This is a genomic window from Shewanella sp. c952 (genome assembly GCF_019654975.1).
GTDB lineage: Bacteria > Pseudomonadota > Gammaproteobacteria > Enterobacterales > Shewanellaceae > Shewanella.
The window spans coordinates 114,992-155,433 of sequence record NZ_BPEW01000008.1; the positions used below are offsets into that span (position 1 = coordinate 114,992).

General features: G+C 43.1%; 32 protein-coding genes, 1 tRNA gene and 1 riboswitch (1 of these 34 cut by a window edge). Of the genes, 22 read left to right on the plus strand and 11 right to left on the minus strand.

Features of this window, described 5'->3' with window-relative positions; translation table 11 throughout:
* The 5 genes from hutX to K5R16_RS08250 all read left to right on the plus strand — a co-directional run.
* A protein-coding gene (gene hutX, locus K5R16_RS08230; RefSeq protein ID WP_220737063.1) for a heme utilization cystosolic carrier protein HutX crosses the window boundary here: on the plus strand, positions 1-120 show its final stretch. The gene continues 393 nt to the left of window position 1, outside the view; the window shows 120 of its 513 coding nt (coding positions 394-513); its start codon lies off the left edge, out of view; its stop codon occupies positions 118-120.
* A 93-nt stretch (positions 121-213) separates the two neighbouring features.
* Positions 214-765 carry a heme utilization protein HutZ gene (hutZ, locus tag K5R16_RS08235; protein WP_220737064.1) on the plus strand — a complete coding sequence of 184 codons (552 nt, stop codon included), beginning with the start codon at positions 214-216 and terminating at the stop codon, positions 763-765.
* 120 nt (positions 766-885) lie between these two features.
* Positions 886-2,766 (plus strand): ABC transporter transmembrane domain-containing protein, encoded by a 1,881-nt coding sequence (locus K5R16_RS08240; protein WP_220737066.1) that lies wholly within the window; start codon positions 886-888, stop codon positions 2,764-2,766.
* A 241-nt stretch (positions 2,767-3,007) separates the two neighbouring features.
* The gene (locus tag K5R16_RS08245) at positions 3,008-3,520 is read left to right on the plus strand and encodes a lipocalin family protein (protein WP_220737067.1); all 513 of its coding nucleotides are present in this window, start codon (positions 3,008-3,010) and stop codon (positions 3,518-3,520) included.
* Positions 3,521-4,203: 683 nt separating this feature from the next.
* Complete coding sequence (locus K5R16_RS08250; RefSeq protein WP_220737069.1) at positions 4,204-4,860, plus strand: hypothetical protein; 657 nt, start codon at positions 4,204-4,206, stop codon at positions 4,858-4,860.
* 132 nt (positions 4,861-4,992) lie between these two features.
* On the opposite strand, the gene K5R16_RS08255 is transcribed toward K5R16_RS08250, so the two are convergent.
* The 3 genes from K5R16_RS08255 to K5R16_RS08265 form a co-directional block, all read right to left on the minus strand.
* Positions 4,993-6,591: an AMP-binding protein gene (locus tag K5R16_RS08255; RefSeq protein WP_220737071.1), complete on the minus strand. Its 1,599-nt coding sequence runs from the start codon at positions 6,589-6,591 to the stop codon at positions 4,993-4,995.
* 243 nt (positions 6,592-6,834) lie between these two features.
* A complete protein-coding gene (gene ccoG, locus K5R16_RS08260; RefSeq protein ID WP_259649804.1) occupies positions 6,835-8,268 on the minus strand; it encodes a cytochrome c oxidase accessory protein CcoG in 1,434 nt (477 codons plus the stop codon).
* Positions 8,269-8,428: 160 nt separating this feature from the next.
* Entirely contained in the window at positions 8,429-9,886 is a 1,458-nt protein-coding gene (locus K5R16_RS08265; protein WP_220737074.1) for a sigma-54-dependent Fis family transcriptional regulator, read from the minus strand.
* Positions 9,887-10,241: 355 nt separating this feature from the next.
* Between K5R16_RS08265 and K5R16_RS08270 the strand changes: the two genes are divergently transcribed.
* A complete protein-coding gene (locus tag K5R16_RS08270; RefSeq protein WP_220737075.1) occupies positions 10,242-12,857 on the plus strand; it encodes a TonB-dependent siderophore receptor in 2,616 nt (871 codons plus the stop codon).
* A 170-nt stretch (positions 12,858-13,027) separates the two neighbouring features.
* Positions 13,028-13,405 carry a YacL family protein gene (locus K5R16_RS08275; protein ID WP_220737076.1) on the plus strand — a complete coding sequence of 126 codons (378 nt, stop codon included), beginning with the start codon at positions 13,028-13,030 and terminating at the stop codon, positions 13,403-13,405.
* A gap of 76 nt (positions 13,406-13,481) precedes the next feature.
* Here K5R16_RS08275 and K5R16_RS08280 read toward each other — a convergent pair whose 3' ends face one another.
* Positions 13,482-14,111, minus strand: a complete 630-nt coding sequence (locus tag K5R16_RS08280; protein ID WP_220737077.1) for a response regulator — start codon at positions 14,109-14,111, stop codon at positions 13,482-13,484.
* A gap of 87 nt (positions 14,112-14,198) precedes the next feature.
* Positions 14,199-15,902, minus strand: coding sequence for a nitrate/nitrite two-component system sensor histidine kinase NarQ (narQ, locus tag K5R16_RS08285; RefSeq protein WP_220737078.1), 1,704 nt, complete (start codon positions 15,900-15,902; stop codon positions 14,199-14,201).
* 240 nt (positions 15,903-16,142) lie between these two features.
* On the opposite strand from narQ, the gene nrfA reads away from it, so the two are divergent.
* The gene (gene nrfA, locus K5R16_RS08290; RefSeq protein ID WP_220737079.1) at positions 16,143-17,546 is read left to right on the plus strand and encodes an ammonia-forming nitrite reductase cytochrome c552 subunit; all 1,404 of its coding nucleotides are present in this window, start codon (positions 16,143-16,145) and stop codon (positions 17,544-17,546) included.
* 98 nt (positions 17,547-17,644) lie between these two features.
* Here nrfA and K5R16_RS08295 read toward each other — a convergent pair whose 3' ends face one another.
* The gene (locus K5R16_RS08295) at positions 17,645-18,187 is read right to left on the minus strand and encodes an isochorismatase family protein (protein ID WP_220737080.1); all 543 of its coding nucleotides are present in this window, start codon (positions 18,185-18,187) and stop codon (positions 17,645-17,647) included.
* Positions 18,188-18,447: 260 nt separating this feature from the next.
* Between K5R16_RS08295 and K5R16_RS08300 the strand changes: the two genes are divergently transcribed.
* The 5 genes from K5R16_RS08300 to aroG all read left to right on the plus strand — a co-directional run bounded on the left by K5R16_RS08300 (position 18,448) and on the right by aroG (position 23,348).
* On the plus strand, positions 18,448-18,786 hold the full coding sequence (locus K5R16_RS08300; protein ID WP_020913967.1) for a P-II family nitrogen regulator: 339 nt from the start codon (positions 18,448-18,450) through the stop codon (positions 18,784-18,786).
* 12 nt (positions 18,787-18,798) lie between these two features.
* Positions 18,799-20,049, plus strand: a complete 1,251-nt coding sequence (locus K5R16_RS08305; protein ID WP_220737081.1) for an ammonium transporter — start codon at positions 18,799-18,801, stop codon at positions 20,047-20,049.
* 192 nt (positions 20,050-20,241) lie between these two features.
* Complete coding sequence (locus K5R16_RS08310; protein WP_220737083.1) at positions 20,242-20,589, plus strand: hypothetical protein; 348 nt, start codon at positions 20,242-20,244, stop codon at positions 20,587-20,589.
* Between the two features lie 100 nt (positions 20,590-20,689).
* Positions 20,690-21,856, plus strand: a complete 1,167-nt coding sequence (locus tag K5R16_RS08315; RefSeq protein WP_259649805.1) for a lipopolysaccharide assembly protein LapB — start codon at positions 20,690-20,692, stop codon at positions 21,854-21,856.
* A gap of 442 nt (positions 21,857-22,298) precedes the next feature.
* Positions 22,299-23,348: a 3-deoxy-7-phosphoheptulonate synthase AroG gene (aroG, locus tag K5R16_RS08320; protein WP_220737085.1), complete on the plus strand. Its 1,050-nt coding sequence runs from the start codon at positions 22,299-22,301 to the stop codon at positions 23,346-23,348.
* Between the two features lie 196 nt (positions 23,349-23,544).
* Here aroG and K5R16_RS08325 read toward each other — a convergent pair whose 3' ends face one another.
* The gene (locus tag K5R16_RS08325; RefSeq protein WP_220737086.1) at positions 23,545-24,741 is read right to left on the minus strand and encodes a TonB family protein; all 1,197 of its coding nucleotides are present in this window, start codon (positions 24,739-24,741) and stop codon (positions 23,545-23,547) included.
* Entirely contained in the window at positions 24,738-25,115 is a 378-nt protein-coding gene (locus tag K5R16_RS08330) for a BlaI/MecI/CopY family transcriptional regulator (RefSeq protein WP_220737087.1), read from the minus strand. The genes K5R16_RS08325 and K5R16_RS08330 overlap by 4 nt, the downstream gene beginning before the upstream one ends.
* A 279-nt stretch (positions 25,116-25,394) precedes the next feature.
* On the opposite strand from K5R16_RS08330, the gene K5R16_RS08335 reads away from it, so the two are divergent.
* Together K5R16_RS08335 and K5R16_RS08340 are read left to right on the plus strand one after the other, a co-directional pair.
* Complete coding sequence (locus K5R16_RS08335) at positions 25,395-26,042, plus strand: hypothetical protein (RefSeq protein WP_220737088.1); 648 nt, start codon at positions 25,395-25,397, stop codon at positions 26,040-26,042.
* A 606-nt stretch (positions 26,043-26,648) separates the two neighbouring features.
* Positions 26,649-26,848: riboswitch (cobalamin riboswitch) on the plus strand.
* 119 nt (positions 26,849-26,967) lie between these two features.
* Positions 26,968-28,818 (plus strand): TonB-dependent receptor domain-containing protein, encoded by a 1,851-nt coding sequence (locus K5R16_RS08340; RefSeq protein ID WP_220737089.1) that lies wholly within the window; start codon positions 26,968-26,970, stop codon positions 28,816-28,818.
* A 204-nt stretch (positions 28,819-29,022) separates the two neighbouring features.
* Here K5R16_RS08340 and K5R16_RS08345 read toward each other — a convergent pair.
* Positions 29,023-29,098: transfer RNA gene (locus K5R16_RS08345), tRNA-Phe, on the minus strand.
* A gap of 234 nt (positions 29,099-29,332) precedes the next feature.
* Here K5R16_RS08345 and K5R16_RS08350 point away from each other — a divergent pair.
* The 3 genes from K5R16_RS08350 to K5R16_RS08360 are packed head-to-tail and all read left to right on the plus strand — an operon-like array spanning position 29,333 to position 33,268.
* Entirely contained in the window at positions 29,333-31,501 is a 2,169-nt protein-coding gene (locus K5R16_RS08350) for an RND family transporter (RefSeq protein WP_220737090.1), read from the plus strand.
* The gene (locus K5R16_RS08355; protein ID WP_220737091.1) at positions 31,494-32,216 is read left to right on the plus strand and encodes a hypothetical protein; all 723 of its coding nucleotides are present in this window, start codon (positions 31,494-31,496) and stop codon (positions 32,214-32,216) included. Before K5R16_RS08350 ends, K5R16_RS08355 begins: the two co-directional genes overlap by 8 nt.
* Positions 32,207-33,268, plus strand: coding sequence for a 3-oxoacyl-ACP synthase III family protein (locus tag K5R16_RS08360; protein ID WP_220737092.1), 1,062 nt, complete (start codon positions 32,207-32,209; stop codon positions 33,266-33,268). Before K5R16_RS08355 ends, K5R16_RS08360 begins: the two co-directional genes overlap by 10 nt.
* A gap of 75 nt (positions 33,269-33,343) precedes the next feature.
* Here K5R16_RS08360 and K5R16_RS08365 read toward each other — a convergent pair whose 3' ends face one another.
* Positions 33,344-34,108, minus strand: coding sequence for an outer membrane protein assembly factor BamD (locus tag K5R16_RS08365; RefSeq protein WP_220737093.1), 765 nt, complete (start codon positions 34,106-34,108; stop codon positions 33,344-33,346).
* Between the two features lie 122 nt (positions 34,109-34,230).
* Between K5R16_RS08365 and rluD the strand changes: the two genes are divergently transcribed.
* The 4 genes from rluD (at position 34,231) to K5R16_RS08385 (ending at position 39,251) form a co-directional block, all read left to right on the plus strand.
* Positions 34,231-35,202, plus strand: coding sequence for a 23S rRNA pseudouridine(1911/1915/1917) synthase RluD (gene rluD / locus K5R16_RS08370; protein WP_220737107.1), 972 nt, complete (start codon positions 34,231-34,233; stop codon positions 35,200-35,202).
* Complete coding sequence (gene pgeF / locus K5R16_RS08375; protein WP_220737094.1) at positions 35,202-35,951, plus strand: peptidoglycan editing factor PgeF; 750 nt, start codon at positions 35,202-35,204, stop codon at positions 35,949-35,951. Before rluD ends, pgeF begins: the two co-directional genes overlap by 1 nt.
* A gap of 181 nt (positions 35,952-36,132) precedes the next feature.
* The gene (gene clpB / locus K5R16_RS08380; protein ID WP_220737095.1) at positions 36,133-38,706 is read left to right on the plus strand and encodes an ATP-dependent chaperone ClpB; all 2,574 of its coding nucleotides are present in this window, start codon (positions 36,133-36,135) and stop codon (positions 38,704-38,706) included.
* A gap of 224 nt (positions 38,707-38,930) precedes the next feature.
* Positions 38,931-39,251 (plus strand): hypothetical protein, encoded by a 321-nt coding sequence (locus tag K5R16_RS08385; protein WP_220737096.1) that lies wholly within the window; start codon positions 38,931-38,933, stop codon positions 39,249-39,251.
* A 64-nt stretch (positions 39,252-39,315) separates the two neighbouring features.
* Here the strand turns inward: K5R16_RS08385 and K5R16_RS08390 are convergent, their stop codons facing one another.
* Positions 39,316-39,825, minus strand: a complete 510-nt coding sequence (locus K5R16_RS08390; protein ID WP_220737097.1) for a DUF4124 domain-containing protein — start codon at positions 39,823-39,825, stop codon at positions 39,316-39,318.
* Positions 39,826-40,442: the final 617 nt, after the last annotated feature.

Sequence of the window (40,442 nt, forward strand, 5' to 3'; positions counted from 1 at the left end):
CCTGCTGGTGAAGTGGTATTTAAAGTGTATTTAGGTCGCGACAAAAAACGAGTATTACTGCCAGAGCAAGTGACTCGCTTTAATGCATTAAAAGCTGAGTTACAAACCACTACAGCATAACGCAATATACAAGACTTTTAGCCGAACAAACCTAATAGCCACTGCTCGAAAAGCTGAAGTATTGGTTACAAATTAAAATAAGAGAATAGTGCAATGACGACTGAAAAAGAGCAAAGATTACGAGACAAACTACTGCCAGAGATTGAAGAGTTTAAGCATGCTCGTTCAACCCTGCAGCTTGCAACACAAGACGCGAGTGGTATTCCAAACGCAAGTTACGCACCATTTGCATTGGCCGATGATGGCTTTTACATTTTAGTCAGTGAGCTTGCTCGTCATGGTACGAATCTAAAAGCCTCAAACATCTTGTCGGTGATGCTTGTTGAAGACGAAAATGAAGCCAAAAGTGTTTTCGCCCGCAAGCGCTTAACCTTTGATGCTACTGCTGAACTGGTCGATCGTGATAGCGACACTTTTACAAAAGGGGTGGCGGCACTCTCTGGCCGTTTTGGTGAGATGATTGATAACCTCGCTGGCCTAACAGACTTCAACCTATTTAAGCTCAATCCCCATCAAGGGCTCTATGTCAAAGGCTTTGGTCAGGCATTTAGCCTATCTGGTACTGAGTTGCTTGATGTGGATTGGAAGCGCGACGGCCATCACGGCAGCCCCAAAGCGGAGCTTGCTGACACGACAGCATCTTAATTGTAAAAATGTAGCAGCTTAAATAAATCTAGCTGTTTGCACTCTTTCACATAATCATTACCCGCTACTTAGCGGGTTTTGTTATTCTACTCTCGTTCACATCTAACTTAGGACACTGCCTTGAGCCAACAAGCATCTTCTGTCTCAACTGGAACATCCGAGACTAATGCGCCTAATAAGACGCCGCTAGAAACTGCCAGCCTAACCCCACCGGTTAGTCTCCGCGCGGTTTTGCCATGGATTGGTGCTTTTTTAAAACCTTACCGCGCTAAAGTTATTGCGGCGATTATCTTCTTGTTTATCGGCTCTTTAGCTTGGCTTTCACTCGGACAAGGTGTCCGTTTGATGGTTGACGAAGGCTTTTTACAAGACAATGGATCGCGTCTTAACGAAATTATTTTATTGGTGGTCGCAATAACGGCCTTGAGTAGCAGCGCGATATTTTGCCGCTTTTATCTGATGACCTGGCTAGGCGAGCGTGTAAGCGCCGATATTCGGCTTAAAGTTTATGACCACCTATTAAAGTTATCGCCGGGATTCTACGCCAAGCTCAGAACCGGTGAAGTGATCTCCCGTTTTACTGCCGACTCCACATTGCTGCAATCAGTGGTCGGACAAAGTTTATCTATGGCACTGCGCGCCAGTGTGACCGTGATTGGTGGCATCGTTATGATGGCTATCACCAGTCTTAAGATGACAGGCTTAGTGCTATTGGCGGTTCCTATGGTGCTGGGGCCAATCTTCTTTTTTGGCCGTAAGGTGCGTGACTTGTCCCGCAAAAGCCAAGACAAAGTAGGCGACTTGGGCGCTTATGTCGATGAAACCTTACATGAAATCCATACCGTTCAATCCTACTCCCATGAAGATAGAGACCGTGCGTTATTTGGTGAGCGTGTCGAGTCTGTCATGGATGCAGCCAAAGGGCGTATCAAGTATCGCTCTATTCTTATCTCGTTGGTGATGTTCTTAAGTATTCTAGCCATTGCGCTGGTGACTTGGGTGGGCGCCCATGATGTGATGAATGGCAGTATCACCGGTGGTGAATTATCCGCCTTTATGTTTTATGCGGTGATGGTCGCGGGGTCAGTGGCAACGATCAGTGAAGTGATTGGCGAGATACAGCGAGCTGCAGGTGCGACAGAGAGATTGATTGAACTGGTTGAAACACCGATAGATATTCCTACTGTGGCTGAGCCATTGTCTTTGCCTGGGGTGGTAAAAGGTGAACTCGCGTTAAAACAGGTGCGGTTTGCTTACAGTAATATCCGTGAGGGTGGCATAGAAGAGCAGGGCGAAGATGAAGTCATCCGTGGACTTAATATTCACATTAAACCGGCTGAGCGAGTTGCCCTCGTCGGTGCCAGCGGCGCAGGCAAGAGTACATTATTTGAATTACTGCAGCGCTTTTACGTGCTTAACAGCGGTAGCATTGAGCTTGACGGCGTTGATATCTCAAAGCTATGTCCGCAAACCCTCAGACAGCAATATGCATTAGTGCCGCAAGAGTCGGTTATTTTTGCAACCAGTGTGCTCGAAAATGTGCGATACGGGCGACTGGACGCGAGTGAGGCGGAGGTAAAGCAAGCTTGCATTGCTGCCAGAGCCGATGAGTTTATTACTGAATTTAGTGATGGTTACAACACCTACCTTGGTGAGCGCGGTGTGCGTTTATCTGGCGGGCAAAAGCAACGAATAGCCATTGCGCGAGCCATATTAGCGGATAGGCCAATTTTATTGCTCGATGAAGCAACTAGCGCACTTGATGCCATTAGTGAGCAAAAGGTAAAGCAAGCGCTTGATAGCTTAATGGTTAACAAAACAACGTTAATCATTGCCCATCGTCTATCAACGGTTATAAATGCCGACCGGATCTTGGTGCTGGATAAAGGCCAGCTGGTCGCCAGTGGCACCCACAATGAATTAATGCAAAGCAGTGAGCTGTATCGTGAATTTGCCAGTTTACAGCTATTGACTGAAGACGTTACCGCCGCAACGAGTTAACCGTGTCATAGTGTGGATTAAAAAGGGCGAGTTAATTCGCCCTTTTTTATATTGAGAGTTAGCGGGTTAGATTGTTAACGTGAAGATTGCTTGGACGATAAGATAGAAACGTAGCTAGAAAGCCAAGTCGCAGGTTAGCATTAAACATATTAAGATAAATTTGCGGCCATAGTGAACTATATTCTGGTCGTTAACGTACTGAATCAATGTTGTTTACTATCACTCTCTTGAGGGCTTATCTATGCGATTTTACTTAGTGTTATCGATGTTGTTTTTGTCAGCTTGTACTAGCCTACCAAAAGGCATAGAGCCGGTTGATGATTTTGAGCTACCTAAGTATCTCGGCACTTGGTATGAGATCGCAAGACTCGACCATAGTTTTGAGCGCGGCATGACTCAAGTGACGGCTAATTACGAGATGCGTGAAGATGGCGGTGTTAAGGTGACTAATCGCGGTTTTAAAACCGACGAGCAAGTGTGGGATAGCGCCGATGGCAAAGCGTTCTTTGTTGATGAGACTAACATTGGTCATTTAAAGGTGTCATTTTTTGGACCATTTTACGGCTCTTATGTGGTGTATGAATTGGATAAAGAGGGCTATCAGTACGCTTTTATCACCAGTTACAACCGCGATTACCTGTGGTTTTTATCTAGAACGCCAGAGGTAACTGAGGAACTTAAACAGCAGTTTATCGAGCAGGCTAAGCAGTTAGGTTTTGCTATGGATGAGATTATTTGGGTCAAACAATCTTAGGTATTACTGCTAGCGGCGTATAATTTCAGTAATCAAACTTCGTTTAATTCAAGTCGTGGTGCTTCGCCCATTCTCGTAATCAAGAGTCGAGCCAAGGGGCAAAGCGCTTGTGCCCCTTTTGCCTCATTGTTATAAAAGAAGCCCCCAGCGCCTTGGCGAAGCTGTTTTCCTTGTTCTTATCCGAAGTAGCCTAACACTTCCGATGAAATATCTGATAGGCAGGACATCTGAATGTCTTGAAGTGCATGGATGCACCGGAAAGACCGTGTGGGCTTGCCGCTTATTTCTTCAATGCACTTCGGCAACTCCGGTGGGGGAGTTAGTGTTGTTGGTTGGCAAAGGGGTGGGGGTTTAGTTCGGCATTTTTAAATTGAAAACCTTTATGCTGAATGATTACGCTTCTCGAAAGCAGTGTAGATATGGCTGATGCTTTTGGTTTCAGGAGGGAAATCGTAGTGGTTAAGCAAATTGATGGTTTACCCTAATTATTTAGTCCTCTTTTTCTCCGGTTGAGATTATGGGGGCTGGCTGCAACATGAGAAATAAGCCTTTACTGCAATTACTTAGTGGTGCTAGGTTTGAGCTTGCTCAATAAGCAGCTTATGCCTTTGCAGGCAGCAGAGCGCATAACTATAAAGAGGTTTTATTTTTACTCTAGTTGTCGACAAGGAAGTTAATATCAAATGAAGTTCACTATTATAGTTTTTTTAGTTTTACTGTCTCTACCTGCATTTGCAGGTAAATACTCTGGCTGTGAAGATCCACAGTACAAAGCTTATGTAGCCAAAAGATTAGCGTTCTATGAAAAACTCGATAAAGAACGTTATGACAAGGCGTTGAATAAACTAGATGATAGTCCATTTGAAAGTATGGGGGGGTCAGAAAAAAGCCTCTTTTTAAATTCGAACATTGTTCTCAGTGCAAGATTTGATTCTAAAGACGTTGCATTAAAAAACATCAATAGAATTGAATTGGTTCGGGAGGATATGCCTTTTTATGCTAAGTCAGGTGATATTCCACACTTAGTTAATATTGCACGAGGTTGGATGGCATTGAATGAAGGTGATGAAAAAGCAGCAATTGATTATTTACTCGATTCAACTAATACAACAGGATCACCCGTATTAGGTAGTTTCGGTCCTGATAAGACTTTAATCAGGGTTTTATATCAGCAAGGTCACAATGATGCAGTTCTAGAATACTTGAAGTCTTCGGAATCATTCTGGAATACCGAAAGTGCTAAAACCTACATTGAAGTTTGGCGTAAAATGATAAAAAATAATTGTGCTATTCAGTTTCAATTCTATGACACGACTTCGATAAAAGAGCTGGGGTTGTAGTCGCTTAAAAATAAAGATAGGTCGTACGGCTGATTAAAGAGATGGCAGCTGTAAAGTTGAAAGGCAATTATACGAAAAAGGGAGCCATAGGCTCCCTTTATTTTTTACTCAAAAACTTAACTCAAATCTAACTTACTTACGCAGTTCTCTGCGCAGGATCTTCCCAACGGTTGATTTTGGGAGGGCGTCGACAAAGGTGATGTGCTTAGGCACTTTGTAAGCGGTAAGTTGCTCGCGGCAATAGCTGTCGATGGTTGTCTTGGCTTGCTCGTGATCCATATTGCTGTCACTGAGTACGATTACTGCTTTTACCGCTTCGCCGCTGCGCTCATCTTCGACACCGATGACGGCGCATTCAAGCACCGCTTCATGGTTTGATAGCACATCTTCAACTTCATTAGGGTAAACGTTAAAGCCTGAGACGATGATCATATCCTTTTTTCGGTCGACAATTTTGTGGTAACCGTCATCTGTAGCTAAGGCAATATCGCCGGTTTTAAAGTAGCCGTCGCTGGTCATCACCTTGGCGGTCTCATCAGGATTATTCCAGTAACCTAACATCACTTGCGGGCCAAAGACTGCTAGTTCGCCAGTTTCGCCATTGGGTACTTCTTTATCATCCATATCTAAGATTTTTACGTGAGTGCCAAGTACGGGTTTACCTATAGTACCTAGTTGCTCAAGCCCTGGGGCATTGAGTGAAACTACCGGTGATGTTTCCGATAAGCCGTAACCTTCTGAGATGGTGCAACCTGTAGTTTGTTGCCAAATGTTGGCTGCGGCTTGGGTGAGTGCTGTGCCGCCAGAGATGGTGACTTTTAGGTGACTAAAATCCAATGCCTTAAACTCAGGTTGATGGCAGAGACCGACAAATAAGGTGTTGAGACCCGCAAAACCAGTGAATGGATACTGCGCTAGGGCTTTAATAAGTCCTGAAATATCACGCGGATTTGGAATAAGTACTGAGCAACCACCGCGTTCATAATAGAGCACCAAATTAACCATAAAGGCGTAGATGTGATACACAGGGAGCGGCGCGACAAATATCTCTTCCCCTTCTACTAAACGATCGCCTAAGCGGGACTTTATCTGCATTGCATTGGCAAGTAGATTGCCATGAGTCAGCATTGCGCCTTTGGATAGACCCGTGGTGCCACCTGTATATTGCAGCGCGGCGATTTGCCCTGGAACACTAATCACTGGCGCGTAGCTGAGATTTTCGCCTGCCGCAAGCACGTCACAAAAGGATACGGTTGCAAATGGCACTTCAGGTTGTGGCTGTGGTGCAATTAAGTCCATCGCATGGGTTGAGATAACCGTTTCTATGCCAGTGTTAGCGACCACTTCGGTAAGCGTTGGCAGCAAGTCTGATAACACTACTAGGGCTTTAGCACCTGAGTCATTGAACTGGTGGATAAGCTCGCGCTGGGTGTAGAGTGGGTTAGTGTTCACTAACACCATGCCAGCCTTGATAGCACCGTAAGCGGCAATTACAAACTGGGTAATGTTAGGCAGTTGAATCGCGACTCTATCGCCTTGCACTAGATTAGTCTCTTGCTGCAGATAAGCGGCAAATTGACGCGAGTAGCGGTTAATTTCGTTGAAGGTTGTCTCTTGGCCTAAGCAGGAGTATGCGGCTTTATCACCGTATCTAGCACTAGCAAGCTCTATCAGATCGTTAAGCGATGCGTAGCGTGAAAGGTCTAGTGTTGAGTCTGAATCATATGCCATCGAGAAACCTTAGCTAATTATTATGGATTAGTAAAAATCAAACAGGTGTTTAGATTAGTGCGATTAACACCATAAGGTCAATGGTGGATCTTGAAATAAATTGTTTCATGCATCTGAGTATGGCGGTGAGCTATCACTTTGTCATGGTTAGACTTTTTACTCTATTTGGGCGCTAGCTCGATAAAAGAAGAAAGGCAAAGCTAATAACGCTTTGCCTTTCACTACTCGCTCAAGCGGTTGAGGCTAGATCGGGCTAAAGAAACTGGAGTTTTGCGTTACCTGGCTATGGCTGTGCTGCTCGGCGACCACAAAGGTAATTTCACTGCGGCTTTTATCAAGCGCGTTGAGATTGGCTGACACGGTAACTGGGTAGTCCAGCTGCTCGCCAGCCTCAATTAATACTCGTGATTTTCCTGCGAGTTGGTAGCTGCTATTACCCGATACGTATATTTGATAATGACGCGCCTGTTGAGTTTTGTTGCGGATTTTTAAGGTAAAACTGTTCTCGATAGCATCGGTGAGCGTTTCACGGTAAAGGGTTTGTCTATCACGAATAACATTTAGCTCAATGGCTGAGCGGTTACTGATGTCAAACCCAATCACAGTCAGCATGATCAATGCGGCGATACCATAGCCTAGGAATTTGTAGGACTCGTAAAAAGGCACGGCTTTATCGACTAGCTCATTTTCGCTGGCATAGCTGATGAGATCAGGTTTATAACCGAACTTCTCCATGGTTTGATTACACGCATCGACGCAAGCACCACAGTTAATACATTCGTACTGTAGGCCATTACGAATATCAATGCCGGTAGGGCAAACATCCACACACAGGTTACAGTCTACACAGTCGCCTAAGTCCGTTTGTTGTTTACGTTTACGTGGGCCACGGCTTTCGCCACGAGCGGCATCATAGGTGACGGTCTTGGTATTTGCGTCAAACATCACAGACTGAAAGCGGGCGTAAGGGCAGCAGTGTAGGCACATCTGCTCGCGCATCCAGCCCGCATTTAAGTAAGTACAAATTGCAAAGAACCATACCCAGGTGGCGATCCAAAAACTGGCGTCGAAAGTCAAAATGTCTAAATACAACTCTCGAGCAGGAATAAAGTAAGCGATAAAGCCACAGCCGGTAAGTAGAGCAATTGCACCCCAAGCTAAGTGTTTGCTGATGCGCTTGCTCGCCTTTTGTAAGCTCATTGGTGCTTTGTCTAGGGCCGAACGTTTGTTGCTACTGCCCTCTATACGCTCTTCAACCCAAACGAACATAAATGTCCAAGCGGTTTGTGGACATAGGTAACCACACCAGACTCTGCCCCAAAATACCGTCGCAAAAAACAGTAAGAAAGCGGCTGCAATAAATACCCAAGCGAGAATAGTAAAGTCTTGCGGCCATAAAGTGGTGCCAAAGAAGATAAACTGCTGCTCACTAATATTGAACAAGATAGCTTGCCTGCCTTGATAGGAGATAAAGGGCAGTAGGAAAAATAGCGCCACTAGAAGGCTATTCATTCCAGTTCTAATACGTTGAAAGTATCCCTTTTGCTGGCGGATATGAATTTTGCCACTGGTTTGGCTGTCGATCTGCTTAATAGGAATACGCTGACTTGTTAGTGGGCTGCTCTTAGCCACGTTGCTGTTCTCTACTGCACTGCTGTTACTATTGCTATTTAACATTGGCTTCTCTATAGACACTGACATTGTTCACTCAGGATCTATATAGCAAGCATTAGGCCATGTGTTAAGTTATTGATTAATGGTGGTTTAGTTCCTTTTTTTATCTGTTTTTGTCACGATATATCGATAAGTGACGATATATCGTGAGATTTCGGGGCGATTAAATTGGACGGCTAATACCCAACTTGCTCATTCGAGATCGTAAAGTGCTGGGTGGCATACCGAGTATTGCCGCCGCGCCAGTTGCACCAGAGATCCGCCATTGATTCTGCTTTAATATCTTTAATATGTGGGCTTTTTCTATTTCAGCTAATGTTTGCTTAGCCCCTGTGCTGCTTGAAGTTTGCGTTTGTGATTCAGCGGCTAACTGGCCAAACTCTAGCACGGGTCTATGTGACAGAATCATTTCCCTTTCAAGTACATTTTGCAGTTCACGTACATTGCCAGGCCAGCTGTGTTTAATGAGCTTTTGCATACCGCGTTGGCTCACTTTGCTGATCTTTTTACCGAGCTTTTTGTTCAGTTCTTGAATTAAGTGACTGACAAGTTCAGGAATATCAGACAATCGATTACGCAGTGGCGGTACGATGATTGGGAAGACATTGAGGCGGTAGTAAAGATCCATTCTAAATAATCCCTGTTCGACCCGTTTGAGTAGGTCATGGTGAGTAGCAGTAATCAATCTGATATCCACCTTTATCGTTTGGCTGCTACCTACTCGCTCGAACTCCTGCTCTTGAATAACGCGCAGTAACTTTGACTGGGCTTCAAGGGTTAGCTCTGCCACTTCATCGAGAAACAGGGTGCCATTGTTAGCCAGTTCAAATCGTCCCTTGCGGCGGCTTGTAGCCCCAGTATAAGCGCCTTTTTCATGGCCAAACAGTTCACTCTCTAGCAGTGCTGCTGAGAATGCAGCGCAGTTAACACTCACTAATGGTTTGTCGGCGCGGTTACTTAAACGGTGTAGGTTACGCGCTACCAACTCTTTACCTGTGCCGTTTTCGCCGCTAATGAGCACGGTACTCTCTGTGTTTGCTACCAGTTTTATCTGTTGGATAAGTTGCATTATTTGCGGGCTACTACCAGAGATCCCCACATCTCCAGTTCTATCTGCAAGCTCAAGTTGCAGGTACTGGTTCTCGAAAGATAACTTTTCTGACAACGCTTGAACCTGCTCTAATGCTTGGCGCAAAGAGTGTTCCGTTTGCTTTTGAATGCTGATGTCACGAAATATCGCGACTACACCCATCATTACACCATCTTTATAGACAGCGGTTGAGGTGTAATGCACTGGAAAACTTGAGCCATCTTTACGCCAGAATACTTCGTGGCTTATTTCGCGGGCAACACCATCTTTAAGCGTGCTGTAGATGGGACAGTCTTCTTTGGGGTAGTGGCTGCCATCGTTGTGACTGTGGTGATGGCAGTCATGAATATTTTTTCCCAATAGCTCTTGAGTTTGCCATCCCGTCATTTTTTCTGCGGCAGGGTTGATAAATACCGCATTGCCCTCGAGATCAAAACCATAGATCCCTTCACTGACTGCATTGAGTATCAATTGGTTTTCTGGAAGAAAGTCTGCGTGCGAGGTTTTTTGTTGCAGATTGATAGCTGTCATGGGCTTCCTGTCGCGATATAAGGTGTAAACATTCACTAAGTATACGCTAAGTAATCTGATCACGATATTGCGTGATCATTGCAGTGATTTATATTCTGATTCTATCAATTAGGTGGTTAGAGCCGATTTAAAAAAGCACGTTGAATTTTATTAACGTCAACCCTCTGAAACTATTGTAAAAGTTTTATTTTTTTGATTTCTCCTAGCAGCTGTGACTAATTTAGCAATGGTAATTGTTTAACTTTTGTTATAAAAATGTTTCGGAAGTGTGTTTTTGCTTCTCTGGGGTGAGTTGTAACTCTGTCCGTAAATTGGGCTGAGATATTTATAAAATAAAAATAATGACGAGAATAAGATGAAACTAAAAAATAAAAACAAGCTAGGGATTAGCTCTTTGAGTTTGGCCATCACGATGGCGCTTTCGGGATTAGCTACATCAGCATTGGCGGCTGAAGAAGAGACTGCGGATCTATCCAATGTTGAAAAAATTGCGGTTGTTGGTTCACGCGCCGCACCGCGTTCAATGGGTGACTCTCCGGTCCCGATAGATATTATTGGTGCAGATGAGATAAAGAAGTCGGGTAATTCTGACATGCTAGAAATTCTGAAAGGGACAGTGCCTTCTTTGAATGTGCACTCTAACCCGATTAGTGATGCCGCTAGTTTAGTACGCCCTGCAAACTTACGAGGGTTACCTGCTGACAGTACATTGATTCTGTTAAACGGTAAGCGACGTCACCGCTCTTCAGTCATCGCCTTTTTAGGTGGTGGAATTAACGATGGTGCCCATGGCCCAGATATTTCGGTGATCCCGAGCGCAGCGCTTAAACAGGTTGAAGTGCTGCGTGATGGCGCAGCGGCGCAATATGGCTCTGATGCGATTGCAGGCGTGATTAACTTTGTGCTTAAAGATGATGCTCAAGGTGGTTCAATTGAAGCAAAGGCGGGTGAGTATTATGAAGGTGACGGCACTACTACAGAGATAAACGGTAATGTTGGCATGCCGCTGACAAAGGATGGCTTTGTTAATTTAAGCTTCCAGTACAAAAACTCAGACCCAACCAGCCGCAGTACTCAACGTCCAGATGCTGCTGCATTTGGTGAAGCTGGTCTAACGGTCGACAATCCTGCACAAGTGTGGGGATCTCCAGAGATAAAAGATGACATCTCTTTGTTTGCCAATGTAGGTTTAGATCTTGATGATAAATCGCAAGCTTACCTCTTCGGTAACTACTCTGAGCGTGATGTAAAAGGCGGCTTCTATTATCGAAACCCTCATAACCGTCCAGGTGTTTACTCTAATGATGATGGCGCAACTTTACTGGTTGGTGATTTGACTCCTGGACCTGTTGGTCAAGTCAACGAAGGTTTGGGTATGGGCGATGGAATTAGCTGCCCTACTATTAATATCACCTCGGCAAATGTCACCACTCAACAAGACTATATTGATGGTGTTCAAAATAACCCTAACTGTTTTGCTTTTAATGAAATGGAAGGTTTGGCAGCAGGGTTTACCCCTAACTTTGGTGGCAACATTGTTGATGCTTCGATTGTTGCGGGTACCAAAGGTGAATTTGAAATTGAATGGTTAGAGGGGGTGCTTTACGATTTTAGTGGCTCATTTGGGCAAAATGCTTCTAGCTATATGATCTATAACACCCTAAACGCTTCAATGGGACCTGATTCTCCTCGTGATTTTAACCCAGGTAAATACACTCAAACTGAGTGGAACTTTAATGCTGACTTCGTCAAATTCGTCGACTGGGGTATGGCTGATGATGTCAGTTTAGCCGGTGGTTTAGAGTGGCATGAAGAGACGTTTGAGGTGACTGCGGGTGATGAACCATCATTTAAAGTTGGGCCTTTAACATCGCAAGGCTTTGGTATTGGTTCAAACGGTTTCCCAGGTTTTCAACCATCTGCAGCGGGTGAATATACCCGTCGTAACGCAGCGGCTTATATAGATGCTAGTCTGCCTATTACGGACTCGTTGCTTGCCGAGCTTGCAGTACGTTATGAAGACTATGAGACATTTGGTTCAACGGTTAACTATAAAATAGCGGCTAACTACAGCATTTTGGATGAGTGGGCGGTACGAGGTTCATTTAACACTGGCTTTAGAGCGCCGACAGTTGGGCAAGCCAATGTGAGTAATGTACAAACTAACCTGTCAGATGGTGTATTAGTTGATTCGGCACTATTACCGCCAACTAACCCTATTTCTGTTCAGTTGGGTGGCACCGAGCTTTCTCCTGAAGAATCGCAAAGCTTTACCTTTGGTACGATTTATACTCAAGGTGATTTCTTCATGACGGTTGATTACTACAACATTCAGGTTGAAGACCGCATCAGTCAGTCAGATAAAATTAGTTTAACCGATGCCGATAAAGCAGCTTTAAAGGCTGCAGGCGTGCCTAACGTTGATGGGCTAAGCCAAGTTAGTTTTTTCACTAACGATTTTGATACAACGACTCAAGGCGTGGATGTTGTTGCTAACTATACTGCAGAACTGCTAGCTGGAGATTCTAGCTTCTCGCTTGCCTATAACTGGAACGAAACAGAAGTTGATCGTTTTTCTGATATCACTGGTGATTTCAAGGTTCAACGTTTAGAGAACGACCTGCCTAAGCACAGAGCAACGTTCACTTGGGGACAGGGCTGGGATAGCTTTGGCCTATTTACCCGAGTCAATTACTTTGGTGAATACCAAGGCGTGCATGTTGACTATGATGCGACAGTTGTTACTGGCAGCGCGGCCGTGACTGTTGATATGGAGTTTAGTTACTTCATTAATGATTCGTTTACTTTAGCAATCGGTGCTCAGAATTTGCTTGATCAGCAAGCTGAAAAGTTGGATTTTGAGAAAAACTCTGGCATTCCAAATAACAACTGGGGTGGCCAGTATTATGAAACCTCACCGTTTGGCTTTAATGGTGGTTACTACTACGTGAAGGGAACTTATAACTTCTAGGTTTTATAAAGATAAACGATATAACCTTGCGATTGACCTTTATAGCCTTGTCTTCTGACAAGGCTTTTTTTGCTGGAGCATAACACCAGCTTAGAGTATTTAGGGCAGTTAAGCGTTTATTAAGTTAAAATGGTAATCAGTTGAGTTTTTACTGAGTTTTGAGCCTAATTATGGAATACGATTTTTTGCGCAATACAATAACCGGCACTGCATTTGCGCGGTTTAGTATGGATCATGAGGCATTAGGTTTTTGGTTGTCGGAAGAGCTAGGTGATAATGCCGAGAAACATGTTGAGATCTGTCAGCATATTGAAAAATTACAAGCTAGCCATTTAAGTGATTGGCGCCTCGTCGGGAAGGCACTCTCTATTGAGCTAGACCGCGAGCAAGCTAGAATTTTTGCTAATAATATCGCCGAAGGTGACTGTGATGATGTTGAGATGGATGAGTCGATGTCATTTTACGATGGTGAGTCAGAAGCTTTTTGCGGACTAGAAGACTTTTACGATGTATTGATTAATTGGCGCAAGTTTTTAGATGAACGCTAATGATGTAATTGATGTCAGTTAAGTATTGAAAAAGGCAGCCTAGGCTGCCTTTTATTGTTTAGTTTTGGATAGATAATTACTGGTTAAGGTATCTAACGGCCATCTCGGTACGAGACTTTGCGTTTGCTTTACGCAGTAAGTTCTTCACATGCACCTTAACGGTACCTTCACTAATATGCAGCTGCTCAGCAACGACGCGATTGCTTTGGCCTTCTGCTAGGTGTTGCAGAATTTCAAGCTCTCTTGGCGTGAGATTCTCAATCCATTCTTGCTCATTGACCGAACTATTTAGCTCCGACAAGTACTCTTTGACATTATCGCTAATAATACGGTGACCAAGCATGGCATTTTTAAGCATATCGAGCAGTAGATCTGGCTCGGTGTCTTTTAGTAGATATCCATCTGCACCCGCCCTTACCAGTCGAATCACATCTTGCTTAGCGTCAGATACCGTTAAAATGACGATGCGAGAGGTAACTCCCTCTTGTCGCAGTGCATTGAGTGTATCTAAGCCTGTCATCCCTTTCATATTCAAATCAAGTAATACGATATCAGGTTCATTTTCAGCGATTGCTGAAAGCGCATCTAGTCCACTTCCTGCTTCACCAAACAGAGTGAAATCTGAATCTGATGTAATAAGCTGACAGATCCCACGACGTAATAATGGATGATCGTCAATAACGAGCACTGAATAAGGCTTACCCATTTAAAGGCCTCCTGCTGAGGTAAATTTGTAATTCGAAAAAATATGCATCTGTTTTGCCTTATGTGCCTGTTTTATTTATCAATAGTTCTATACAGGTTCTTGTTGAGGCGGGAAGGTTAAGGTCACCGTGGCGCCACCTTCCTCATTTTGATTAAATTCTACCACACCTGAGAGGCGACTGGCGCGTTCATGCATGATCCCTAAGCCAAAATGTTGGTCTCTCTCTTTAAGTTTTTCGATGCCCACCCCATCATCACTGATATCGATAATCACTTTTTCATCACTGATCTTCTGACAACTAATGTGAATATGTTTTGCTTTGGCATGCTTTACTGCATTAAGCGTCGCTTCTCGGGTGAGTTGCAGGATATGAATATGCTGATGTGCACCGAGCAATTGCACCGGAAGCTTATAGTCTAGGGTTATTTCGGCATCAGTCTGACCACGAAGCTGCTCTATCATGGCCTCAATAGCATGGCCGAGGTTAGGATCTTTAATGGTCAGTCTGAAGGTTGATAGTAATTCCCTGAGCTGGACATAGGCGGTATTAACCCCTTCGTTTATCTCTTGTAACTGCTCGGCAGCGCGAGGGCTTTTTGAGGTTTTATCTAGCTCTTTAGAAAGCAGGTTAACTTGTATTTTCAAGAAGGATAGTAATTGGCCTAATGAGTCATGCAGTTCGCGAGCGATCACGCCGCGCTCCTCCATCAGTGCGAGCTGTTGTCTCTGCTCTCCAGCATTATAGGTGACCATTGAGCGAGCAAGCATGATGGCAAAATTGCTATAAAGCGCAGTGGAGAAAGGTTGCTGTGAGATCACTTCCAAATAGCCTAAATTATTTTGTTCGAACTGCAGCGCAAACTTTTGCGTGGTTTTAACATCGCGCGGCCACTCCCCTTGTGCATCGATAATATATTGCACTTGCTCATCTTCCACGACGACTAATCTTAAATTGATATCGGGATCATGGCTTTGCAGCTGATTTATTGCATCAGTTAGTGTACTAATGTCTAATTTACTTGAATGCAACATCACCACATTATCGTAGAGTAATTTTAATTCGTTGTTAGCGCGGGTGAGGGCAATTGTCTTTTCTTGGACTTGCGATTCCAGTCCTTGATAAACACTGGCAAGCTTTTTAACCGTGGTATCGAGTGCGCTACTTAATGCACTCAATTCGATATACTCTGTTTTAGGCATATCTACATTAAAATTACCTTGTGAGATTGTATCAGCAGCCTGCATCAATTGTTGCAAAGGTTTAACAACTTTGCGTTTGGCTATTCTGACGGTGACAAAGGCAATGAGTAACATTATTGCCAAACCGGTTATTTGACTAATGGCGAGCATTTTAAGTTTGAAGGCTGCGTGTTGCTCAGTCTCTAGTACAAATAGATCAATGGTGTCGACAAAGTCTTTCAGCGCTGCGGCGTATAACCGAGAGTTCTCGGACTCAATGTAATAGCGCATAATTTGCCACTTATCGATGACAGCTAAGTATTTGTCTTTAAGATCTTGTGGAGTGTACCAAGTTAGGGATGTTCTAAGTGCTTGAGAATTTAATGTATTTTCAAACTCTGTTATTTTATCTGATGCTGACTCACTACCTGAATTGGCATAAAACATAAGCCGATAACTTTGCATTCGCAGTGAGCCTGATGCATTTATCGCCCTAGCATCGCCTAAGCTATACGAAAGGTTAACAATAGCAAAAATGGCAAGTCCACTAGATAGTAATATCAGTGTCAACATGAATCCCCATATTGCGGAGGTAAGTCTGCCTTTTTTCATTCAAAAACTCTCAATTATTGGGTTTATGTGCTATTCGTTTATAGCGGTTCTACATTAGTGGTTGATTGAATACATTAACAAAAACGTAAAAGTGTGAGCAACAACACGTTCACATGTTGATCTAACGCAAGTTTTCCATGGGATACTCCATAAGGGGTATGTTTTTGTTTTGAATAAGAGTCTAACTTCAACCTTGCAATAGGTGGGGCTAAAAATATTATAAAGTAATATGGAGATGAGATGGTGAGAACATTAACTAAAAAGACTTTTGCACTAAGTGCAATGGTTGTTGCTAGCTTACTAGCTGGTAGCACATTCGCAAGTGATAAAACTGAACCTCGTAACGAAGTTTACAAAGATAAGTTCAAAAATCAATATGAGACCTGGCATGACACTTCAGAAAGTAAAGAAGTTGTTGATATGCTTGAGCAAGTGCCAAGCCTAGTTGTCCTTTGGGCAGGTTACGGTTTTGCTAAAGACTATAACGCTCCTCGTGGTCATATGTACGTGGTTACGGACTTAAGAAACACGTTACGTACAGGTGCTCCCAAGTCAGCTGAAGACGGTCCAATGCCAATGGCATGTTGGTCTTGTAAGAGCCCTGACGTACCTCGTATGATCGAAGAGCAAGGTGAAGATGGTTACTTCACTGGCAAGTGGGCTAAAGGCGGTCCTGAGATCGTTAACGCTCTTGGCTGTGCTGATTGTCACGTAAAAGGTTCTTCTAAGTTACGTATGTCTCGTCCATTCGCTGAACGCGCAATGGAAACACTTGGTACTCCATTTGATAAAGCGTCTAAGAAAGACAAACAGTCAATGGTATGTGGTCAGTGTCACGTAGAGTACTACTTCGAGAAGACTAAAGATAAGAAAGGCTTTGTTAAATTCCCTTGGGATATGGGCACCACTGTTGAACAGATGGAAGCTTACTATGACAACATGGAATTCTCTGACTGGACTCACGCCGTTTCTAAAACACCAATGCTTAAAGCACAGCATCCTGGTTATGAAACTTGGCAGTTAGGTGTACACGGTAAGAACAACGTAAGTTGTACTGACTGTCACATGCCTAAAGTTAAGAGTGACAAAGGCCGTAAGTTTACCGATCACAAAGTGGGTAACCCATTCGATCGCTTTGAAGAAACTTGTGCAACTTGTCACGAGCAAAGCAAAGAGTTCATGGTTAACCTAACTGAAGAACGTAAGCATAAAGTTGCTGACCTTAAAGCTCGCGCTGAAGCTCAGTTGGTTAAAGCTCACTTCGAAGCAAAAGCTGCTTGGGATGCGGGTGCTACTGAAACTGAAATGAAGCCTATCCTTATGGATATCCGTCATTCACAATGGCGCTGGGACTACGCAACTGCATCACACGGTGTTGCTGCTCACGCTGCTGATGAAGCGCTTCGTGTACTAGGTACTGCGGTAGACAAAGCTGCTGATGCTCGCATCAAGCTTGCTCAACTGCTAGCTGCTAAAGGTGTTAAGCAACCAATTGCTTACCCTGACACTTCTACCAAAGCTAAAGCTCAAGCTGCTCTAGGTATGGATATGAAGAAGCTGAATGCTGATAAAGCTGAATTCAAGAAGACTATATTACCTAAGTGGGATGCTGAAGCTGAAAAGCGTGAAGCGACTTACAAGTAATAGCTAATATGTAGCTAAGTTTTCTATACATAGCTCTATTGTAAAAAAGCCCTCATTATGAGGGCTTTTTTTATGCTTAACGCTTTATATTTGAGTCGTTATTTAATTAATGTCAGTAATGCTTTAAAGCGCTCGCCTATAGCTTCATGTTGCAGTTCGAATAGCAGTGACTCTACATTGGTTTTGAGTGCGCCGTGTTCCTGCATCATCTCTATACCTAACTGTTTATTCTCGGGCGTTCTCGATGACATGGCATCGACAATTAAGTGTGTTGGATAAGCATTATCGAGAAGGTCCATACAGGTCTGGTAGACACAAACATGAGTTTCTATACCTGCTACCAATATATGTTTCTGTCCCATCGCTGATAGCTTTGCTCGGAATTTAGGGCATTGCCAACCACTAAAGTGCTGCTTTGCAATTGGCTCAGTGGTTTGTATTAACTCGGTGGCTAACACGTCTGTTGTTGCACCAAGTTTATCCGGTAGCTGCTCTAGCCATAAAATAGGTATGTCGAATAGCTGCACCCCTTTTATCAATATGGTCAGTTTTTGGTGTAGTGCTTCACTCTGATGCATCACTCGAGCAAGTTGCCCTTGCACGTCCACAACAACTAATACGCAATCTTCAGGTTTCAACATTCAAGGTCCTTGGTACTTGTGGATTATTTGCACTAGTACAACTCAAATCCGTGCCGTAGCCAATAGGCGATAAGTCTAAGCCGTAATGACTGTGCATTATGGCAGTGCAGTCGCTGCATAAATGCACTCTATTGGTGCGTTTTTATTCCTTCCGTTATGAGTATTATTCTCTATCTGTATGTTTTTAATCGCTTTGCAATTTTGGCCTAATGCTTGAATTGTCTTTATCAGAATTAAAAATAGTCTTCAGGGAGATAGCCATGAAATTGGTCAGTGCCATTATTAAGCCGTTTAAGTTAGATGATGTAAGAGAAGCTATCGCCAGTGTCGGTATTGAAGGGATGACAGTCACAGAAGTTAAAGGCTTTGGTCGTCAAAAAGGCCATACCGAGCTTTATCGAGGTGCTGAGTATCAAGTTGATTTTCTGCCAAAAGTTAAACTCGAAATAGCAACTAAAGCAGAAAATGTCGAAATGCTCGTGGAGGCGATTACCGGTGCTGCTCGAACTGGCAAAATTGGTGATGGCAAAATATTTGTTACCAACTTAGAGCAAGCAACCAGGATAAGAACTGGCGAACTCGATAACGAAGCACTTTAAAGGGGTAGGGAAATGGACGATTTAACTAAACTTGGATTAACAGTAACAGAGCTACGTTTTGCTCTGGATACTTTTTATTTTTTGATCTCCGGTGCGCTAGTGATGTGGATGGCTGCAGGTTTTGCCATGTTAGAAGCGGGACTTGTTCGCTCGAAGAACACCACTGAAATCCTAACTAAGAACGTCTGCTTATATTCTATTGCATGCGTAATGTATCTCATTGTGGGTTACAACATTATGTATGTTGATAACGCTGAGGGAGGTTGGTTACCATCATTTGGTTCATTGATTGGCTCTCAAGCTGATGGGGCGGATCATGCGCTTGAATCTGATTTCTTCTTCCAAGTGGTATTTGTTGCAACAGCTATGTCGATAGTATCTGGTGCGGTGGCTGAGCGCATGAAACTATGGGCATTCTTGGCATTCTCAGTGTTTATGACAGCGGTTATTTACCCTGTTGAAGGCTACTGGACTTGGGGTGGCGGCTTCTTATCCGAAGCGGGATTTGTTGATTTTGCGGGAAGTGGCATTGTGCATATGGCCGGTGCAGCAGCGGCTATCTCTGGGGTATTGTTACTTGGGGCTCGAAAAGGTAAATATGGTGCCAATGGGCAGGTAAACCCTATACCCGGCTCAAACTTACCTATGGCTACCTTAGGCATGTTTATCTTATGGATGGGCTGGTTTGGTTTTAATGGTGGTTCGCAGTTATTGGTATCAGACGTTGAAAATGCCAGTGCGGTGGCAAAGATTTTTGTAAACACCAACTCGGCAGCTGCATTTGGCGCTATCTCTGCATTAATTGTTTGTCGACTCATTTGGGGAAAAGCAGATTTGACCATGATCTTAAATGGTGCTTTGGCGGGCCTTGTGGCGATAACAGCTGACCCATTATCGCCATCATTAGCGATGGCGGGAGTGATAGGCATTGTGGCTGGCGGCGTAGTCATATTTTCTATTGTGGCGTTTGACCGGGTGCAGATTGACGATCCAGTAGGTGCCATTTCGGTGCATGGCGTAGCAGGGTTGCTGGGATTAATGTTAGTACCTATCTCTAATGCAGATGCCTCTTTTATGACCCAGCTTTATGGCGCAGCAGTGATATTTGGTTGGGTGTTTATCGCCTCGACTGTTGTTTGGCTTGGCCTTAAGGCCACTATGGGGATCCGAGTTACTGAAGAGGAAGAGTATAACGGTATGGATGCATCAGACTGCGGCATTGATGCTTACCCAGAGTTTGTATCGGTTAAGAGTGGTAGCTAGAGCTTCACCAAACGAAAACAGCAGAGCTTAGGCTCTGCTTTTTTTATGGAAAAATGTTTACTCGAAGTGCCGAGAACCAGTTTGTTACAGGTGATAAAAAGGGCCGGGATGACGTAAGGCCAATGGATTTGCACGAGTGTTAAGTATAGGATGGAGTTAACGTTATCTTAGGTATTACTTGGTGATGGATTAATGAAAAAAATCATAAATACCGGTTTACTGTTATTGTTCATTAGTAGCTTTAGCGCTGTATCTGGTCAAGTGGTGGTGCGTAAATCCAGTGAACCATTTGATGCTTTTGCTGTTCGTGACCAAGTACTTTTAGAGCATGATTGGCAACAAGCACTTAGGTTTCAACGTCAAATCCAGATCCTACAGGCACTGCCGGTAGGTTGTTTAGCTGTTGCGATTCCTTATCGCTATTTTAGTTGCGGCTCTCAATTTTACCGACCTTATAGCTACCAAAATAAACAACTCTATATTGAGGTCGATGAGCCGTCTTCTAAAGCTTCTCAATCAAAGTCTATAATTATTGATTAATGAGGTCATGCTTTTGATTTACGATTTGTAACGTTTTTAGCAAAGAGAATAAGCCATACCTACTATGCTTATAGGTAAGGTTTCTTGTGTTGAGAGCGTTATGAAGAGAATTTCTATAACCTTGTTATCATTTCTACTGTTGTTGCTACAAGCGTGTAGTTCGACCTCGGAACCAAGCAAACAGTACGCACTTGAAAGCTATTATCATGATGAACACTTCAATGCGATCCCCGAGCTTCCTGCGGCAGACAGCCTATTTTATTTATCAGATAACGATCTTAAAAACGTTCGCAAGGATTTCAATAGAGCCAAGTTGTCTAAATCGAATAATATTTTAGTCCACAAATGGTTAGCGAACTATATTAACGCTCAAGATGGCGGGTTTCGTTATGCCGATAACTTGACCCGCTCTGCCAGTGAAACCTTTAATGACAGGGAAGGGAACTGTTTATCTTTAGTTTTGTTAACCGCGGCTATAGCCAATGAGCTAGATGTAACGGTGCAATTTCAAGAGATTGATGTTCCACCTGTTTGGGATAAACAGGGTGGCTTCTACCTTGTGAATGGTCATATTAATCTTAGATTATTACCGCAAGAGCAGCGCAATAGTATTAATTTTTCTACCGGTGCAATTCAAATCGATTTTTTACCAGAGCGAGCAATGCAAGGCTATGACAAACGCCGAGTGAGCCAGTCGATGGTGGCCTCAATGTATTACAATAATGTTGCTGCCGAAGCTTTGGTAAAGGGACAATATGATAAAGCTTATGGCTTGTTAAAACTCAGTTTGCAGCAGGATAATCAATTCTTGCCAGCGATTAATACGCTAGCGGTGTTATATCGATATAAAGGGCTGGTTGAAGAGGCTGAGGCTTTGTATAAATTAGCCTTAACCATTGATCCCGATGATATGAATGCGCTCTATAACTATGCCATTATACTTGGAGAGCAAAATAGGCTTGATGAGTGGGCTGATGTACACAAAGTCATGGAGCTCGCTCGGATCCATAATCCTTATTATTACTACAGCATGGCGCAACAAGCTTATTTCGAAAAAGAGTATAAGCTAGCGTTAAACTGGTATAAAAAAGCGATTGATAAAGCCGATTACCGTCATGAATTCTATTTTGGGCTTTCTAGAACATATTGGGCTACGGGCGATGAACGCAAAGCTGAAGTCAATATGGAGAAAGCACTATCATTAACCAATGATTCAAACAACAAGCTCCGTTATCAGTCAAAGCTGCATGCAATGAGAAGTCATTAGCTTACAGCTATCGCTAAGGCGACGAGTTATATTATTTTCATCGCTGTGCTTGAGTGTACCTACTGCTCGCATTTTATTGTATAACCTCTAACACCTCTGATAGCACATCCATTATTTCAGCAGCATTTTGTTGTTTTTTACAGCTGACGCCTGTCACGATACTCGCTACTGGCAACATTTTATATACTTGTGCGTGGCTGTATTTGAACGCGTTATTAGCTATTTGAAAGCATTATAGGATGTTTAGTGGGAACTTATTGGCTCTATATAGAATAAAGATGGTGAGAATTATATTTATTATTTGTTTAAAAATAGTCAGTTAAATTTATTTTGTGTAATTTATAATTACTTGATTGCAATGTGCTTCGATACTGGATAAATTGAACGCAGTATCGCAATCGAGAGATCAATATTCACACGCTAGACGGAGCGCAGTATTACCATGTATTACCAAAATGATGATGTTCGAATTAATAAGATTAAAGAGTTGTTACCTCCAATTGCTATTTTGGAGCGATTTCCAGCAACAGAGAACGCATCTGCGACCGTATTTAATGCGCGTGAAAGCATCCATAATATCTTAGCAAAAAAGGATGACCGCCTTTTAGTGGTTATCGGTCCTTGCTCTATTCATGATCCTATTGCAGCTGTTGAGTACGGTAAACGTCTTGTTGAGCTGCGTGAGAAGTATAAAGATCAGCTAGAAATTGTTATGCGAGTCTATTTTGAAAAGCCACGCACAACAGTAGGCTGGAAAGGCCTAATCAACGATCCTAATATGGACAACAGCTTTAAGCTCAATGATGGTTTACGCACCGCTCGCAAGCTGTTGCTTGATCTTAATGATATGGGCTTGCCAACAGCTGGTGAGTTTTTAGATATGATCACGCCGCAATATGTTGCCGACTTAATGTGTTGGGGCGCAATTGGCGCTCGCACCACCGAATCACAAGTGCATAGAGAGTTAGCCTCTGGTCTTTCGAGCCCTGTAGGGTTTAAAAATGGTACCGATGGCACTATTAAAGTTGCTATTGACGCCATTGGCGCTGCCAGCGCACCTCACCATTTCCTTTCGGTGACTAAATTTGGCCATTCAGCGATTGTTGAAACCAAAGGTAACCCTGATTGTCATATCATTTTGCGTGGTGGTAAAGAGCCTAATTACAGTGCAGCGCATGTGGCGGAGATCAACCTGCAGCTCGATAAAGCAGGGCTTGCGAATAATATTATGATTGACTTTAGCCATGCCAATAGCCGTAAACAGTTTGCACTGCAGATGTCAGTTGCCGATGATGTGGCTGGTCAAATAGGTGCTGGTGAAACATCGATATTTGGCGTTATGGTTGAGAGCAACTTAGTTGAAGGTCGACAGGATCCAGTTGAAGGTCAATCACTTTGTTATGGTCAGAGTGTAACGGATGCATGTATTGGCTGGAGTGACACGGAGACAATGCTAAGTGTGTTGAACGAAAGTATTCTCAAGCGTCGATAATAAAATAGCGCTAAGCTATTTGTTAAAATGAAACCTGGTGTTAGCACCGGGTTTTTTTATGGATTTTTTTAACGACAAAAAGAGCATCTAGGCTCTTTATTGATAAACGCAGCATTCCTGGTGTTTATCTCGTGTCGTAAAGCCTGTCTGTTCAATATCTACAGCTCTTTACAATTCGCTATAACGGCTGCTCAGCTTATTTTGACGTCACTTTAATTTTTTCAATATCGCTCACTGGTGCTTCAACAACAAAATCAAGCTGCACTAGCGAGTCTTTTGCACCAGTTTTAGACTCGCTATAACGCCACTGCTTTAAGGCTTTTATTGCGGATGCATCAAATATTGCGGTCGGCGATGATTTGATCACTTTAATATTGTTCACTTCGCCAGTGGGAGTGATATCAAATTTCATCACTACAAATCCATTCTGGTTAGCTTCAACTGCCGCAGCAGGGTAGGCTGGCTCTATTCTAATCACGGGATGAATATCCTGATTTTTATCATCTCCAGCAAACACTTGTTGGTTAAGTAACAGGCTGCTTAAGCCAAGGGTCACAGTCAGCCCGATAACGGCTAGACCACTTTGGCCTTTTTGATGAGTTTTCATTTGCATAATACGCTCCTTGAGTATGTGTTTATTTCCATAGTGTGTGTGTAACAGACCGTGATTAGCCTGTTGTGAGTAAACGAGTAACATTTTGCTGTAAACTATTTTCTCTGCAGTATCGAGAGTGGCTGTCACCTTGGCATCACAGGCGAGCTCTTGGTCATTTCTAAAGCGTTTATAGGCTAGCCAAAATAGTGGGTTAAACCAAAATACTGCTAAGATCCCGTAGGCTAAAAGATTACAAAATAGATCCAATCTTTGGTGATGGTATTGTTCGTGAGCAATAATGGCGCGCTGTTTTAACGGGCTTAGATTGACGAAATCCGTCGGCAGAATAATCTTAGGGCTAATAATCCCAATTAACATGGGGCTGTGAACTTTAGGGTGGCTATAGGTGGGCAGATATGCAGCTAAGCCTTCTACTTTATTAGCCGTCTGTAGCAATGTGCGTAGATAAGCGCTTTGCAAGAATAGGGCAAGAGTCATACCGCTAAAACCAATCAGCCAAATGAAGATAAGTGTTTGGCTGTACCAAGAGGACTCACTTTGGCTTATCACCTTTCCAGCCTTAATGCTGTAATAAGCTATCTGGTTAGATTGAAGCGGCAATAGCTGCGTGGGGATATAGTTGATTAATAGTGAACTTAACAACAGCAGCGGCAATAACATCCACAAAGTATAGGTTTTGTGTGCACCTAAGTGTTTTTGTAATCGACCATGACCAAGCAATAGAGTGCAGCAAACAAGGCTAAGTAGCAGTGTTTGCTGAAGAAGCCAAAGGGTCATGACTTATTCTCCTCTTGCCAGGTATCAATCAGTTGCTGTAACTCCTCAACATCTTCTGCACTTAGCTTATTTTCACGGGCAAAGCCTGCAACCAGTGGTGCAACTCGGCCTGAGAAGAGTCTCTCGATAAAAGATTCACTCTCTTTTAGTTGATAGTCACTTTGATCGATTAACGGATGATATAAGTAACTACGCCCCTGTTTTTCAAAACCGATAGCCTGCTTTTTCACAAGTCTATTAAGCAGCGTTTTAACAGTCTTCTCATGCCAGTCATGACTCTGAGTGAGTAATGCGACAACTTCGCTGGCACTTATTGGGGATTTTTTCCAAAGCACATTGAGTACATTGAGCTCGGCATTACTTATCTCTTTCATCACGATGATCCCTTGCATAGCTACGACTTCTCTGATGATAGCTATTGATTACAGTTGTAATTTTTAATTATGATTACAAATGTAATCATAATGTGCAAGCCCTAATGTTAATTAAATGCTAATGGATTGCGGTGTTTCAAGTATGTGGTTGAATAGATTGGCTATTGGTTGGCTTAAGTCCGACTGCACCGCTAGAAAGTGATTTTTTATCTATGCCTTTTGCTGCTGTGACTATACAATACGCTCAAAATAAATACCCTAAACAAGGATTGTAAAGGTATGAAAGCAAGTCAGCAGCCACGCTGGGCAATCTGTTCAGTACTTTTTTGTTGTCACTCTTTTATGAGCGCTCATGCATCAGAAATGACAGAGAGCTCGATTGATAGGTTGCCTAAGCAACTGCCTATTTTTAGCCAAAAATTAAGCTTTTTCCTCCCCAATGACTGGAAACTTGCCTACACCCAACTTGAAGATGGGATGTTTTCTGCTGAGTTTTTACCGCAAACCGAAGGGCTGCATAACTGGTCTTCAATGGTATGCATTCAAGGTTTTGAGGGAATGTCTGCAAATATAAAACCAGAAGATTTCCTTGATACCATGGTCAATACCTATCGAGATAGTTGCAATGGTGAGGTGATATATGAGCGTGTTGATGATGAGTTTATTAATGGTCATCAGACTGCTAGTGCCATCATTGGCTGCACGCGAATGCCAAACAGTCACCTTAATGAACTTGAAATCGACTTTTATAAAGAGCCACAACGCCTAAGTGAGATTGGATACTATACGGCTGTTAGTGGAGAGAAGGATTTGTATCTTATTCATAAGTCGTTGCGAGGTAATGAGTTTAATGCCATCACAGCCCCGATTGAAAAAACAAACTATCGTGAGTTCATGTCAGCAGTCAGTCCGTTCAATTTAAATTAGAATAGCTGTGGCCTGCTACTGGTATTTTTGACGGATATGGATGGTAGCTAAATCTTCAGCAGCAATTGGCATAGCGCTGCTAAAAATGGCTTTGATACTGGGTTTACCAGCTCATATTGCGAAACAAGACTAGGGTCTGCTGCTCTTTCATGGTTGTTTTTGCAGCAATTTATTGGCCATTTTGGCAAGGCAGAGGCTATGTCGTGTAGTCATTCTCCACAAAGAGCCTTTAACGCAGAAAAAATGGCCAAGAAATGTTGTCCTTTGGATTCGTTTATTGCTTCTATTCTATTATGACTAGAATGAGTTATGTGCTCTTCACTTAGCTGGTTGAGCGTCATCGCTCAAGCCTTGCACTAGAAGCATTATTCCTTACGGTAAAGAATCGAACAAAAACTAAGCTCGAAAGTTCAACAGACCCTAAAGGGTTAGCTGCTAAGTTTTATCTCATTCGTTCTGTTTATAGCGATAAGTCTAGTCATTACAATCTAAGCTAGAACAAATCTGCTCTTTGATTAGTTAGACATTTAACCGTATAGACGTCTATAATGCGCGCACAAAGCGGTAACCTCAACATACCGCAGCGTAACAACGATAAAAAATAACTAACTAGTCAACTTTATTGGTGCCTCTGCTTTCAACTTGCGTGTTGGCTGAGGATAATCGGGAAGTCAGTTAAATTCTGACACTGCCCCCGCAACGGTGAATGGTGAGACACAAGCGCTTTAAAGCTTGTTGTCGCATATTGATGACCTCATCAATATAGAACCTAAGTCCGGAGACCGGCCCGTAAAGTGATTTCGATGATTTCGGCGGGCAGATCTCGAAGTGCGGCAAATTGTAAATATAGCGAAGGAACTATGCGCTAATTGATTTACACTGCCGTGACGCATTTGCCCCGTTTTCCTTTAGGAGTCAAGGGTAAATGGGTACTAAACCATCTAAAATTGCGTTGCTGATCAGCGGCGTATTCAGCTTAACTGCATTGCCAACAGTGGCAGCAGAATCCAATCAAGACGTGACCATTGATGAAACCATTACCGTAACCGGTACCCGTTTCGATAGAAGCACTGAACAACAGCTTACCGTTATTAATACTATTGAACGCAGCGAGATTGAACGGCTTAATCCTAAGTCAATTGTCGACGTGTTAGAGAATCTGCCTGGTGTAAGCGTTACTCGTAATGGCGGTGCTGCGCAGGCTTCTTCTGTAAGTATCCGTGGAACCAGTAGTGACCATGCTTTAATCATTGTCGATGGTGTGAAAATCGGTTCTGCAACATTGGGTACTGCAAACTTAAGTACTATCTCTCCTGAGAATATTGAGCGAATAGAAGTGCTAAAAGGCCCTAGAGCATCGGTATGGGGCAGTGATGCTATTGGTGGTGTGATTCAAATATTTACCCGCCAACTAAAATCAGATGAATGGTATGTTGGCGCTGAATACGGTAGCAATGATTATGTTCGTGGTTCTGCTGGTATTGGTCTGGAGCATGGACAAGGCAGCAGTACGCTAGCTATCAACCATGAGCGTTCAAATGGCTACGATGTCTACAATGGCGTTGAAGCAGAAAATGATGCTGACGGTTATGATCGTACATCGCTATCTGTTAAAGGTTCACAATCGTTAAATGAACAGTGGCAGGCACTTTGGAATGGTCAGTACGATAAAGGGAATACTCAATACGATGACATCTATGGTTTTGGTGGCGACGATGAGTTTGATTTCGCGAATTACCTTTGGACTTTAGGTACTCAATACAGTGCGGAGCATTTTAACAGTAAGTTGACTATAAGCCAGTCTCGTGACTATAACGAGTATTTCCGCGGCGATAGTGTAGCTGTAAATGTGAGTGAATTTGAAACTAAGCGTAAGCAAGTTAACTGGAGTAATCAGTATTTAGTTGGCAACGGCCTAAACCTTAGTGGCGGCATTGATTGGTCGAATGAAGCTGTACTTGGAGATTATGCCCAAACTGATAGAGATTTGGTCGGCGTTTATTTACTTGCAGAAAAGCAGTGGGATAAATTGCTTGCTGAAGTTGCCGTTCGCTATGATGACGTTGAGAGTGTCGACAGTGAAACAACCTATAACTTAGGGCTTGCCTACCAATTTGATGCACAGTGGCGTCTAGCTGTAACTACTGGAACAGCATTTAAAGCACCAACATTCAACGATCTGTACTATCCAAACTTAGGCAGTCCCGATCTTCTATCTGAAACATCTGAAAACTATGATATTACGCTGAATTACCAACGCAACGATGTTCAGGCTTATATTAGTGTGTTTAAAAATGACATCGAAAACTTGATCGACTGGGCGTGGACTGGTGAGCTTGATAGCAATGGTTATCCGATCTGGAAACCAGCAAATATCAGTGATGCAGAGATCTTAGGTGCGGAATTCTTTACTAAATTTTCGTTATTTGGTTTAGAACATCAATTGGCTTATACCTACCTAGATACTGAAGATAAAGCGACTGAAGAAAAGTTAACCGGCCGCAGCGAAAATGAAGTGAATTACTCGCTAAGCTACCGTTGGAATGACTTTGATCTACTGGCTAATTATCATTATCAAGGTAAACGCTATGCTGGATATAAGCAGTATCTAGATGCTTATCATCAGTTAGATTTAGGTGTTGGTTATCAAGTCTCTGATAATTGGCAACTACGCTTAAAAGCTAATAATGTTTTCGATGAAGACATTGTGTCGGTGACTAATTACAACAGCCCGGGCAGAGAGCTATTTTTCAGCGTGAGCTATAGCGCGCTATAAGCTTATAGCGTCTGCAAATAGTCTAAAAGCCAGTCTTAATCAGACTGGCTTTTTTGTGCATGCTATTTAGCTAAAGAGTGAAGGCTGTAGGATTTCAAATCTCAGATACAAAAAAACCTCGCTAGGCGAGGTTTAAGTTGTGAGCTTAAGGTCTTATATTGCCTCAGCTTAATGTTTAAATGTTGCAACACCTAAACTAAATATTGGTGCCCGAACCCGGAATCGAACCAGGGACACGAGGATTTTCAATCCTCTGCTCTACCGACTGAGCTATTCGGGCAACGGGCGCTATTAAAAGGCTTTTACCGATTTGAGTCAACCAATTTCTGCTAAATATCACTATTTTTTAGCTGTGCGTTGAATAATTCAGCGTTTAGCTGCACAACTGAGCAATTTGTTTGTCAGTTCGATAGCTTTAGCCGTTGGACTACTATTTGTTATTAAACTGTGAATATAATCGTGAATTACACGGTCTAGTGTTTTATAACTAAAATATCAGTGAGGGCGAAGCTAGTTGCATACTCAGACAGTTTGGAAAATTCAACGTTATCCAGTAGTGCTATTCGTAGTTATTGCTTTTCTGCTGCTGTTTTCATTGCTAGGACTACATAGGTTGAACCTTGATGTCGATTTTAGTGATTATTTCTCTCCTGAGGACTCACGCTTTATCGCTTTTAATAACATGGGTGATAACTTCGAACGTCATGATCAGCTGTGGTTATTGCTTGAGAGCAAACAGGATTGGCGTGACGGAGAGCTTAACCAGTCCTTGTTAGCCTTTGTCTCTCAAATTGATAAACAGTCAGATATCGTTAGTGTGCAGGGTTATAATCAATTTGTGCAAGGTAGCGCCCAAGCCAATAAAATCTTGCCCTATAAAAAGCATCCTCGCCTCGATTCTGTTTTGTCGAATGACGGCCATGCAATATTGCTCCAGTTTCAGTTAGATGAGTCTAAGGCGTCGCAATTTAAAACGCGCAGCTTATGGCTCATCGATACGTTAGATAACATCAAGCTTCAATCACAACAGTTCTGGCAACCATTGAAGGTCGAAAGTTACCTCAATGGCACTCATGCCTTAAATTGGCAGTATGCCAAAGTATTGCGTCATGACCTTACTTGGTTTGCTCCCTCTTTATTACTGGTCATCTTTGTTATGGCGGCTCTGTTTATTAGGCAGAAGGTGTGGATTGCTGCGCTGTGCCTTAATAGCTTGATAGCACTTGTATTCACTATCGGTGTAGCAGCGTGGCTGAAGCTTACTTTGGCTGCTATTAGTGCTTTTGTGCCAGTGATTATTGTGACGCTAGCACTTGCCTATGCATCGCACCTGTATTTTGGTTGGCGCAGGGCAGTGAATAATGGCTTGTCGAATGAACAAGCGTTAACTGAAACCGTTCGTGTTAATCAAGCACCACTTTTCTACTCAACGGTCACCACCATATTTGGTTTCTGTTTGCTAACTTTTAGTCCGTCACCTCCTATCCAAAGCTTTGGATTACTCGTGGCTTTTGCCGTGCTCTGTAACTATTTGCTGAGCCTTACCACACTGATTTATTTTGCTAAGTTTTCGGTTGTAAAGCCTCAAAGAATCCGTTTGTTTAGCTCGGTTGTAGGCTTAGCTAAATATAATGTAAAAAGACCCAATGCAGTTATGCTAGGTATTGTCCTTATTAGTATCGCTGCTACATTTAGTGTTTCTAAACTGACCTTAAATGACGACCCATTAAGCTATTTTAATGACGACAACCCTTTTACTGTTTCTAGCCAAAAAATGCGTCAGTATTTTGCAGGTATTAACTTACAGCATTATGTTGTTGGTAGTGTCTCGGGTGAACAAGTGGATAAGACTGAGCTGAGCTTTATTTATAAGTTTGCTCGCTTTTTAAAAGCTCAGGCAGAAGTCAATAAAGTGCAACACTTAGGAGATTGGATTAGAAGTACCGGCCTTGGTCAAAGTCAGTTTCATCAATTGCTGGCTAATAATTCAGTGACCGAGCTGCATTTACAGAGTGAACTGTCCGCAAACAAGAGTGCTGCTCTAGTAACGCTGTATTTAAAACCGATGACGGCTATGGAGTTGGTGGCATTCGAGAAGAAAGTTAATTATTGGCTGGAGCAGAATGCTTCGCAGGTTACTGTTAGTCCGCCGCTTGGTAGCAATTTACTGTTTGCGCACCTAAGCATTGATAATGCCAATAATATGCTGTCTTCATTTGGTGTGGCTTTGATAGCGTTAGCCGTTCTACTCAGCATTTTAAAGCGTTCGTTACTGTTTGGCTTCATGGGATTGTTACTTAACTTTCTGCCTTTGCTGTGGGTATTTGCGCTGTGGCAGCTTAACGGCGGCTTTATTAGTTTAGGCACGGCTGTTGTGCTCGGTATGATGTTGGGGGTGATTGTTGACGATACCTTGCACTTAATGCTTAAACTGCCGAGCGAACGAGGTTCAGAGGATACTATTGAGCTTATGTGGCAAGGGTTAAGTAAAGTATTACCAGTGATTAGTTTTACCACGCTGACGATTGCCCTTGGCTTTTCTATCGGTTTGTTATCGAACTTTGCCCCTATTGCACAATTGAGTTTGTTGTCCTGTCTGGTGGTGCTTTTTGCTTGGGGCTTTGATGTGTTGATGCTGCCAGTGTTGTATCAGCGCTGGGTGCTTAGGAGGGTAAATGATTAAACATCGCTTACCTCGATGCTTTCCATTAAGGCATGAACACTCTACTGCATTGGCTGATCACGCCAACGGCCAACGAATCGAAAGTTGGTTGCAAGCAGCCACAGTATCTCCGATCCACTTCTCTGATCAACAGACTGATGCGATGGCAAGATTACTGCCCTTATTACTATGCGGTGAACAATCTGCACAGTTAGTATTTAATAGCGAGATAGCGCGCTTAGCTGGCTCGGAACATAAACTCATTCTAAGTTGCTTACATGGAGTAGAAGCTGATGAATATCGGCACGACTTAGCTTTGCAGCAAGTTGCAAGTCAATTGACTGAGCTGACAAGTTTTAGCCTAGTGCAACGAAAGGCCAAGCGTTTTTATGCCAGCTTAGGGCGAGTCGAAAATTACAGCGAACATTTTGTCAGAATTGCCATCTTAGATACCTGTGTCACTCATATTATGCAATCGTTTGAGCATTGCCATTTAGGCTCGGATCATCCCTTTGCCCAATTGTGTGGGCTAATTAAAAAAGATGAAGCTAAACATGTTTACGTTAGCCGCAAACATGCAATGGCGCTTGGTGCGAGTGTTAATCAATTTGCAGAGCAACATGAGCAAGTGGTGGGTGACTTGATGCAGCTTTTATTGACTCAAGGCGGAGCATTTGAGTCCATGGGTGTGTGCTTAGACGGTGTGACAAGAAAACTGGAGGCTAAATGGCGGTAAAATTTGCTAAACACTCGCTCTCATTGAAAGGGATTGAACACGCGTTACCTCACGATAATATTAACAATGAATATCTGTTAGAGAAGCTAAAGCAGCAGTGCGGTTTGTTGACCGCAAGAAAAGCCAAAGCGATTGCACGGCGAATGGGGATAGAGGGGCGGCATTTGAGTCGTGATCTTAATGTCGCAACAAGTAGACCCTCGCCAACCAGTATAGAGTTGAGCGTTCAAGCCCTTAATGGTGCGTTGTTAGCGGCAGGTATTGAGATAAGTCAGCTCGACTATTTGCTCTCTCATACATGCACACCACATACTCAAGTTCCTCCCAATGCGGCCTGGATAGCAGATAAGTTGTCATATCATGGTCCCTATTTAGAGTTGCGCCAAGCGTGTACTGGCTTTGCCAATGGATTGCAGATAGCGTCGAGCTTTTGTGCCGTGAATCAACAACCCGTGGCGATTGTTGGTTGTGAGACCGGTTCTGTCTATTTTGATATGGATAATCAATTCATTGATACTGAGCAGCTGGTGAACTATGTGCAGATGGGAGATGGCGCAGCGGCTGTGGTGCTTGCTCCTGCCGAACAATTAGCGGGTTCGATTGGCACTATTTCTGATATCTATTTGGGCCATATCGGGGTGGGTAAAGAGGCTGGCTTTTATCTCGACTCGGGGTCGAAGGACGTTGCCGATAAGCAGATGGCAAGATTTCATCATAATACTCAGGCGGTAAGGCAGCAGGGCAGTCAATTGTTTGAACTCGGTTTAGCGGCTTTGCAGTCGCGAGGGCATCATCTTGATGACTTTCGTTTTATATTGCCACATCAAGCGAATGGCCATATTGATCGATTGCTTGGCGATGCGTTGGCTATTGAATCTAGCAGAATTATTAATGATGCAAAATCTTTAGGCAACTTAGGTTCGGCGGCGATATGGGTCAGTTTAGCTAAACTGATTAACTCTGGCGTGTTGAATTGTGGTGACAAGGTGATGGTGCTAGGCGCTGAAGCGACAAAATATCTATATGGCGGTTTTATTTATCAACATTTGTAAATCAATCAATAAAAAATAAAGGCCTCAAATAGAGGCCTTTATTTATAATAACGAGTGGAAAAACAGCGTTAATAATTAGCGCTGAGCAACCAATTTGTTATCTGGGAAGTTTGCTTGCATCACCATAAGTGCATGCTCTTTAAGCTTATCTTGCCCTAGTTCGCCGTAAGCTTCAGACATTATCTCTAAGGCTCTTTCTGTTGACGGTGTGCCTGGGAAACCTTCCATAACTAGTTGTGCTCGAATGGCCGCTGCACTCCATGCATTCATTTTTATGTAGTATTCAGCTACCTTGATCGAGTAAAGTGCCAGTCTATTTTTTAAGTGTTGCATGCGTTTTTGAGCATCTGCTGCATACTTACTGTTTGGATAAGCCTTAACCAGTCTATCGAAATCTTTAAATGCATCTTGAGCCGCTTTAGGATCACGATCAGATCTATCGATGTTTAACATATCGTGGAAAAGGTAACGATCAGACTGCATATTGACTAGACCGCGCATATAGTAAACGTAATCTATGTCTTTATGTGTTGGGTTTAATCGAATGAAACGGTCGATGTTAGCGATACCAGAAGCTGGGTCATCAAGCTTGTAGTAAGCAAATATTAAATCGAGTTGGACTTGTGTTTTATGAGGTCCAAACGGGAAACGGGAATCCAAAGCTTCTAAAGAACGAACTGCTTTGCTGTAATTTCCCAGCTCCATAGAGGTTCTTGCTTGAGAATAAAGCACTTCAGGCGAACTTTTGATCATTGCAGGGTCTTCGCCCTGTTTACTACTACAGGCCGTAACAGCAAGCGATATTAGGACTACAGCAACACTTTTAGCAATTTTATGCATACTTGAATTCGATTCTTTTAAAGTTATAGTTAAGAATTTTTCCATTTCACGATAAAATAGAAACAATCCGATTGTAACAGATAGTAAACATTTTTGGACCCCGAAACGTGGGTACGGTTCATATGACTCAAGAGATTAAACTAAAAAGCGAGATAACATCAATACAATCAGGGCAAAGATTGGACCAAACTTTGGCTGATTTGTTCCCTGATTACTCGCGAACACGCATTAAAGAGTGGATTCTGTCCGGTGCAGTTAGCATTGACGGTAATGTTTCTGACAAACCTAGAACTAAAGTTTTAGAAGGTCAGGACATCATTGTCTTAGCAACACTGGAAGAAGAAACGTCGGCAAAAGCTGAAGCTATCGATCTAGATATTGTTTATGAAGATGACCATATCTTGGTTATTAATAAGCAAGCTGGACTGGTAGTGCATCCTGGTGCTGGTAACCAAGATGGTACCTTGATGAATGCATTGCTGCATCATTGTCCTGGTATCGAATTGGTGCCTCGCGCAGGTATTGTTCACCGTTTAGATAAAGACACGACTGGTTTGATGGTTGTGGCTAAAACGGTTGAAGCGCAAACGCATCTGGTCACAGCACTGCAAGCTCGTGAGATCACTCGTGAATATGAAGCGATTGTTCAAGGCGGCATTATTGCGGGTGGCACTGTCGATGAACCAATCGATCGCCATCCAACTAAGCGTACCCATATGGCTGTTGTCCATAACGGTAAGCCAGCGATGACCCATTACCGAGTCGCTGAGAAGTTTCGAGCTCATACCCGTTTACGCCTGCGCCTAGAATCTGGTCGTACACACCAAATTCGTGTGCATATGGCTTACATCGGTCATGTATTAGTTGGTGACCCTGTTTATGCTGGCCGTCCGCGTCCGCCTAAAGGTGCAGCTCCTGACTTTTTCGAAACCTATATGGCTTTCAAGCGTCAAGCATTGCACGCAATACGTCTTGAACTAGCGCATCCTTTCACTTGTGAAATTATGAGCTGGCAGGCACCTGTTCCTGAAGACATGGTTAAGCTGACCAAAGCACTGCGTCAAGATACCCTCGATAATCCTGCCGTTATTTAATGGTTGATGTTGTCGATGAGAAGTTAGCATGGTTTATTCCTGAGGGAGTAAACCTTGCTTTTTCGACTCGTCAAGGTGGCTGCAGTTTGCCGCCTTACCACAGTTTAAACCTCGGTGCGCATGTTGGTGATGATCTCGCTAATGTTAATCGCAACCGACAGGTTATTGAACAACGATTAAACCTGCCTGTAAGTCCTGCTTGGCTTGAACAAACTCATAGTATAGAGGTTGTTAATGCCGACAATCGCCACATCCATTATGCCGACGGTAGTTATTGCAATAGTAGCAACCAGGTCTGTGTAGTGATGACTGCTGATTGTCTTCCTGTTTTATTGTGTGATGAACAAGGCACTGAAGTCGCTGCGGTTCATGCGGGATGGCGTGGATTATGCGATGGGATTATAGAAGTTGCCGTTAACAAGTTTAGCCATTCACCGAAAGAGCTTATCGCTTACCTTGGCCCTGCTATAGGCGCTAACGTTTTTGAAGTGGGGGAAGAGGTAAAACAACAGTTTGTAGCAAAGCACCCTGAAGCTAAAGATTGTTTTAGGCAAACTTGTCTTCAAAAAGGTAGCGACAAGTATATGGCCGATATTCAGGCGTTAGCGCAGATCCGCTTACGCAAGCTCGGCGTGAATAAGGTCTATGCAGATAAACGCTGCACGGTTACCGATTCTGAATCATTTTTCTCTTACCGCCGCGATGGTATCACTGGAAGAATGGCTTCATTTATTTGGCTGAATGCCTAACTCCTTACTTGAAATCGTTCAAATAGCCCCCATATTTTAGTTATCACATGCTTTACGGTCTTGTAGAGCAAACCTATTATTTTCTGTTTGTATTAACCCAAATATAGTGCTCAAAGAGTATTGAGCTTTGCGTGACGATTTATGGCACTGATACAAACCTAACTGAGTTACCGGAGGAATGATGCGATTAGATCGTATGACCAATAAATTCCAAATTGCTATCTCGGATGCTCAATCATTGGCATTGGGCCGAGATCACCAATTTATAGAGCCCGCACACTTGATGATGGCATTGCTAAATCAAGATGGCGGTTCAATTCACCCATTGCTGACCCAAGCGGGTATTCAGGTCAGCACGCTGCGCTCTCTGCTTAGCCAAGAATTAGAGCAACGACCTCAAGTCGAGGGGACGGGTGGGGATGTTCAATTGTCCCAAGCACTGATCCGCTTATTGAATTTGTGTGACAAATTAGCGCAAAAGCGCAAAGACAAGTTTATTTCGAGTGAACTCTTTGTGCTTGCAGCCCTTGAGGGCAATGATGCGCTTGCACAGGCATTGAAAAAATCGGGTGCAACTAAAGCACTGATGGAGTCAACAATAGAGCAAATTCGTAATGGTCAAAATGTTGATGATCCTAATGCTGAAGATCAACGCCAAGCACTGAAAAAATTCACGGTAGATCTTACCGAGCGTGCCGAGCAGGGGAAGTTAGATCCTGTCATTGGTCGTGATGATGAGATACGTCGCACGATTCAAGTTTTACAGCGTCGTAGTAAGAACAATCCTGTGCTTATTGGTGAACCTGGAGTGGGTAAAACTGCAATTGTTGAAGGGCTAGCACAGCGCATTATTAATAATGAAGTGCCTGAAGGAATAAAAAACAAGCGGGTCTTATCTTTAGATATGGGCGCATTAGTCGCAGGCGCTAAATACCGTGGCGAATTTGAAGAGCGTTTAAAAGCAGTACTGAATGAGCTTTCTCAGGAAGAGGGCCAAGTTATCCTATTCATTGATGAGCTGCATACCATGGTTGGCGCGGGTAAAGGTGATGGCGCTATGGATGCGGGTAATATGCTTAAACCTGCACTGGCTCGAGGTGACTTGCATTGTGTCGGTGCTACCACACTAGATGAATACCGTCAGTATATTGAAAAAGATGCTGCGCTGGAGCGTCGTTTCCAAAAAGTGCTGGTGGATGAACCCAATGTCGAAGATACCATTGCTATTTTACGTGGATTAAAAGAGCGTTATGAGCTGCATCATCATGTTGAGATCACCGATCCTGCCATTGTAGCCGCCGCGAGTATGTCGAATCGTTATATTTCAGATCGTAAACTCCCTGATAAAGCCATTGATTTAATTGATGAGGCAGCTTCAAGCATCAGAATACAGATAGACTCTAAGCCTGAATCTCTCGATAAGCTTGAACGGCGCGCAATTCAGTTAAAACTTGAAGAGCAGGCGGTAAGCAAGGAGGAGGATGAAGCAAGCCTACGTCGCTTAGATGTGCTGCGCTCTGAATTAAAAGAGGTTGAAGCGAAAGCCGGTGAGCTAAATGAGATCTGGCATACTGAAAAAGCGGCATTAGCGGGAACCCAGCATATTAAGGCTGATCTAGAGCAAGCGCGGATGGACCTTGAAGTTGCAAGGCGAGCGGGTGATTTAACGCGTATGTCCGAATTGCAATATGGTCGCATTCCTGAACTTGAAAAACAGTTGGATCTAGCTGCCCAAGCTGAGATGCAGGATATGACTCTGCTACGCAATAAAGTGACTGATATAGAGATCGCAGAGGTGCTGTCAAAAGCGACTGGGATCCCTGTATCAAAAATGCTCGAGGGTGAGCGAGAAAAGCTGTTGCAGATGGAAGATGCTCTACATGAGCGTGTTATTGGGCAAAATGAAGCCGTTGATTCGGTATCGAATGCAATTCGTCGTAGCCGAGCAGGGCTTGCAGATCCTAATCGTCCAATTGGTTCATTCCTATTTCTTGGGCCTACAGGCGTAGGTAAAACAGAGTTGTGTAAGTCGTTGGCAAAGTTTTTGTTTGATACAGAATCTGCACTAGTTCGCATTGATATGTCCGAGTTTATGGAGAAGCACTCTGTATCGCGCTTAGTTGGAGCTCCTCCTGGTTATGTCGGTTATGAAGAGGGCGGTTACCTAACCGAAGCGGTAAGGCGTAAGCCCTATTCGGTGATTTTGCTTGATGAAGTGGAGAAAGCACATCCTGATGTTTTCAATATCTTACTGCAAGTACTCGATGATGGTCGTTTAACGGATGGTCAAGGCCGAACCGTCGATTTTCGCAATACAGTGGTGATCATGACATCGAACCTTGGTTCTGATGTTATTCAAGCAGGTTTTGGATCGCAAAGTTACGACGAGATGAAATCTAATGTCATGCAGGTAGTGACACAGCATTTTAGACCCGAGTTTTTGAACCGTGTTGATGAGTCAGTTGTTTTCCATCCGTTGGATAAAGGCAATATTGCCCATATCGCAGCAATTCAAATAGAGGGCTTAAAGCAAAGGCTGTCAGAGAAAGATTATGAGTTAGTCATTAGTGATGATGCTTTAGCAATTATCGCTGAGGCAGGTTACGACCCCATATATGGGGCGAGACCACTAAAGCGGGCATTGCAGCAGGAAGTTGAAAACCCACTGGCGCAAAAAATCTTAAGTGGACAACTACAACCGGGTAAAGCGATACATATATCAGTGTCAGGAACTGAACTGACTTTTAGCCAGTAATAGTGTTGTAAGTGAGTGATTCATCAAATGGCATCTCTGTATAGGGGATGCCATTTTTACTTTATTGTCACCCTAGCGCTAAGAGGTCGGCATCATTTAGCGGTAACTTAACGATATGTTTGTATTCTCAAATTTTTCGTCAATACTCAATGATATTAATACGGCAGTGCATTTGTTAAGTTTCATGTATTGGTTGTAGGATTTTCTGACAGGGAGGCGTGTGTATGAAGTTTCAACTAGCAATAATCATTTTATCCTCAATAGTGATAGTGGGGTGTGCCAATGATGATCAACGTGGGCTTGCATCAGCCCCTTATATTGGTGAAGGCAATCAAGAGTTCGAAAGCCTTTATCATTATGGTTACTATCGCGGTTGTAAAAATGCTTATGTGACCCAGCAGCAACAAACAGAACTATACGGTTCTGTAGTTAAAGATACTGCACTTGATGGCTTAGATAAATTTGATGATGGTTGGGAGGCGGGATTAAAAGCCTGTGAAGATGGGATTGCCCGTTCAATGTATAACCTAACTGCAAACCAATAGTTGGCGGCATCGAGACAGACTCAAATCTAGTCTGTCTCACTATCGTCCGATGGCGAAAGAGATATTATTTAGAGCAAAATAAAGAGACTCGCTGTTTTTGTTCTTTTATCGCAGTTTGCCTTTGCTCTTCAGTCATCGCCACACTTTCGCCAGACTCTTTACTCTGTTTATTCAACTTTGAATGGCTCGTTAGTATATTAAGACTATGTTTAGCATTATCACAAATTAATTTTGCTTGTGCTTTATCAGATTTTTTTATTGCTATAGCGGACTTTTCTAACTCCGTAGGTTCACTTTTAACCTTGGCGGTTGCTTTTGGAGATACTGAACCAATTTTGGCTGGTTTAATATCTTCACTATAAATCTTTTTAACTTGTTTTTGTTCTGGTGGTTCTTGGCTGAAGTGCGTAACGCCATGCTCATCAACCCAAGTGTAGATTTCAGTTGCATATACATCGTTACTAAACAGGCTAATAAATAATACCAAGCCAGATAGAGCGGCAATAACGGAATAAGCGAAGAGATTGGGACTATTACTTTGGCTGGCAGTGACAGTAATCGGAGCTAATAACATGCTTCACCTTCTATATAAGTGACTATAGAGTCGTATTAAGGATTTTTACCATAATCGCCATGCTAGCTTGATAATTAGCTTCATAGCAAATGAAGCTTCTTACCTCTTTATAGAAGCAGTCATTGATTTTCAACAATGGGCCCCTTAGATAAAAGTCGTCTGCTTAGGTGATACAGCACTAACTTGATGCATGGTTTAAACAGATAAAAGGGGCGTCTAGCCCCTTTTTTGTGCGTATTGTTTGAGAATTGGTCGCTTAGGCGTGTTATTTCATTTTTTATCATTTAGCCCCTTGTGCTCTGTCAGGATTTGCCTATAATGCGCATCCACTGACACGGCACAGCAGGCCAACTAACTAAACGAAAGCTTAGGTAGTACGGGACTTGCAGCGTAATCAGTACCTCTTTTAACTAAGAGGTGAGAGTTAAAAACCTTAGGGGATTTGATTCAGGTGACAAACGCTTTAAGGGCTTCGGGTAATGACTTCTGGTTAAGAAATCATCGCTTGAAAAACTTCTTAAAATAAGCGCTTGACGCCGCCACTGGAGAGTGTAGAATACGCCTCCTCAAGCCAACGACCTAGCGTCTTCGGCGAAGTATGAAAGATGACTTCACGC

Bases quoted from the DNA above. Each gene is read 5' to 3' on its own strand.
- rluD (WP_220737107.1), top strand. From the start codon at position 34,231: ATGACTCAAGAGATTAAACTAAAAAGCGAGATAACATCAATACAATCA.
- hutZ (WP_220737064.1), top strand. From the start codon at position 214: ATGACGACTGAAAAAGAGCAAAGATTACGAGACAAACTACTGCCAGAG.
- K5R16_RS08335 (WP_220737088.1), top strand. From the start codon at position 25,395: ATGAAAGCAAGTCAGCAGCCACGCTGGGCAATCTGTTCAGTACTTTTT.
- K5R16_RS08340 (WP_220737089.1), top strand. From the start codon at position 26,968: ATGGGTACTAAACCATCTAAAATTGCGTTGCTGATCAGCGGCGTATTC.
- K5R16_RS08355 (WP_220737091.1), top strand. From the start codon at position 31,494: ATGATTAAACATCGCTTACCTCGATGCTTTCCATTAAGGCATGAACAC.
- clpB (WP_220737095.1), top strand. From the start codon at position 36,133: ATGCGATTAGATCGTATGACCAATAAATTCCAAATTGCTATCTCGGAT.
- narQ (WP_220737078.1), bottom strand. From the start codon at position 15,902: ATGAAAAAAGGCAGACTTACCTCCGCAATATGGGGATTCATGTTGACA.
- K5R16_RS08295 (WP_220737080.1), bottom strand. From the start codon at position 18,187: ATGTTGAAACCTGAAGATTGCGTATTAGTTGTTGTGGACGTGCAAGGG.
- pgeF (WP_220737094.1), top strand. From the start codon at position 35,202: ATGGTTGATGTTGTCGATGAGAAGTTAGCATGGTTTATTCCTGAGGGA.
- K5R16_RS08385 (WP_220737096.1), top strand. From the start codon at position 38,931: ATGAAGTTTCAACTAGCAATAATCATTTTATCCTCAATAGTGATAGTG.
- K5R16_RS08250 (WP_220737069.1), top strand. From the start codon at position 4,204: ATGAAGTTCACTATTATAGTTTTTTTAGTTTTACTGTCTCTACCTGCA.
- nrfA (WP_220737079.1), top strand. From the start codon at position 16,143: ATGGTGAGAACATTAACTAAAAAGACTTTTGCACTAAGTGCAATGGTT.
- K5R16_RS08265 (WP_220737074.1), bottom strand. From the start codon at position 9,886: ATGACAGCTATCAATCTGCAACAAAAAACCTCGCACGCAGACTTTCTT.
- K5R16_RS08325 (WP_220737086.1), bottom strand. From the start codon at position 24,741: ATGACCCTTTGGCTTCTTCAGCAAACACTGCTACTTAGCCTTGTTTGC.
- K5R16_RS08360 (WP_220737092.1), top strand. From the start codon at position 32,207: ATGGCGGTAAAATTTGCTAAACACTCGCTCTCATTGAAAGGGATTGAA.
- ccoG (WP_259649804.1), bottom strand. From the start codon at position 8,268: ATGTTAAATAGCAATAGTAACAGCAGTGCAGTAGAGAACAGCAACGTG.
- K5R16_RS08310 (WP_220737083.1), top strand. From the start codon at position 20,242: ATGAAAAAAATCATAAATACCGGTTTACTGTTATTGTTCATTAGTAGC.
- K5R16_RS08270 (WP_220737075.1), top strand. From the start codon at position 10,242: ATGAAACTAAAAAATAAAAACAAGCTAGGGATTAGCTCTTTGAGTTTG.
- K5R16_RS08245 (WP_220737067.1), top strand. From the start codon at position 3,008: ATGCGATTTTACTTAGTGTTATCGATGTTGTTTTTGTCAGCTTGTACT.
- K5R16_RS08275 (WP_220737076.1), top strand. From the start codon at position 13,028: ATGGAATACGATTTTTTGCGCAATACAATAACCGGCACTGCATTTGCG.
- K5R16_RS08330 (WP_220737087.1), bottom strand. From the start codon at position 25,115: ATGAAAGAGATAAGTAATGCCGAGCTCAATGTACTCAATGTGCTTTGG.
- K5R16_RS08305 (WP_220737081.1), top strand. From the start codon at position 18,799: ATGGACGATTTAACTAAACTTGGATTAACAGTAACAGAGCTACGTTTT.
- K5R16_RS08315 (WP_259649805.1), top strand. From the start codon at position 20,690: ATGAAGAGAATTTCTATAACCTTGTTATCATTTCTACTGTTGTTGCTA.
- K5R16_RS08300 (WP_020913967.1), top strand. From the start codon at position 18,448: ATGAAATTGGTCAGTGCCATTATTAAGCCGTTTAAGTTAGATGATGTA.
- K5R16_RS08390 (WP_220737097.1), bottom strand. From the start codon at position 39,825: ATGTTATTAGCTCCGATTACTGTCACTGCCAGCCAAAGTAATAGTCCC.
- aroG (WP_220737085.1), top strand. From the start codon at position 22,299: ATGTATTACCAAAATGATGATGTTCGAATTAATAAGATTAAAGAGTTG.
- K5R16_RS08280 (WP_220737077.1), bottom strand. From the start codon at position 14,111: ATGGGTAAGCCTTATTCAGTGCTCGTTATTGACGATCATCCATTATTA.
- K5R16_RS08255 (WP_220737071.1), bottom strand. From the start codon at position 6,591: ATGGCATATGATTCAGACTCAACACTAGACCTTTCACGCTACGCATCG.
- K5R16_RS08365 (WP_220737093.1), bottom strand. From the start codon at position 34,108: ATGCATAAAATTGCTAAAAGTGTTGCTGTAGTCCTAATATCGCTTGCT.